This is a genomic window from Streptomyces sp. NPDC001678 (genome assembly GCF_042892945.1).
GTDB lineage: Bacteria > Actinomycetota > Actinomycetes > Streptomycetales > Streptomycetaceae > Streptomyces.
In genome coordinates, this window is the sequence record NZ_JBIAUP010000003.1 from 389,378 (window position 1) to 444,231 (window position 54,854).

A 54,854-nucleotide genomic window follows, 5' to 3' on the forward strand; every position below is an offset into this window, starting at 1 on the left:
GCACACCCCCACCCCCCACCCCCTGTTTAACACCCCCCGCCCCCCCGCCCCCCCGCCGCGGGGGGGCCCCCACCCCCCCCCCCCCCGGCGGCGTTTTCCCGTCTCTACGACCGGGTCAGACCAGGGCGACGGATATCGGCTCTCTGGGACAGCAGCCCGCCGCCTGGTGCACCGCCCGCGACAACCGGCCCGGAGTGAGCCGCTCCCCCCACAGGACGGAGCGCACGCCGTACTCCGACACGGCCAGCAGCTCCGTCTCGCCGAGCTCGTCGGCGATCACCACCAGGGGCGCGTGGCCGGCCCGGGCCAGTCTGCGCAGCTTCTCCGGGGCGTCGGTGTCGTGCCGCCCCATCAGCAGGATGTCGACCGCCGGCGTCTCGCTGACGACGTCGACACCGGGGAGCGACCGGAGCTGCCGGACGATCCGGTGCCGGCCGACCTCGTCGGCGGAATGAACGTTTACGGTGATGGACTTCTCGAACACATGGTGAAGCCTTCCGCAGCGGGCTGAACGAACGATTGCCGAACGATCAACGCGCGTATAGCGCGCTACTTCTTCCCCTCCTTCAGGGCGATGCCCTGGAGGTTGTAGAGGGTGCCGTCGGCGGACTCGGCCTTCGACGGGTAGAGGACCTGCACCCGTACGTCGAGCGGGGTGTTGGGCTCGATGCTGTGCCCGGTCGCGGGCGACTCGATGACGACGTGCCCGTCGTCGCTGCCGTCCTTCACCACGGTGTACCAGTGCTCCTTGTACTGCGGGTTGAACCGGCCGGGTACGGGCAGGTCGAAGGTCAGCTGCCACTGCTGGACGCGGTTCTTGCTGGCCGCCAGCTCGAAGAGGAACGACCACACATAGCCCTTGGCCTCGGGCGGCCAGGACTGCTCGAAGCCCGTCTTCTCCTTGACGGTGATGTCGATCTTCGGGGTCGAGACGCTGGTGGTGACGGAGCCGGACGTGTGGGGCGAGGTGTTGGTGACCTTCTTGGTGTCGATCTTCGAGGTGACGGTGAGGTCGCCGGTCCAGTTCTGCTGGACGGTGCCGTCCAGCCGGATGACCGCCTTCCCGCCCTTGGGGAGCTTCAGGGGCTGGGTGAACGCGCCGCCGCTCACCGTGCCCTGCCCGGCCTCGGCGCCGCCGGAGAGCAGCGGAGGCCCGAACTTCGCCCCCGTGAGCTGTACCGGGAACGTACCGGTGAGCTCCGCCTCGCCGACGTCGCCCGGCCCGTTGTTCTGGACGGTCATCGTGTAGGAGACGGGCTTCCCGGAGTCCGCGACCGCCGGGCCCCGCATGCCCAGCGGGACATCGGCCGTCGCCGGCGCGGTCACCTTGGTGGTGACGGAGTCGGAGTACTTCGTCGCGATGTTCGACCGGGTCGCCGACGAGATGGTGGCGTCACAGGTGATGTCGCCGACGACACCGGTGTTGATCGTGCCGTTCAGCGGGATGACGGCACCCCCGCCCTTGGGGAGGACGAGCGGCTGGGTGAACGTGCCGTTGGAGATGGTGCCGGTACCGGCGGTCGCGCCGCCGGTGAGCTCGATCGTCCCGAAGACCGCCCCGGACACCTCGGTGGGGATCTTGCCGGTCACCTGGGCGTCGGGCACGGCGTTGGGCCCCTTGTTCGACACGGTGATCCGGTAGCCGATCGGCGAACCGGCCGTCGCCGTCTGCGGCCCCGTCATCGCCAGCGGCATCTCGGCGGGGAGGGTGACCGCCAGATCACGGACCTCGTAGTTGTTGGTGTACATGCCGGTGGCCGCCGAGAGGCCCAGTTTGAGGGTGGCGGGCAGTGCCGCCTGCCCGGTCGCGTTCCTCAGGTCGTAGTCGATCAGCCGCTGCCAGGAGTTGTCCTTGCGGACGGAGACCGTCACCACGCGGTCGATGACCGTCAGCAGGACGCGCGTGGGGTTCTGGCGGCTCAGGCTGAGCGTCGGCAGCGCGACGCCGGTGAGGTAGCGGTAGCCGTCGTACTGGTCCCCCGAGCCGCGCAGCACGACGTTGTTCGGCCTCGGCCCCGGCCCGCCGTTGCCGGCCTGGCTCGGATCGGAGAACGAGCCGTACTGGTCCATGCCGATGCCGACGTACCCCTTGGTGACGCCGGGCTTCTGTTCCGCTTGGCCCTTCTGGTAGCAGGCGTAGCCCAGCGCCCCGCCCGGGCCGCCCGCCCCGGTCTCGTACGCGCCGTCGATCAGGAAGAACGACATGCCGTCCGCGACGGTCGGGGACCCGCCGTAGGCCGCGAGGTCGAACTCCACCGAGATGCCGTCGCTGCTGGGGAAGGCGATGTTCAGCAGCGCGGTGCCCGCCTGGAAGGTCCGTGCCTGGGTGAGGCTGAGCCAGCCCTGGCCGGTCATCCTCGCCGAGCCGGACAGCTGCCAGTCCGGCGGAACGGTGGAGCCCGCGAACGACTGCTTGTAGGGGAAGAGCGACATCAGAGGACCTCCGGTTTGCGAACCCGTCGCGTACGCGAAGAACAGACGGACCGTACGCCGGGGCGCACGCCGGTCACAGGGGCGCCTACGAGCCAGCCGGTGCGATCCGGACAGACGGCGGTCACCGGCCGCTCCGCCGGTTCCGGGTCGCCACGGTGCGCCGTGACCTTGGCCGGAACCGGCTCCGTAACCGTTTCTTCTGACGGCCCGGCGGCGATGGCATGGCGCTAAACACCCCACCCGCCCGTACGCGTGAGGGCCCGGGACCGCCGTAGCGGTCCCGGGCCCTCACGACCGGATGTGCATCGGGCTCAGACGGCGGTCTCCTCGCCGCCGCCGAAGCGCTCGCGGTACGCCGCCAGGTCGTCCTCGGTGATCTTCGCGAAGAGCACCGGCGGCACGGTGAACGGCGTGCCCGCCGGGACGAAGGTCAGCGAGCGGGCCTCGTCCTGCGTGACCCAGGTGGCATTGTCGTCGGCCAGCTGGAACGCCGAGCGCATGGCGGCCGCCGAGGCCGGGATGAAGGGCTCGGAGACGATCGCGTACAGGTGGATGAGGTTCATCGCCGTACGCAGCGTCAGCGCGGCGCCCTCGGGGTTGGTCTTGATCTCCAGCCAGGGGGCCTTGGTCTCCAGGTAGGAGTTGCCCGCGCTCCACAGGGCGCGCAGCGCCTGCGCGGCCTTGCGGAACTGGAGCTCCTCCATGTGCCGCTCGTACTCCGCGAGCAGCTCGGCGATCTGGTGGCCCAGCTGCGCCTCGGCCTCGCCCTCCTCCAGACCGGCCGGCACCTCGTCGCCGAACCGCTTGCGGGAGAAGGACAGGACGCGGTTGACGAAGTTGCCCAGGGTGTCGGCGAGGTCCTTGTTGACCGTCGCGGCGAAGTGCTCCCAGGTGAAGGACGAGTCGTCGGACTCCGGGGCGTTCGCGATCAGGAAGTAGCGCCAGTAGTCGGCGGGCAGCACCTCAAGGGCGGCGTCGGTGAAGATGCCGCGCTTCTGGGAGGTGGAGAACTTGCCGCCGTAGTACGTCAGCCAGTTGAAGGCCTTGACGTAGTCGACCTTCTTCCAGGGCTCGCGGGTGCCCAGCTCGGTGGCGGGGAACATCACCGTGTGGAACGGGACGTTGTCCTTCGCCATGAACTGGGTGTAGCGGACGTCCTCGGCCTCGTACCACCAGGACTTCCAGTCACGGTTCTCCGGGTCCTGGTCGGCCCACTCCTTGGTGGCGCCGATGTACTCGACGGGCGCGTCGAACCAGACGTAGAAGACCTTGCCCTCGGCGGCCAGCTCCGGCCAGGTGTCCGCCGGGACCGGGACGCCCCAGTCCAGGTCACGGGTGATGGCGCGGTCGTTGAGGCCCTCGGTCAGCCACTTGCGGGCGATGGAGGACGCCAGCACCGGCCAGTCCTTGCCGTGCTCGTCGATCCAGGCCTCGACCTCGCCCTGGAGCTTCGACTGCAGGAGGAAGAGGTGCTTGGTCTCGCGCACCTCCAGCTCGCTGCTGCCGCTGATGGCCGAGCGGGCGTCGATCAGGTCGGTGGGGTCGAGGACGCGGGTGCAGTTCTCGCACTGGTCGCCGCGCGCCTTGTCGTAGCCGCAGTGCGGGCAGGTGCCGACGATGTAGCGGTCGGGGAGGAAGCGGCCGTCGGTCAGGGAGTAGACCTGGCGGATCGACCGCTCCTCGATGAACCCGTTCTTCTGCAGCTGACGCGCGAAGTGCTGGGTGATCTCCCGGTTCTCCGGCGAGGAGCTGCGGCCGAAGTAGTCGAAGGACAGCCCGAAGCCGTCGTAGATCGCCTTCTGCGCGTCGTGCTGCTGGGCGCAGAAGGTGTCGACGGGCAGCCCCGCCTCCTTGGCCGCCAGCTCGGCGGGCGTGCCGTGCTCGTCGGTGGCGCAGATGTACAGGGCCTCGCGGCCGGTCTGCCGCAGGAAGCGCGCGTACACATCGGCCGGGAGCATGGACCCCACCATGTTGCCCAGGTGCTTGATCCCGTTGATGTACGGAAGGGCGCTGGTGATGAGGTGTCGAGCCATTGCGGCTGCTCCCTGGTCGCTGTGTGTCAAAGGCTTGTGCACCTTTAGCGTATCCGAGCGCCAGAGGGGGGCCGCGCTGCTTTTATGACGGCTGTGTCAATGTCGGGAGCCCGTATTCCCCTTGCTCCCGGCTGTGTCTTGTCCACGGCCCGCCCACGGCTCGCTCACGGCTGCATCCAGGCCCGCCACGGTCTGGTGATCGTCTCCCGGAAGGTGTGGTGGGAAGGGTTCCGCCCCACGTGCTGGAACGTCCACCGCTGGCCCACCGCCGCGTCCTCGCTCGGCTCCGAGTCCGCCCCGCACACGGCGCACTGCATCGCGTACGTGATCGGCTCGGCGTCCGGCTCCTGATCCGGGGCGAGCGTCCACGTGCCGAAGAGGAAGACCGTCCGCGCCGTCACGACCGCCCCTCCTCTCCGTGCCCCGCGTCGGCGTCCCGGGGTGGACCGGCCTCGCTCTCCGTCGCCGGCCGCGCGTGCTCGGGCGGGCAGTTCCACTCCAGCCCGCCGCGCGGCGGCCGTAGCTGTACGTGACCGGCGTGGTGGTCCATCACTTCGCCGAGCCGCCCGGTCCGGGTGTCGACGGCGTAGGTCCCACAGGGAATTTCATCGCTCACGCCTCTATCCATGCCCACCCGCACGTCGCCTGATCGGTTATTGAATGGTCGCGGAGAGTGACGCGGGGATCAAGGGGGCGTCAGGGTGCGAGTGACGATGCGTGGCCGGACGGCTCCTGACAGGTACACTGAAACGGTCATTTCGGGGGGAGGTGACGGCAGAGGCACGTAACCGCCTCCTCCCACGCATACGTGTTGAGGAGTACGGAAGTGAAGCGCACCATCCTCCGGGCCGCCGGCGTCTCGGTACTGGCCGCTGTCGCCTTCGGCGTCGCCGCTCCGGCGGCGACCGCCGCGACCGCCCCGACGAAGGCGGCCGAAGACGCCGACGCGGCGGCGAAGGCCGCCCGCGAGGCCGCGACCGCGAAGGGTGACGAGCCGGCGTCCCTGGCCGCCTATCGCGAGGCCGCCCGGGCCGCGTACCAGGCCGCCCAGGTCGCCGCCGCGAAGGCCGCCGAGAACCCCTCGTCGAAGGCCGCCGCCGAGGCCGCCCGCAAGGCCATGCGTGCCTACGAGGCCGCCGATGCCACGTACCAGGCCGCGCGGGACGCCTGGGAGGCCGCCAAGGCCGCGGACGTCGTGACCTCCGGCCCGTCCGTCGCCGTCAACAAGATCTTCCTCGGCAAGGGCGTCGTGGCCTCCGTCGACGTCTCCTTCGACTACGTCTGCACGTCCGCGACGGACCACGTGGCCGTCGAGGTCGTCTCCGGCGCGACCACCCTGAAGGCCACCAAGGCCAAGCGCGAGCTCCAGTGCGACGGCGCCGAGCACACCGGGTTCGTCGAGTGGACGCAGCGCACCATCGCCACCGACACCCCGGCGAAGGCCACGGTCGGCCTCTACACCAAGGACGGCGAACTCCAGGCGCGCGTCGCCGAGAAGACGATGAAGCCGGGCTACGGCCTCCCGACGATCGGCTGACAAGCCACTTCCGCACCGCATGACGGAACGGAGAGGTTTCCGAAACACCCCGCCTGGTAGACCCGCATCCTGGAAGGAAGGGGGCGTACCGGACGAGAGGAACGAGGGGCAACCGTCATGCGAGTGCTCGTCGCCGAAGACGAAGAGGTGCTGGCCGAGCTCGTGGCCACCGGGCTGCGGAGGGCCGGGTTCGCCGTGGACACCGTCTACAGCGGGGACGCCGCGCTGGCCTACCTCGGGCTGCACGACTACGACGTCGTCGTCCTCGACCGGGACCTGCCCCGGGTACACGGCGACGACGTCACACGCCACCTCGTCGCCTCCGGCTCCCGCACCCGCATCCTGATGCTCACCGCCGCCGGCTCCATGGAGGACCGGGTCGCCGGGCTGGACCTGGGCGCCGACGACTATCTCCCCAAGCCGTTCGAGTTTCCCGAGCTCGTCTCGCGCGTACGGGCGCTGCGCCGCCGCAGCGCCCGTCCCGCGCCGCCGCTGCTGGAGAAGGGCGGGCTGAGCATGGACACCGTGCGGCGCACGGCCAGCCGGGAGGGGCGGGAGCTCGAACTCTCTCCCAAGGAGTTCGCGCTGCTGCAGATCCTGCTGGAGGCCGACGGGGCCGTCGTCAGCGCCGAGGAACTGCTGGAACGGGCCTGGGACGCCCACGCCGACCCCTTCACCGGAGCCGTCCGGGTCGCGATGAGCAAGCTGCGCGGCAAGCTCGGCGACCCACCGCTCATCCGCACCGTGCAGGGCGTCGGGTACGCCCTGTGAGGCGGCCCGTCCTCACGGCCCGCGCCCGTATCGCCGTCGCGTTCGGGGCGGTGTTCGCCGTGCTCGGCACCGGGCTGCTGGTCACGGTGAACGTCCTGTCCCGGGCCGGTACGCGCGAGCGGGCCGGCCGGATCGCCCGGCTGGCGGTGCCCGCGGAGCCGACCGGGCCCTGGCCCGTCCACGGGCAGCCGCAGGAGACCGTGGGCACCGCCACGATCTACCGGCTGTCGGGCGACGTCACCGAGGCCGCCTCCCACGAACTGGTCCTCTGGTCGGTCTTCGCCCTCCTGCTGACCGCGCTGCTCGCGCTCGGCGTCGGCTGGTGGACGGCCGGGCTGTTCCTGCGGCCCGTCCAGGGCGCGCTCGACAGCCAGCGGCGGTTCATCGCCAACGCCTCGCACGAACTGCGCACCCCGCTGGCCACCCAGCGGGCCGCCGTCCAGGTCGGGCTGGACGGCGAGCCGTCCCCGGAGGACCTCGCCCGGGTGAGGGCGACGCTCCTGGAGGCCAACCGCCAGTCCGAACGCCTCATCGACGGGCTGCTCCTCCTCGCCCGCAGCGAGCGCGGCCTGGAGAGCCGCGAGCGGCTCGACCTCGCCGAGGTCGTCCGTGAGGAAGTCGCCGCCGTCGCCGGGGAGTCGGCGCGGGCGGGCGTAAGGGTCGTCCTCCACGCCGACGGGCCCGTCCCCCTCCTCGGCAACCGGGTGCTGCTCGGCCGGCTCGCCGGCAATCTGCTGCGCAACGCCGTCGGCTACAACCACCCCGGCGGCGGTGTGGACGTCACCGTGGCCCCGGGCCGGCTGACCGTCGTCAACACCGGGCCCGCCGTCTCCGCCGCGGAGGTACCGGCGCTCTTCGAGCCGTTCCGCCGGGGCCGTGGCCGGGAGCGGCTGGGCGGGGGGTCCGGGCTCGGGCTGTCCATCGTGCGGTCGGTGGCCCGGGCGCACGGCGGTACGGCGAAGGCCGCCCCCAACGCGGGGGGCGGCCTCAGGGTGGTCGTCGACCTGCCGGCCGGGCGGCCCGGCGCGGAGGGACGGGCTAGCGCACGATTCCGGCGGCGCGTGCTTCCACCAGCCATTCGGGGAACTCGACCATGAGCTCCTTGTAGAGCTCGTCGTCCGTCACCAGCCGCGGCTCCAGGCCGGCGTGGAAGAAGCCGGCGTTGTCGACCACCCGGCGCTCGGGCACGGGCAGGTCGTCGAGGCGGCGCAGGAAGTCGAAGCCCTTGCTCCCGGGGTCGCCGAAGCCCACGAACTGCCAGAAGATCGGCAGCCCGGCCGCCTCGCACAGCGCCTTCTCCGCGGCGGGCTTGCTGTAGGGCGCCCCGTCGGTCTGGAAGATGACGAACGCGGGGTCGGTGGCGCCGGACGCCTTGTAGTGGGTGATGACGGCCTCGATGGCCCAGTGGTAATTGGTGCGGCCCATGTGGCCATAGGACTCGTGGAGTTCCTGGATCCGGCCCCGGTGGTTGCCGAGGTCGATCTCGGCCGTGCCGTCGACGTCCGTGGAGAAGAAGACGACGGGGACGACGCCGTCGTCGTCGAGGTGGGCCGCCAGGCCCAGCGCCTGCTCGGCGAGGTGCTGGACGGAGCCGTCCTTGTAGTAGCGGCGCATGGAGCCCGAGCGGTCCAGGACCAGGTAGACCGCCGCCCGTTGGCCCGCCAGGCCCTGCTTGCGCAGCGAGACGCCCGCCGACTTGTAGAGGCTGACGAGGCCGGGCGCCGTCTCCTCGACCTTCTCCAGGCTGATGGCCGCCCCCGCCGCCTCCGTCGTCGCCCCCGTCGTCGTCGCCCCCGCCGTCATCGCGGGCGCGGGCTCCGGGTCCGGGCCGGGCGCCGGCTCGGGCACGGGGTGGGGGTCCGGCCGGGGCGTCGGCTCCGGCTCCGGGACGGGCTTGGGCGTCGGCATCGGGGTCGGTGCCGGCTCGGGCTCGGGGACCGGGTCGGGCCCGGGGGGTCCGGGGGTGGGGATGGGGCCGAGCGGGCCGGGGTCGGGGATGGTCGAGCCGGCCCGGTCGGCGGTCTCCGCGGTCGGCTGGGCCGGAACGGACACGGCGTTCGCCGTCTGGTCGGGGCCCGCGTTCTGCTGGGGGAGGCTCGGTTCGTCGCGTCCGGCGGCCTTGGCGCGGCCGAACGCGTTCCGCAGCAGACTCCGAATGCCCATGGGGAGATGCCCTTCGTGTGTCTCAGATCGTGTGGGTGGATACGTCCGTACTGCTCGTAAAAGTCCGCATGCTTGACGACTACGTAAGGCTAGCTGTCAAGTCCGGTCCAGTACGTTCACACCCGACACGCCACAGCGTGTGTCATGGGCAGTCCGGGACCCAGCTCCCGTGGAAACCCAGCGGCACCCGTACCGGGAGGTGCACCCGGGCCACGGGGCCGGCCGTGAAGTCCTGGGCCGCCAGCACCACCAGTTCGCCTGCCCCGCGTTCCGGGTCGTACGCGTACGCCAGCACCCAGCCCTCGTCCTCGGCCGCCCCGGGCGAGGCCGGGACGAACACGCCCTCGCCCACGTCACCGCCCGCCGGCACCTCGAACTCCTCGCTCGTACCGCGCTCCAGGTCATATTTGATGAGTGCGGTGTCCCGTCCTTCCGCCCGTTCCCGCATGACGTAGCCGAAGCGGTGGTGGACGGTCAGCCGCCGGGGGTCGACGCGGGGGTACTCCACCGGCCGGTCGTCCAGCGGGAGTCGGCGCACGGTGCCCGCGGCGGGGTCGACGGTCCAGCGCTCCAGGTGGGCCAGGTGCTCGCCGGGCAGCGGTCGCCGGTGGTCGAAGTACCGTGCGTAGACGACGAGATGGACGGTGATCAGGCCGTCGGGGCGCTGGTACGCGTTCATGGGGTGGAAGACGAAGCACGGCTCGGTCTCCAGCCAGCGCGTCTCCGCCGCCCCGCCGTCGCGCGGCAGGATCCCGAGCCGGGCGGGCCTGCCGGTGTCCCAGCGCGGATGGGGGCCGCCGTCGCTCGGGTCCCGCCCGAAGACCACCGGCAGGTCGTACAGCAGCACGTACCGTTCGGTGAGCGAGAAGGCGTGCATCATCGGCGAGCCGTCGACGGGTATCTCGACGTGCCGGCGCACACAGCCGTTCCGCCCGGCGACGACGTACTGCACATACGGCCAGTCCGGGCAGTACGCCACCGCGTGGAGCTCGCCGGAGCGCGGGTCCGTCACCGGGTGGGCGGAGAAGCCGCCCGGCAGGGTGTCGTGGAAGTCGAACGGGCCGATCGTGTGGAGCTCGGGGTCCAGCTCGTAGGGGAGCGCGCCGCCCTCGACGAGGGCGAGACAGTGCCCGGCGAAGGACTGGACGTGGGTGTTGGGCGCGAAGTCCAGGCCCCGGTGACGCGGCCCGTGCAGCAGCTTCTCGCCGAGTTGCCCGGCGACGGCGTCGGAGCGCACCCAGCGGTTGCGGTACCACTCGGCGCGGCCGTCGCGCAGCCGGACGCCGTGGATCATGCCCTCGCCGCCGAACCAGTGGTAGCGGGCCGGGTCGGCGACGTGCACGGGATTGGGGCCGTTGCGCAGGTAGCGGCCGCGCAGCGACTCGGGCAGCCGGCCGGTCACGGGCAGGTCGAAGGCGGTCGTCTCGTCCGTCACGGGGGCGTAGAACCCCCCGAGGTACGGGTTGCGCCCCTCGGTGTCCGGATTCCGGTCCATACCGCGCCACCTCCACCGGCCCCGTCCCCGCCGCCCCCGGGCGGTGCCCCCGACGCTCGGCCGTGATTCCACCAAACAGCGGAAGGCGGCGTTCGGCCAGTCTCCATCCGGCGGTCGACCGTTCTTCACCGGACCGGGGTAACCGCCCGAAGGGGGCTTTCGTTGTCGGGAACGCCTGGGGAAGCCCAGGACACGGGCAGGACAAGAGCAGGGCAATAAATGAGGTCAGGGCAACCCTGTCCGCATGTTCCGGCCTCTTTATCGGTGAGTATTACCGGACCGAACATGAGTACCCACCACGGGGGCAGGGAGTTGAGAGGCGCATGGGCCTGACCAGCAGGTCACTCTTGTACACGGTGGTATTCGCCGCCGTGTTGTGCGTGGGGCTCACCGTCTGGATCTGGCCCCGGCTGGCGGGCCGCGGCATCCGGCCGGTGCTGGGGCGGCTGGGGGCCATCGTGACCACCCAGCTGTCCATCATGGCGGCGCTGGCGCTGGCCGTGAATTCCTGGGGCGGCTTCTACGGCACCTGGAATCAGCTCCTCGGCCGCGTCGACAAGGCCCCCGTCAATGTGAACGAGATGGGCCGGGGCGGGCCGTACGCCACGGTCGGCGCGTCCAAGGACGGGCTCGTGCAGCCGGCCGGGCCGCAGGGGCTCGACAAGGTGGGCGGAATTCCGCGCGGCCCCGCCGACAAGGAGGGGAAGGTCCAGTCGGTCCGTATCGTCGGAGAGCGCTCCCGGGCCATCAACCCCGCATTCGTCTATCTCCCGCCGCAGTACTTCCAGAAGCAGTACGAGCGTCACCGCTTTCCCGTCATGGTCGTGATCAGCGGTTATCCCGGCGGGATCATGAATTTGGCCCAGCACCTCCAGGTGCCGCAGACGGCGGGCCGGCTGCTCCAGGAGAACAGGATGCAGCCGACCGTCATCGTGATGGTCCGGCCGACGATCGCGCCGCCGCGCGACACCGAGTGCGTGGACGTGCCCGACGGCCCGCAGGCGGAGACCTTCTTCACCAAGGACCTGCCCGACGCGCTCAAGAGCACCTACCGGGTCGGCCACGACCCGAGCGCCTGGGGCGTCCTCGGCTACTCCTCGGGCGGCACCTGCGCGCTGGAGCTCGCCATGCGCCAGCCGAACGTCTACCCCGCGGCGGCCGCGCTCTCCGGTGACTACAAGGTCGGCAACGACCTGACCACCGGCAACCTCTTCGGCAGCGGCCCGGACGCCAAGCGCAAGCAGCAGGAGCACGACCTGCTCTGGCGGCTGGAGAACATGCCCGCGCCCCGGGTGAACGTGCTGGTGACCAGCAGCAAGAAGGGCGAGAAGAACTACGCCGAGACGGAGCGGTTCCTCAAGGCCGTCAAACAGCCCATGACCGCCTCCTCGATCATCCTCCCCGAGGGCAGCCACCACTTCACCACGTGGCGGCGGGAGATCGGCCCGGTGCTGGAGTGGATGAGCCAGCAGCTGACGTTCCCGCAGGACACGGCGGACAAGGCCAAGCCCTCCGGGAAGCCGTCGGGGACGTCGGAGCCTTCCGGGGCCCCGAAGCCCTCGGAGGAACCGAAGCCGTCCGAGGAGCCGAAGGCGGCGGAGGAGTCCGAGGCGGCGGAATAGCGCACCGCTAGCCGGTCGGACCGCCCCGCAGCTGTTGTCCCAGCCAGGCGAAGGCCGCCGGGTAGAGGTTGATCCAGGTGCCGTAGTTGTGGCCCCCGGACGGCAGCAGCATCGTCCTCAGCCGGACCTTGGTCCCCGCCGCCTCCCGCTGGAACTCCTCGACGTAGCGCGGCGGGCTGTCCCGGTCCTGCCGGGACGTCGCCACGAACAGCCCGACGTCGGCGTCGGTGTGCCGCACCAGCCACGTCGGGCTGTTGCGTTTGCGCAGCCCGGGATCGGGGATCGCGCCGCCGTCGCCGTTGAGCGGGTCCGGGTCCAGGGCCGCGCCCGCGGTGAACGCCCCGGGGTACTGGAGCGGCAGCTTCGCCGCGCAGTAGCCGCCGGTGGAGATGCCCAGCACGCCCCAGGACTCCGGGCCCCGGCCCGTGCGGAAGTGCTTGCGCAGCAGCTCGGGCACGTCCTCCGAGAGCCAGGTCGCCACCTTGCGGCCGGGCACGTCGGAGCAGTCGGTGTCGACGCCGCCGGGGTTGATGATCGGCACGGCCAGGATGAACGGCCGGGTCGCGCCCTCCTTCAGCAGCCGCTCGTAGGCCCCCGGCATCCGGCCCAGCTCCATCCAGGACTGCGGGGAGCCGGGCACCCCGTGCAGCAGGACGACCACCGGGAAGGCCGTCCGGCGGTAGCGCTCCTGCTCGTACTGCGGCGGGGTCCACACCAGCACCTGACCGGAGAGCTGGGAGCGCGAGCCGCGGAAGTACGTCTCCTGCATGCCGTAGTCGGCCCGGCTGAAGCGGGCGCGGTGGGCGGGCGGGCCCGGCATGGAGACGGGCCCGGTGCTCTTGCGGCCGAGGAGGTCGTCCCAGGAGGCGTAGAGGCCGTAGCTGGAGTTGATCGAGACGGCGACCACGCAGATCGCGGTCGCCTGGCAGAGGCCGATCAGCAGCACCCGGCCCAGCCAGCGCAGCGGCGCCGGCCCGGGGATCCGCGCCCACAGCAGCAGCGTGGCGAGAACGGCCAGCACGGACGCGACGACGAGCACAACGAGGAACGCGGTGCTGGTGAGACTCAGGCCCATCCCGCGGACGCCCCCTCGGCTCGTCGGTCCCGATGGCGGGACGACCTTAATGGAGCGGGGGAGGGAGCGCCGGAAAAAACGGGGCAGGGCTACTCGGAAGGGTTGACGGCCGTATCGCCGGGCGGAGCGGGGGCGTTCCGCGGGCGTATGGAGGTCAGCGCGCAGGTGAAGAGCACCTCGTCGTCCTGATGGCCCCGGACGACGGTGGCGGCCGGAGCGCCCGGCCCCCCGGCGGAGGTCTCGCGGGTGGCCTCTATCCAGATGGGGCTGTCCAGCTCCGCGTAGCGGTGGAAGCTGCTGGAGAGCTCGGTGGGAAGGATGACCGGGTCCGGTGAGAGGACGGCCGCGGCCTGACGGGCGGCCTCCAGTAGGACCATCCCCGGGACGTGGTCGACGGGGTGGTCGAAGAGGATCGGGTGCCGTCCGTCCGCGCGCAGCCGCCACCGGGCCGCGCCGGGCGCGTCCTCCTCGGCGAGCACCACGTCGAACGGGGAGTGCCGGCCGACGCGCCGGGGGCGCAGCGGGGCGCCGAGCACGGTCGGCGTGCCGGGCAGCCGGTCGCCGCGCAGCCGGCGGTAGACCTCGGGAGAGGTGCAGGTGTACGAGGCGCTGCCGGTGGCCGCGATCGCCCCGTCCCGGCGGATGACCACGTCATAGCGCATGCCGCCGAAACTCCGGCCCTTGCGGCGGATTTCCGAGCATTCGACGTCCAGCACCAGTTCGGCGGGGGTGGTCTCGAGCGTCGTGTGCTGGGGACGCAGTGAGTAGTCCAGGTGCCACATCAGGAACTGGAATCCAAGTGGTACGTCGAATTCCGCGTGGGCGAGCAGCGAACCGATCTGCCGTACGGTCTCGGCGACCAGCATGGGATCGTGCTGCACTCCCCGGAGCGGGGCGAAGAAACTGTGGCCGCGCGGCCACTGGGCCCAGACCCGGAACCGGTTCGCCTCGACCTTGCGCCAGCCCGTGAGCAACACCTCGGCGACCGCGGCGCGGTGGACGTACTCCCGCGGGACGGTGGTGGTCAGCCGGGGCAGGGCCGGGGCGAGGGTCGCCGGCGCGGAGGTGGTCTGGGACATGGTTCCCCCTCGGATCAGCATGCAGCGCCCAGGATCGACTGCGGATATGTCAAGGTGCGTGCTGTCAGGGCTTCTCGAGCTGCTGACGGCCCCCCGGTCATCGCCCTTCGGGGGGTCAAGATACAAGGCGGGTGACGGCCTTTCAGCGCCGATGTGATTTACCTCTCTCGCCTGGGGCAATCGCGGTGCGTCGCTTTGTAATTCGAGGGAACGTTCCCCCCGTCTGTTCTTTCGTTCGGCAATGGAGGTCGATAGTGGTCGGGTCCCTGCGACGGATACGGCTGGCCGCCGTCAATATCGACGGTGTCCTTCTCAACGACACGTTCAGCCCGGTGATCCACCGGTTCGTCACCGACCGGGGCGGCCGCTGGACCGCCGAAGTGGAGTACGCCGTCTTCTCCCAGCCCCGGCCGGTGGCGGCCCGCGCGCTGGGCGCGGCGGCCGGGCTGGACTGGCCGCCGGAGAAGGTGCTGGAGGTCTACTTCCGGGAACGCGCCGCGTATCTGGAGCGCGACCCGGTCCGGCTGCTCGACGGCGCGGTGGAACTGCTGCGCCGGCTGCGCGCCCTGGGCCTCGCCACCGTCTGCTACGGCGGTCTCGACGCCGCTCACTTCGACCGCCACCTCGGCGCGTACGCGGACCTCTTCGACGGCCCCGGGTACGTCTGCACCAACGATTTCCGGCCGGGCGTCAAGGAGATCACCACGGAGGTCTTCGGGCTCCGCCCGGACGAGGCGGTGTTCATCGACGACGTCGCCCGGGTCGCGGAGGCGGCGCGCGAACTCGGCGTGGCGTTCATCGGGCACCCCTCCGGCTTCGCCCACGGCTTCCAGGGCGAGTTGATGAGGGCGGCGGGCGTACGGCACCTGGCCGGTTCGCTCTCCGCCATCGACGAGTCGATGCTGCGCACCGTCGACGCGGAGGCCGCCGCCGGGACGTCGTGGGACCCCACCGGGCCGGGCGACGCCTGACGGACCACCATCATGGAGCCGGTTGACGGTACCGCCCCCGACGGTACCGCTGCCGGAGCGTAAGTGAAGGGGTTCCCTTGATGAAGAGTGACCAGGGATTGCTGCGGGACAGGATCGCCTTGATCACCGGCGCCAGCAGTGGCATCGGTGCGGCGGCCGCACGTGTGTTCGCCCGCGAGGGGGCGACGGTCGTGCTGGCCGCCCGGCGCGAGGACCGGCTGCGCGAGCTGGTGACGGAGCTGCGCGACAAGGGGGCCGAGGCGGCGTACGTCGTCACCGATGTGACCCGGCGTGAGGACACCGCCCGCGCCGTCGCCTTTGCCGTGGAACGATACGGAAGACTTGACTCCGCTTTCAACAACGCCGGTTGGGGCGAGGGGCGCACTCCGCTGCACCTGATGGACGACGCACTCTACGACGCCATCATGGACGTCAACGCCCGGGGCACCTGGAATTGCCTGCGGGACGAGATCGCCGCCATGCTGGAGACCGGAACCGGAGGGTCCATCGTCAACAACAGCAGTGTCGGCGGGCTGTTGGCCACTCCCGTGGCCGCCCCGTACGTGGCCGCCAAGCACGCGGTCATCGGATTCACCCGGGCGGCGGCCGCCGAATACGCGGCCGACGGCATCCGGGTGAACGCCGTGGCCCCGGGCACCACGCGCACCGAGGTGGTGGCGGAGTGGTTCGAGCGGAACCCGGGAATCGAGGCGGCGTTGCACGCGGCGTCGCCCCAGCCCCGCACCGCCGAACCGGAGGAGATAGCGGAGGCCGCGGCCTGGCTCCTGAGCGACCGTTCGTCCTTCGTCACCGGCGCCACCGTTCCCGTGGACGGCGGCTTCCACATGGTGTGACACGGGAGTTGGGCGACCGGCCGCGCCGCCCCGGACGAATTGGTATCGAGTGTATTGCGCCATGTTGCCAGACGGCTCTTGATAGGATACGTACTCGCCGGTTTGATTTCCGGGGCGACCGCGGCACGTAGGCCGGCGACATGTCGCCCTCGCCGCCGGGACGCGGCGGAGCTATCTCATCGATCCGGAGGCAGACCGTGGCAAAGCAGGACCGCGCGATCAGGACTCGCCAGTCCATTCTGGAAGCGGCCGCGGTGGTGTTCGACGAGCGGGGTTACGACGCCGCCACCATTACGGAGATCCTGACCCGGGCCGAAGTGACCAAGGGGGCGCTGTATTTCCACTTCGCCTCCAAGGAGGAACTGGCGCTCGCCGTGATCGATGCCCAGATGATGACGGACCTCCCGGCCGCCGAGCCCGGCCGGGCGTCCAAGATGCAGGAATTGGTCGACATGGGCATGATCTTCGCCCATCGGCTGCTGGTGGACCCGCTGTTGCGCGGCAGCGTCCGGCTCACCCTCGAACACGGTTCGACGAACCTCAACCGCAGCGGCCCCTTCCACGGCTGGACGGAAGTCCACACGCGCGTCCTGGCCGAGGGCAAGGAGCGCGGCGAGGTGCTGCCGCATGTGGTCCCGGCCGACACCGCGGAGCTGATCGTCGGCGCGTACGCCGGTATCAACACCATGTCCCAGGCCATCAACAACCGCGCCGACCTGGAGCGTCGGGCCACGATCCTCTACGAGCACGTGATGCCCAGCGTGGCCGTGCCCTCGGTGCTGGCCCGGCTCGACCTGGCCCCCGGGCGCGGTGCCCGGGCCCTGGCCGAGGCGGAGCGGCAGCGCCTGCGGGCGGCCGGGGCGGAGGGCGCCCTGGAGGCCGCGCCGGCCGGGGTGGGCTGAACCGCGGGCCGTATCCCGCGCGTTTCCCGGCTTCCCGCCGGGGTGGAGTGTCTTATTCCGTAATTAGGGTGCCGCAGGGCACCCGTTTCTCTTAGGCTGGCCGGAAAGCGACGGCCGAAAACATTCATCGGCAGTAGAGCAAACCGACGTGACGGTATTGAACCGTTGTATTGGCCAGCCACTTTTTGTGAAGCGGCCGGCCCGGGCTTTTCCATGAGTGCGGGCGTCAGCCCGCGGTGACGGCCCGCGCGGAGGTGTCGCGGGCGGTGGAATCCAGGATCTCCAGGGCGACCCGGAGCACGGCCGCGCGCTTGTCCTCACGGTCCCCCGGCAGCGCGTCCATGGTGAGCGCCCCGAAGTGGACGGCCAGCAGGGCGCTGGAGAGCCGCACCCGGGTGTCCAGCGGCGCCTCGCCCTCGTGGAGCAGCCCGGAGACCGCCGTCACCCGTTCCCGGAGCGTCGCGCCGATGGCGAGCTCCCGCAGCGTCGCCTGGTTCTCCTGGAGGATGTGGTAGATCGGCGCGGCCTCGCGCAGGGCCGCGCTGTAGCGGCGCAGCAGCTCACGCTTGGTCTCCAGGGTGACGGGCTGGTCCCGGCCCCAGGCGATCAGCTCGTCGACCGGACGGCCGAGCTGATCGGAGAGGGCGCCGAGGATGTCCTCCTTGGTCTTGAAGTGGTAGTACAGCGCGGCCTTGGTGACGCCGAGCACCTCGGCGATCTCCCGTAGCGAGGTCTTCTCGTAGCCGCGCGAGACGAAGAGATCGAGGGCCGTCTGCTGGATGCGCTCGCGGGTGTCGCTCTTGCGTGCCTGGGATGTGCTGCCCATGGGCTCACTCTCCTGCTGGTCCGTGGTGCGCTTTCTTTAAGTTCCTAACTAGCCCGTCGGCAAGTAAGTAACGGGCGGCCCCCCTCATCGGTGCCCTTGTGGCGGCCGGGACGGGTGCGACGAGGGGAATCTAGCCGGACGGCAGGCAAGGCGAAACCATACTTGACGCCCGGCTAGGAGGCTCCTACGCTTCCGGCCTAGCTGACTAGCCTGGCGGCAGGTACGTAAATGTGACTGGACCGAGGGGATGGTGCGCGTCGACATGGCACGACATGTTGCTGCCGCGATCGACTACTACGCACACGACTACTACGCGACGGGTCTCGCCGCGGCCGGTGGTGCGCGCCATGAGGCGCCCGCCGACGCCGCGCCGGACGACCGGGCTCCGGCCGGTCGTTCCCCGGCCGAGCCCCTGCCCGCGGTATTCGAGGGGCTGAGCGTCCCGGTGCGTACGGCGGCCTCACTGCTGGGGCTCTCCCCATGGACCGTGGCCCATCTCATCGAGCGCGGCGAACTGCGCAGCGAGCGTGGCGGGCAATACCGGTACGTGACGCTGACCAGCATTTTTTCCTATCGACGACTGACCCGTTGAGGGCCTTTTGGATTTCGCTATGAACGCCGGTATGAACGCCGATCGGGCCTAGCGCGTCCACTGGATCGAACGAGTGAAAGCCCGCAACCCAGTCAATGGGCCGGAGTTATTCAGAACGCTTTCTCTGTGGGGGCGCTACTCGATCGAAAGGCATAGACGTGCTCAAGAAGGTTCTCGCCACGGCCGCCCTGTCGGCCTCCGCGGTCGGCGCCGTCGCCTCGCCGGCGATGGCCATCGGAAACGACCAGGATGTGCTCAACGCCAACGGTGCGAAGACCGGTTACGGCAACACGTTCACCGGCGGCAAGGAAAGCCCGCAGATGAGCCTGATCCAGGGCACGCTGAACAAGCCGTGCATCGGCATCGGCAAGCTGGGCATCCAGTCCCTCATCGGGGCCATCAACGTCGGTCTCCAGGATGTGCCGATCCTCTCGTCGCAGCAGCAGCAGCAGTGCACCGACAACTCCACGATCAACGACGGGGACGACCCGCTGTCGCACATCCTCGACGAGATCCCGATCCTGTCGGGCAACGGCTCGGGCAACGGTCACTGACCGAAACCGTCCGGCAAAACGGAAAGAGTCCCTCTGCGGCGGGTGTGCGGGACCCGCTGCGGGGGGACTCCCCTTTTTCCCGCGCTGGGCCGAAGGAATGAAGGCCGATAACCTTCGCGGCCGCTCCGAGTTAGGCAGTGAGTCCAGGAAATCCGTCGACCGGAGCTGAGGAAAAAACGTGTTCAAGAAGGTTGTGGCCACGGCCGCGCTCGCGGTTTCCGCGGTCGGTGTGTCGTCGGCCCCCGCGTTCGCGTACGGCGGGGGTGACGCCAGGGACGTCTACAACGCCAACGGCGCCATGCAGATGTACGGCAACACCTATACCAGCGGCTATATGAGCCCGCAGATGGGTCTGATCAACGGCTCGTTCAACAAGCCGTGCATCGCCATCGGCAAGCTGGGCGTCCAGTCGCTCATCGGCGTGCTCGGCCTCGGGCTCCAGGACATCCCGATCCTGTCGTCGCAGCAACAGCAGATGTGCACCGAGAACTCGACGATCAACGACGGGGACGACCCGCTGTCGCACATCCTCGACGACATCCCGATCCTGTCGGGCAATGGCTCCGGCAACGAGGGCGGTCTCTTCGGGGAGCTCGGCGGCCGTGGGCACGGTCACGGTCACGGCCACTGACGGCCGCGCCTGACCCGCTCGCCGCGGGAGCCGCCCTCCGGTCTCGGGGCCGGGGGGCGGCTCCCGCCGTTTCGGCGCCCGTGCTTTTCGGCGCCCGTGCGTCTCAGCTCCCGTGCGTCTCAGCTCTCGTGGTAGATGGTCAGCACCGCGCCACCGACCTCCACCCGGCGGTGGCCCAGCCGTTCCCCCCGGCGCAGCGCGCGCAGGCAGTCGCGGAACATGGCCATCTCCTCGCCCGTCAGCACGGCGGCCGCCAGGTCGAGCAGTTCGGCGACGCTCCGTTCGGTGAGCACTTCGGGCAGCTCACCGGAGAGCAGGACCACGGATTCCCCACAGCGCCCCCGTACGACGGCGTTGGACGTCGAGGCACCACTGACAACGAGCACGCATTCCCCCTGGCTTCGGGCAGACCGAGACGATAGCCGGGTGGGGACGCGCTCCTCGGGCGGACGCGAATATTCGCCGGAATCCGGTGATCCGGGAACCGTGGGCGCCGCCGCCGACGTCCGGTACGGAACTCGCGGGCCCGAACGGGTGGTTCAGCCCCCGTCCGGGTGGTCCTTGGGCGTGCGTTCGAGCAACGACTCGACCAGGGCCGCCACATGCCGGCGGTCGTCGGCGGACAGCCGCTGGACACTCGCGATCAGCAGATCGACCTCCGGGTCCGCCGGCGCGGCCGGCTCCCTGGTCTCCGCGGCCGGCTCCGCGGTCGGGTAGAGGTGGATCCCGCAGGCCTCGGCGGCCGCGCGGCGCAGGCTGTCCAGGGGGAGGTCGAGGCCGCGTGACAGTCCTTCGAGCGTGGCCGGCTGCGGCATCCGCACCAGGCGCTCGGCCGTGGCCAGATGGTGCACGGTCGAGCGCGGAACGCCGCCCCGGCGGGCGACCTCCCCGTAGGACCACCCCTGCCGGTCCAGGCGCTCTTTGATGATCTGGCTCAGTGCGTTGGTCACTGAAGGTCGCTTCCTGCTCTCGGCTGGCTCGGGCGCGCTCGGGTGAACCGATTCTACGGAGGCCGTCCAGAGGGGATCTTCGGGAACCCCTTGCGCGCCGTCGGCGGACCCCACTACTGTCCAATCTCGTTGGACAGCTTGTCCGACCGCATCGGACGCGAGCCGGGGGGTCCTGCCGTGTCCGTCCGCGTCACCGCGGTTCACAGACGAACCGCCGTCCCGAGGGGGAACACCATGCTCGATGTGCACGAGCTCGACGCCGAGTCCGCCGAGCTGCTGCCGGGTCGTGAGGCCCTGGGGAAGCTGAAGTTCAGCTTCTCCCGCACCACGACCGTCACCAAGCACATCGCCAACGTCTCGGCGCACAACACGTCGACGGCGCTGAACGTCTGCTCGCCCGACGCCGTCGCCCAGTCGGCGGCCACGCAGAACATCGCCATCCAGCAGTAGCGGTAACAGCCCGTCGCCGGAACAGAGTCGTCAGAACAGAAAGGCACTGCCATGAGCATGAACGCGCACGAGCTCGACGCCGAGTCCGCCGAGCTGCTGCCGGGTCGTGAGGCCCTGGGGAAGCTGAAGTTCAGCTTCTCCCGCACCACCAGCGTCACCAAGCACATCGCCAACGTCCATGCGCACAACGAGTCGCTCGCGGTGAACGACAACTCGCCGTTCGCGGTGGCGCAGTCCGAGGCGGCCCAGTCCATCTCCATCAAGCAGTAGGCCGGCCCGGCCCACACGCTCGGCGGACCGCGTCCAGGGGAAGCGCGGTCCGCCGATCCCCGGGGGGGCTCGGGGGATGGGGGACAGGGGTGGATCCGTCGAATTTCGTCCAGGGGGAGACAGGATGACGGTGGTCGGAGACCACGAGGCCGGCCGTAGCCGCCATCGCCGCACGACGGGCACGACGGGCACGACCACGACGATCCACTTCGGCACCGGGGGGACCGAGGTCCGGACAGGGGACAGCGGAGCCCCGGTGCCGGGTCCCGGAGGATTCCCGTACGTCCTGCCACCGGCGTACGAGGAGGGGGAGGCCACCGGGACCCCGCCGCCGCCCGACGCGGAAGCCGTCGTCCCACGGCTCAGCGCCGGGCTGCGGCTGCACGGCGAGTACCAGGGCTCGGGGTTTACCGAGCCCAAGTACATCGCCCGCCGCGGCGACGGCCAGGTGGTGCAGCTCTCCCGGCTGCTCCACCTGGTCGCCTCCGCCGTCGACGGGCGGCGCGACACCCGGGCCATCGCCCGGGAGGTCAGCGTCTCGTTCGGCCGCGAGGTCAGCGCCGACAACGTCGCCTACCTCGTGGAGACCAAGCTCCAGCCGCTCGGCATCACCGTGCCGCCCGGCCAGGAGAGCGACGAGGTCCACGGCCCGCGCTCCGACCTGCTGCTGGCCCTCAAGGGCCACCGCGTGATCTTCAACGAGCGACGGGTCGCCGTCATCGCCCGCTCGCTGGCCTGGCTCCACCGCCCGCCCGTGGTGGCGGTCGTCCTGCTGCTGGCCCTGGCCATGGACACCTGGCTGTTCGGCGTCCACGGCGCGATGACGCCCGTGCTCAACGTCCTCGACCAGCCGCTGCTGCTGCTCGTGGTCTTCGGGCTGACCGTCGCCTCGCTCGTCTTCCACGAGTTCGGCCACGCCTCGGCGTGCAGATACGACGGCGCGACACCCGGCTGCATCGGCTGCGGCCTCTTCCTGATCTGGCCCTCGATGTACACGGACGTCACCGACGTCTACCGCATCGGCCGGGCCGGGCGGATCCGCACCGACCTGGGCGGGGTCTACTTCAACGTCGTCTTCATGCTGCTGCTGACCGGGGCGTACTTCGCCACCGGCCAGCCCTTCCTGCTCTGCGCCGTCTACCTCGGCCACTTCGAGGTGCTGGAACAACTGATGCCCGCCGTCCGGCTCGACGGCTACTTCATCCTCGGCGACCTCGCCGGAGTGCCCGACCTCTACGGCAAGATCAAGCCGATCCTGCTGAGCGCGCTGCCCTGGCGCGGCACCGACCCCGCCGTCGCCGACCTCAAGCCCAGGACCCGGGCCGTCGTCACCACCTGGGTGCTGACCATGGTCCCGCTGCTGGCCGCCGAGGTCGCCTACGCCCTGTGGAACCTCCCGCGCCTGATCGGCACGGGCATCCGCTCCCTCACCCAGCAACTCACCGGCACCTACGAGGCGTTCGCCGACGGCCAGCTCGCAGCGGGCCTCGCCGGAGTGCTGGGCAGCCTGATGCTCATCGTGCCGCTGGCCGGCATGACGTACCTGTCCATCCGGCTCTCCGGACGGCTCGGCCGCAACGCCCTGCGCGCCACCTCCGGGCGCCCCCGGCTGCGCGCCGCGCTCGTCCTGGGCGTCGCCGCCGTGGCCACGGTCCTCGCCTACGCCTGGACCAGCGGGGTCACCCCCAAGCCGCTGCCGCCCAAGCCGCCGATCGCGCCGATCCTCCAGCCCAACGTCCCCACCGTGCCGCCCGCGCCCGACCCGGCCGAGGCGAACGCGCACGCCCCGATCGCCGGGCACGCCCCGAGCGGCGCCGGCCCGGACGCGGCCACCCCGGTGCTCTCCCCGCTGCCCTGGCGCACCCCGTCGGCGGCCCCGGGACTCCCCTCGCCGCCCCCGTCGGCCGCCCCGGCCCCGGCCGCCCCGGCGGCGGGTCCCGCGCCGGCCCCCAAGCCCTCCGCGGTCCCGGCCCCGATCGTCCTGGCGCCCACCACCGCGCCCCCGAAGCCCCCCGTGCTGCCGCCCTCCCCGGCACCCAAGCCGGTGCCCAGCCCGGCCGCGACCGCGTCCCCGTCGGCCGCGCCCGTCCCGCCCGCCCCGGCCCCCGCGCCGGCGAGCCCCCCGGCCCCGGCGCCCACCACCGCGACCCCGGCGACCCCGGCGCCCTCGCCGACGGCGTCGCCGGCCGCGACCCACTGATCCACTCAGTCACACCGACGCAAACCGTCGCAAGGAGCACTCCATGAACGCTCACCTCTCACGCCATTTTCTGCGGGTCGGCCTGCTGGCCGCCGGGCTCGCCGTGGCCGCCACCGGCCCGGCCCAGGCCGCCGAGGCCGTCGCCATCACCCACGACGGCGTCCGGACGACGGCGGACCACCGGCACCACATCGACCACCGCGACAGCTTCACCATCCACCAGTTCGGCTCGGTCGCGGCGGCCCGCGCCGACAACCGCGCGGACGCCAGGTCGGTGGGGTGCACCGCCGACGACGCCTGCCGCTCGGTGGCACTGTCCTTCCAGGTCATCACCCTTTCGGGGCACGACGTCCGGCTCTCCGCGGTCAACAACGGCCACGCCGTCAACGAGCACTGCGACGGCTGCCAGACCCTCGCGGGCGCCTACCAGTTCGTCGTCTCGACCGCCGCGCCCGCCCGGCTCACCGCCGACGCCCAGCACCGGCTCGCCGACATCCACCGCAGGCTGGACACGCTGAGCGCCTCCCGGCTGCCCGCCGCCGACCTCAGGCGCCAGGCGGACGCCCTGGCCGACGAGGTCAAGGCCCTGCTGTCCCAGCCGACCTCGCTGACCGCGGCCCACCCGGCCCGTCCGTCCGTGAAGGTCCACCGCCAGCTGGACGGCTGGCAGCACTGACGAGGACGCTCGCACCGACGACGTCACTCGCGGGGCGCGGCACGGCCGCGCCCCGCGACAGCACGCGATGATCATTCCCTGCGCGATAATCACGGCCATGGAAGCGGATGGCCCTGAGCCGATCGCCGGACCCCTCCGGCGGCTGATCGCCCACCTCGTCACGGCGGGGGCGGCGTATCCGCTCGTCCTGACCGGCGGCCTCGCCCTACGGGCGCTCGGCCTGACCGACCGGCCCGTGGGCAACGCGGCGCTCGCCACCGACAGCCAGGAGCCGATGCCCGCCCTCGTCGCGGCACTGCGGACGGCCCTGGAGGCGCACGGCTGGCGGGTGGGACACACCGAGACCGATCCGCTGTCGGCCCGTTTCGCGGTGACCGACCCGGAGACCGGGGAGGAGCGCGCCGTGCAGATCCTCAAGGAGACGGTCTGGCGACCGCTCGTCCCCACCGGCCTCGGCCCCTGCCTGGCGGCCGAGGACGTCGTCGGCACCAAGGTCCGCGCCCTGGCCGCCCGGGGCTTCGCCCGCGACTTCATCGACGTCCACGCCGCCTCCGCCCACTGGCCGCCCGCCGAGCTGGAGGAGTTCGGCAGACGGCACGCCTGGGACGAGGCCTTCGACCTGGCCGACCTGCGGGCCCGGCTGGACGGCGCCGACTGGATCGACGACCGCGAGTTCACCGCGTACGGGCTGGCGGAGGACCGGGTCGCCGCGCTGCGCGACTGGGCCCGGGCCTGGTCCGACGACATCGGCGAACGGCTGCTGGAGGAGGCGCCGTACGAGGACGAGGACCGGGACGGGGCCTAGGCAGCGCCCCGAAGGGGCGCGAGGCGGTTGTCGGCATGCGGCTACCGCCGCGCGGGCGCGACCAGCCACGACGCACCAGCGGATGACGTACCGCTCACGGAGACGAGTTCTTCGTCTCGTAGCTGTCGGCGTCGATGGCCGTCCACAGCTGACGGGTGCCGCCGTCGCACGGGCTGACGTTGGTCAGGACGTGCAGGCCGTTGGCGGTCAGGCACTCCTGGTTCTTCATGTTGATCAGCCGGTAGCCGGAGCCCTCGGGCACGACGCGCCACCGCTGGTTCGCCGCGGGGCCCTGGGGCGTGCCCCAGATCTGGGCCATGCGGTCCTCGAGGCTCATGTCCAGCACCTTCCCCGGGGCGGCGAGGTTGGTGAAGGTGTAGCTGCCGTCCCCGTACTTGGTCGGCTGCCACTGCTGGGCTTCGCTCGCGTTGATGTCCCAGGTGCCGACGCGATTGCCGTCGACTTGCCGGCTGTTGTCGTTGTCGAGGGCCGTGAAGCCGTTGCGCCACTGCACCTTCGCCGGCAGGGCGGGCTGCACGGGCGGGGCCGGCTTCGAGGGATCGGGCTTCGACGGGGTCGGCTTGGCCGGGTCCGGGTTCTTGTCGGGGTCCGGCTCCTTGGAGTGGTCCGGCGCCGGCCGGCCGGTCTCGGGCCGGGAGTCCCCGCCCGTGCCGTCGCCCGTGCCCTTCTGGTGGGACGGCGTGGGGGCCACCGGGCCGGGAAGGGTGTAGCCGCCCGGCGAGGAGGGCCGCGACATGTCGGGTGTCGCGCTGCCGGACGCGCCGGGCAGAGCGGAGGGCGTGCTTCCGGTGGGGGCCGGGACGGTCCCGGAGTGGCCGGAACTCGCGCTCGGGGAGGCGGCGGGCGGGGCGGGCGCGGCGGAGGCGCCGGGCGCGGTGCCCGCCCGCGGCGCGGCGGGGGAGGCGCCCGGACGGATGCTCCCGGCGTCCTCGGCGGTCGCCCGCGCCTGCCGCTCGCCGCCGTCCCGCAGGGTCAGGGGGACGGCCACGGCGGTGGCGCCCGCCGCCACGATGCACGCCGCGACGAGCGCCCCCACCTGGGCTCGCCGCATGCCGGTGACGCTCGTCGAGACGGTGGCGTGCGTCGAGGCGGCGGGGGACGCGACCGGGACGGAGGTCGTGGCCGGGCTGGAGGTAGCGACTGAGGCGGCGTACGAGGAGTACACCCTCACCGCGTCACGCACGGAGGCCAGTTCGGCGGCCATGGCGGCGGCGTTCTCCCACCGCTCATCGGGGGCTTTGGACAGCGCCCGTCGCACTACTTCCCGCACCGGGACGGGGATGTCGTCCGGCAGTTCCGGCGGGGGCTCCGTGAGGTGCTTGAGGGTGATCTCGAAGGCGGTCGCGCCGTCGAACGGCACCTGCCCGGCCAGCATCTCGTGGAGGACGACGCCGACCGAGTACAGGTCGGCCACGGGTGTGACCCGGCCCCGGGCGGCCTGCTCGGGCGCCTGGTACGGGGCGGTGCCCAGCCGCGTACCGGAGGCGGTGAGGCGGGGCGAGAAGTCCGGCAGCGCGATGCCGAAGTCCGCGACCAGGATCCGGCCGTCCCGCAGCAGCAGGTTCGACGGTTTGACGTCGCGGTGGACGATCCCGGCCTCGTGCGCGGCGCGCAGGGCCTCCACGATCTGTACGGCGAGGTCCAGCGCGCGCTCCGGGGGCAGCGCGCCCTCGCGGCGGAGCAGCGCGTCCAGCGACTCGCCGGTCACCAGCTCCATCACCAGGAACGCGGTGGGCTCGCCGGTGTCCCCGGCGGCCGGGGGCTCGTGCCCGTAGTCGTACACCGAGACGATGCCGGGGTGGTTGAGCTTGGCCATGGCCGTCGCCTCGGAGCGGAACCGCTCCGCGAACGTGGCGTCGTCCTCCACCGGCGGACGGAGCAGCTTCACGGCGACCTGCCGCTCGAGGACGGAGTCCAGGCCCGTCCACACCGTCCCCATGGAGCCGCTCGCGAGCCGTTCGGACAGCGTGTACCGCCCGGCCAGGGTCTTCCCCCGCACTGATTCCCACCCCGCACGGCCGTGTTCTAAAGAAGCCGAAAGAAGTCGAAGGAAACTGAAAGGAAATGATCGATACGGCCGGGGTGCAGAATACCCTTCACTTACTGGAAATCACGACAGGTATGGCTGAATTCATGGCAATCGGAACGAGCGTGCCGGAAGCGCCGGAGGGGCTGTGGTTCTCCGTCCTGGGCCCGCTGCGGGCCTGGCGGAGCGGGGCCGAACTGCCGCTCGGACCGCCGCAGCAGCGCGCCATGCTCGCCATGCTGCTGCTGAGCGAGGGCCGGACGGTCTCCGCGGACCGGCTCATCGACGCCCTGTGGGGCGAGGAGCCGCCGCACGCCGCCCTCGGCACGGTGCGCACCTACGCCTACCGGTTGCGCCGCCTGCTCGGCGCGGACGTCCTGACCTCCGAGTCCGGCGGCTACCGGCTGCGCGTCCCCGCCGACCGCGTGGACGCCGCCCGGTGCGAGGCGCTCGCCGCCGAGGCCGCCGCCCGTCGCGCCGAGGGCGACGCGGAGGGCGCGCTGCGCGCCCTGGGGCAGGCCCTGGGCCTGTGGCGCGGTGACGTGCTGCTCGTCCTGCCCGGCCCGTACGCCGAGCGCCAGCGCACCCGGTGGCAGGAGCGCAAGGTCGAACTGCTGGAGACCCGGCTGGAGATCGACCTCGAACAGGGCCGGCACCGCGAGGTCGTCGAGGAACTCGCCGGGCTCACCGCCGCCTACCCGCTGCGCGAGCGCTTCGCCGAGCTGCGGATGACCGCCCTGTGCCGGTCCGGCCGGCAGGCCGACGCGCTCAAGGCGTACGACGAGGCGCGCCGGGTGCTGGCGGAGGAGGTCGGGGTCGATCCCGGGCCGGCCCTGCGCGAGCTCCACCGGCGGGTGCTCGCCGCCGACCCCGCGCTGGTGCCCGCCGCGCCGGCGCCGGGCGCGCCCACCTCCTCGTCCCTCGCCGTCCCGTCCCCCGGCGCCTCGTCCCTCGCCGGCCGGCTCCTCGCCGAGCGGCGGCCGGGACGCGTGGAGACGGCGCCCGCCCTCTGGTCCCCGGCTCCCCGGCAACTCCCCTTCACCGCATCCGACTTCACCGGCCGCGAGGCCGAGACGGCCACCGTGGCCGAGGCGTTGCTGCGGCCCGACGGCATGCCCGTGGTGGCGATATCCGGCCTCGGCGGCGTCGGCAAGACGGAACTCGCCGTGCGGACCGCGCACCGGCTGGCCGACCGGTTCCCCGACGGCCAGCTCCACGCCGTCCTGCACGACGACGACGGACGGCCCACCCCGCCCGAGGAGACCCTGGAGGGCTTCCTGCGCGCCCTGGGCGTCCCCGCCCAGGCGGTGCCCGCCGGGCTCGCCGAGCGCACGGCCCTCTTCCGTTCCGCGGTGGCGGGCCGCCGGGTGCTGATCGTGCTCGACAACGCCCGCGACACCGAGCAGATACGCCCGCTGCTGCCCGTCGACGGCTGCGCCGTCCTCGTCACCAGCCGCACCCGGCTCGACCCGCTCCCCGGCATGCGCTTCGTCGCCCTCGGCGTGCTCACGCCCGAGGAGTCCCTGGAACTCTTCACCCGCGTCGTCGGCGCGGACCGGGTCGCCGCCGAGCCGGAGGACGCCCGCCGCGGCGTGGCGGCCTGCGGCCACCTCCCGCTCGCGATCCGCCTCCTCGCCTCCCGGCTGGCCTGCCGGCCCGGCTGGGGGATCGGCTGGGTCGTCGACCAGCTGGAGGACGAGCACGACCGGCGCCGCCTGGACGTCCTGCGCTCCGGCACCCTCGACGTGGAGACCACCTTCCGCTTCAGCTACGAGCGGCTGGACGCCGCCCAGGCCCGCGCCTTCCGCCTGCTGGCAGCGCTCCGGCTCCCGCACCTCCCGCTGGACGCCGTTGCCGCCGCCCTCGAACTGTCCCGCCACGAGGCCGAGGACGTCGCCGAATCACTGGTGGACTGCTCCCTGCTGGAGACCCCCGCCCCCGAGCGCTACGGCTACCACGGTCTGCTGTCCGCCTTCGCCCAGGGCCTGTGCGGCCCGGAAGGCGAACCGGAGCACATCAGGGCGGCCCTGGGCCGGGTGGTCCGCCGCTACCACGGCGACCCCGGCGTCGACCCCTGCGACGTCGCCGCCGCGCTCCAGCGGTACGCCGAGGGCGCGGCCACCACCGGCCCGGAGCGCGCGCTGACCGCCGGCCGGGAGCACGCGCTCACCGCCGGCCGGGCGGCCGGCGCCCCGGATCTCGCCCTCGCGGCCGAGCTGCTGCTCGACAGCACCCTCCGGCACGACTGCGGCCACGCCACCCGCCGGCTCGGCCGGGCCGCGCTCGCCCTGCTCGGCACCGCCCTCGCCGAGGGCGACCCGGCCGCCGAGGCGCGCGTCCGGCTCGCCCTCGGCCGGCTGCTCCTGGAGATGGGCACCGCCACCACCCCCGCCCTCGCCGAGCTGATCGCCGCCCGCGACCTGTGCGCCCGCCACGCGCTGCCGCCCGTCGTCCGCGCCCACACCCACAGCGCCCTGGGCGCCTGCTTCGCCCGGGCCGGCCGGCACGAGGACGCCGCCCACGCCTTCCGGGCCGCCGCCACCCTCCACGACACCCTGGGCTCCACCGCCGCCGTCGTTCCCGAACTCCTGGGCCTCGCCCGGTCCCTGGCCGGCGCGGGCCGCGCCACCGACGCCGGGAACGCCGCCGCCACGGCCCGCGCCCTGTGCCGCACCCTGAACGACAGCGGCCTGGAGGCCCTCGCCCTGAGCACCCTCGGCACCCTCGCCGAGGAACGCGGCGACCTGGACGGGGCCGTCGGCCACTTCCGCGCCGCCCTCGCCCTGCTGCGCCCCGAGGAGCGCCGCCGCACCGGCCGCACCCTGATGAGCCTCACCCACGTCCTGCGCGCCGCCGGCCGCGCCGCCGAGGCCGCCGACGCCGCCGCGCGCGCCGTGGAGGCCTTCACGGCCGACGGCGACCAGTACGGCGCGGGCCTCGCCCTCGCCGAACTCGGCCACGCCACCGCCCGCCTCCCCGACCCCGACACCGCCCGGCTGCACTGGTCGGAGGCGCACGTGCTGCTCGCCCGCATCGGCGCCCCGGAGGCCCGCTCCCTGCGCGAGCTCAGCGGCGATCACGACCGCTCGGTACGCACGGAGCCCTGGCCGTCGTGGACGCCGGCGCGGATGTGAGCGCCTGTGCGGGTGTGAGCGCCGGTGTGACGTGAGCGCCGGTGTGACGTGAGCAAACGAAACGGACCCCAGGCCATCCGGCCTGGGGTCCGTTCCAGAAGAGCGGGCGACGAGAATCGAACTCGCGCTCTGAGCTTGGGAATCACAGGGGTCTGGAGGACAGATATACGACCTGACCTGCGGTGATGGAGGGACTCAGTGCTTTTTCAGGGGCTGTCTGGTGCCCCTTCTAACCGCTGTCTACCGGGCCCAAGGGCACGGATAGGGCACGGGGGCTCGAGTAGCCGGATGGTGTCCCGCAGCCTTCGACGTGACTACCGAGCCGTTCTTGGCGCGGCGTCTGGGCCGTCCCGTGATGTGGCGCGGCCAAGCTATGCATGAGGATCGGCTCGAAGTCGCATTCGGTACTTCTTACCGATTTCGGCGGTAGCGACGGGGCGGGGTGCGCACGGCGGGTCTGTACATCGGAGGTGTCTTTCGGGGTTCTCTCTCGGGGTGCCAGGACGGACCGCTGTGTGGGGCCTTCCCCCATTGCCAGGGTCGGACCCAGGTGCTGATGGGGTCTGGCAGGGGGTCCACCTGGTGCTGTCGGGGCTTGGTGTAGTGGGTGTGGGGCGGGAGGTGGAAGTGCAGGGGGCTGGTCGGGCTGGGGTCGAGCTTGATTGGCTCCGTTGAAGGGGGTGGCTCTATGCCCAGCCTGATGTTCCGCCCCAGGCGCTGGGTCAGATAGGGCGAGAACAGCACCGCCTGTGCACGATGCTGACCGTCTACCAATTCATGGAGGAGACGGGCCAGAAGCTGGGATTTGCCAGTGCCTGGTACACCAGAGATCTGCGTCCCGTACTCCTCGAAGAGGAAGTGCCAGCTGCCGGGGTTGGGCCGGAACGTTGATGGCGTCCGTACGTATGGGGTGACGGGTGCCGCCCACTCGGCGAGGCGTCGTTCGAGATACGCCATGTACTCGTCGAAGCCGGGCGGTGAGTGACGCGGCGCGGGGAATTCGGGTGGAGTATCCGAGTAGCTCAGCAGTCGATAGGTACGGCGCTGCACGGTGCGCCGGGCCGTACGCCTCTCTGAGCGTATGGTCGAGCCGGACCCGACGCGCCGGGCATCACGGTAGGCGGCCTGCTTGCAGGCTGTACTGCAGTAACGGCGGGGCCGACCAGTGGGCTTCTGGGTGAAGGGTGGGGCGGTGCAGCTAGGACGCGCGCAACGGTGTACGGGGACGTCCTTGGCTGCCTGCCACACCACGGGTGAGTGTCGGGGCCCGAAGCGGCTGCGGAGTTCCTCACGGAGTTGGTCGCCGTACTCCGAGTCACGCAGCTTGGCCAGGAGCCGGGAAATGAGCTGCTGCAGACTGCCTTGTGTGATGCCTAGCTGGGCTGCCATCTGCTCAGGCGGGGCGCCGTGCAGGTAGTCGAGGAGCAGCCGTCGGTGTGCTGGGGTGAGTACCTTACGTAGTGCACGGCCAAGAATGTCTTCGCCAATGTGCCGGCCTACGCGGTCTCGATCCGGCCCGTATCCCCTGTGTCTCACTGCTCTTCCCCCTCTGCCCCCTCCTTTGCCGCCGATCGCTCACTGCTCTCCGCCACTTCGGTGCTGGTACCGGGGAGCACCTGGCGGACCCTGAACCGCAGCGAGCTGCACATGCTGATCAGGGTGCGGCTGCTGGTTTCCAACATCTGGGGCAAGTCTTCGAGACGGGCCCGGCGGATCGCCTGTTCGGCGATGCGCCCGTGAACCAGCACGGTGACTAGCCAGACAAGGGTTAGCGCGACCAGCGCGAGCAGCGCGATCAGTACGGCCTTGGACACTGTGTGCTCTTCTCCTTCCGGGCCCAGACATGACGATGGCCCCCGCCGCAGTGTTCTGCGGCGGGGGCCATCGATCGGTGTGCGGGCAATAAAAAGCCCCGCTGTGAGGCGGGGCTGGCGTGGCCGAGGCACAGATGTGCCGTGACCTGAGGGAGAACGTACCTGGCTCTGTCTGGTCAGTGGGCCGGTGTGCAGCAGGCAGAGGTGTTTCCGCAGGTCAAGGCCAGTAGATGGCCTGGGGGCAAGGCACGGGAACGAAAGAAGTTTCGTAACGCGCGCTGGTATGAGGGCCTGCTGTGCCCAGAGACAGGGCCCTGTAACACGTGGCACTGTGGACGCTCGTTGGTCTATTGCGGGCCCTTTGGGGACACGACGAGACGCTCGTCGCATGTGTCACTCCACCGTTGCAGCTTGGTGCGCAACTCGTCGACCAAGTGATGAGGCCCGAACTGCATCAGAGCCCTGACTGCGCTGATCTGGTGCGCGGCCTCGCACAACCCTGCGACCGATGCGTTGAACGGAGTGACCGTGATGCCGCTGGCGACGAAGGGGCGCACATCGAGGTAGCGCATGCCGCCTGATCCGCACAGGTACGTCCGGGCGCTGACGCCGGTGGCCAGGTCGGCGAGCCGCTGTGAGCGGCCTGGGCGAGCCGGAAGGTCACTGCTGCGGAGGGTCTGTCCCTTCCAGGTGAGGAGGTCCAGCAGGGCTCGGGTGGAGGCCTCGGCGACGGCTGCGGTCCGGTCGCTGACAACAAAGGCGTCGAGGACCGAGGCCAGGGCTTGCTGGAAGGCGGGCCAGTGCGGGCTGGCCCCATAGAGCTGCTGGAGCACTCGGGCGGTCCGTTCCCGGGTCCGGGCCGGTTCGGCCATCACCGCATCTCGGATGAGTGTCCGCTGGCCGTTGGGCAGGTGGGTGGGAAGGGACGCCATCTGTGGTCTGCCGGGTTGTCCAGTGCTGCGAGGCGGGCTCGGTGCTGATAGTCGCGGCGGGCGAACTGGACGTCGTCGAGGACGATCCAGCAGTCCGCCGCGAACAGCTTGGCCAGCGTGGTCAGCCGGGGGAAGAAGTTGGGCTGGTGGATGGCACACACCCCACCCCGCGTGGGTTCAGGTGGTGAGGAGACGGCTGTCGAAGCCGTCGCTGATGAGGGATTCGTACGCGGCATGCACGTCCTCCGGGACGTCCTGCTCGATGGCGAAGCCGAGCTTCGGGTACTCGATCACGCGCTGCAGATCGCCGACGAGCTGGTCGACGACGAGCTTTTCGTCGCCGATCGTCTTCAGGTAGTCGTCGAACTCCAGCGGCGCCGAGGCACAGATCACCTCCACCTCGGGCCATACCTGGCGGGCAGTGGCGAACGCGCGTCGCTCCATGTAAGGCATGGCGACCAGCAGCACTGTCTTGACATCGAGGCCAGCGGCGGCCAGAACGTCGCGGGAGAAGGTGATGTTCTGGCCGGTGTTCCTGGCGTTGGGCTCCAGTAGAACCGCTTCGTCAGGGACGCCGAGGGCGAGCGCGTGCTCGCGGAAGTGCACGGCCTCGCCGCGAGGGAAGCGGCCGGGGTGGGTGGGGTTGGGTCCGCCGGAGAAGACGAGGGTGGGGAAGAGTCCGGCCCGATAGAGCTCGGCGCAGAAGACGGGGACGCCCAGGTCGTGGCTGCCCAGGCCGATGGCGGCGTCCGTCGGCCGGAGCTCGTGGCCCGTCTGGTGGTAGTCCCAGATCAGCTTGGCTCGTCGACGCTGGTCGTCGGTGATGGCCCGCTGGATGTCCGTCGTCACTGGCGTCTCTCCCTGGTCACCGCCGCCTGGGACTGATCGCCCCGGCGGTCGTCCGGATGCTCTCGATGCTGGCCAGCTGATGGCTCATGCCGTACTGAGCGGCCAGCCTCGCGGCCTGATCGAGGGCCGTCAGGCCATCATCCCGGGTGGCAAGGTCGGACAGCAGGATGTGTCCGTGAGCGGTGTCCAGACGCACGCGCTGCATCGGCGAGTCGGTCACTCCCGTTCTGCGGGCGATGCCAATGAAGTGCAGGGCTTTACCCAGGTCGCCGACGCCCCGGTGGGCGAGGGCGAGTTTCTGGTGGGCGACGGACCAGTCGTCCGGCTCGCCGAGGTCTTCGAAGTCGTGGGTCGCGGCGAGCATGACGCGGGCCGCGTAGTCGTGCTCGCCTTCCTTGCTCAGCGCGGTCCCGACCCACAGGCGGGCCCTGGCGCGGTCGCGGCGGGCGAGCCGGTCGTCGACGGCCAGGTGTTCGTAGGTGCGGGCGGCGGTGTCCAGGCGGCCGGACATCTCGGCGACTACGGCCAGGGAGAGGTCGAGCTGGGCGACGCGGCGGGGGATATCGAGTTGGGCGAAGAGCGATCGCGCTCCGGCATACGCGTGCTGGGCCGACAGCGGCCCCACCACTGCCCCCTGGTCGCGCTTGAGGTCACCCATGAGGGCTGTGGAGCGGGCGAGGAGATACAGGCCCTTGTCGTCCAGCTCTGGCGGTCGGAAGCGGTTCAACCAGCGGCCTAGCAGGTTGTCGGCGAAGGTGAAGTTCTGGCGGCTCAAGGCGACCACGACCCGGTCCAGGTCGTCGGTCCACGATTCGTACTCCCAGGCCCTGGGGCCTGCCGAGGTGACGCGGCGGGTCGTCGCGGGCGGCCCGCCGGCCTCGGAGAGGAACGTCTCGAACCGTAAGTGCACTGATGCGTCCGCGCGGACGAGAGCTGTGTCCAGGATCGCTTGGGTATCGGGGCGGGGCTCGGTCGCGGACAGGTGCTTGTCCCAGTTGGAGACGGTCCGGACGGCGACGCCGAGGTGCTGGGCGAACGCACGGACGCTCATCCGCAGGGCGAGCCGCAGGGCACGGGCTTCCAGGCCGGTCCAGTGATGCACGGTCGCCACGCGTCGCTCCCTTCCGAGAGCTCATGCAAGCACGGAACACGCATGCGGGGAGACGGAAGTGCAACGCAAGTGCAACACCGCGTCATTTCGTCGCCGCACGAGCAGGAGGACGCTTCAACACGCAGGTCACAGCCCCTTCTTCGCCCTGGGGTGGCCTTCCTGTTTCATCCCCCTTGATCCTTTGGACGGTCCCCTTCATGGAACCCCTCACCGAGCACCGTCGCGTCAGCGGCCCGGTCGTCTATGGCTTCCTGCGGCTGGTCAACGTCTCCACGGCCCGCGAGGCGGCCTTGAAGCGGTCGCTGGCCGAGTACTGCCGCCAGCACGAGCTCTCGCTGTCCGGCGTGTTCACCGAACGCGTCATCAAGGTCAACTCGGCTGCCTTCACCGGCCTGATGGACACGCTGGACGTGCCCGGCACTTACGGCGTCGTGCTGCCCTCCGCCTCCCACCTGGGCCCCAGGGCCATAGCCGCAGCGCGAGGCAAGCGCATCACGGCGACCGGGGCCCGGCTGCTGCTGGTCCGCAAGGAGCTTCCGGGCCCGGCCCGCCGTCGGCGCCCCGGCCACGGCGGCCCTCAGGCCCGCCGACGCGGCCACGGATCCGCGCCGGTACTGGAGGCAGAGTCATGAACCTCTCCATGACCCCGTCCGACCAGCGATTCTTCGCCTCGTCGCCAGCTTCGGTCGGACTGGCCCGCGATTTCGCCGACAAGACCCTCCTGGTCTGGGGCCTGGACGCCCTCGCCGACGACGTCCGGCTCTGTGCCTCGGAGCTGGCGACCAACGCGGTCGTCCACGCCAACCACGGCAGCTTCCTGGTCCGGCTGGCCATCGACGGCCACTACCTCCACTTGGAGGTCCACGACGAGCACCCCCGCTGGCCCGAAGTCCGCCTTCCCGCCCACGACGTCACCTCCGGCCGTGGGCTGCACCTGGTCGCCGCCCTGTCGGTCGGCTGGGGCGTCGCCCCTCTCCACCCCTCCGGAAAGATCGTCTGGTCGCGGTTCCGCATCGCGCCCGCCGTGCAGGAGACGCCATGCTGACCCGCCCCCTCGCGCCCGCGCCGTCCACCGGACCTGGCCCGAGCTTGCTGTTCTCGCTGAGCACCTGGACGTGGTCCGGCCCTGGTCCGGACGGGCAGGACACCGCGCACATCCTGCTGGCCCACCCGCCCGGCCGCGCCAGCCACGACACCCCCGCCGCGATCGAGGCCCGCATGCGACACATCGCCGCCAGCCTCGGCCCCCTCGTCGGCGTCCACGAGGCCGTCGCCGAGCTCGATGGCTGCCTGCGCGTTATCGGCAGCCGGGTGCTGCTGAAGTTCGGCGGCTCCCGCTACGGACTTCGCCTGCCGACCCATCCCGGGTGGACCGACCTGATCACCCGCCGAGGCCAGGCCGTCCTCATCATCGGCCTGGACCCGCTGCCGCAGTCCGCGACCGCCGGCCGCCTCGACACCTACCTCGATGCCGGCCGCGCGGCCGACCGGCTCCTCTTCGGCCTCGCCTACACCCCCTGACCCAGCCGCCCATGCACGACCCCACACTCAACCGAGAGGGAACTGCCATGGAACCCTTCGAGCGCGCCAGGCTGGACGCCTACTTCACCAAGATCGCCACCCAGTTCGCCCCCACCGAGCAGGCCACCGCCTTCCTCGTCACGCACCTGCTGGCCGAGCGGCCCGCCTTCGTCCGCGCGGTCGCCGCGATGACCCGGCTACGGGCGGTGCTGCCCAAGCCGAAGTCCATCCGCCCCGCCGCCCAGCACGAGATCGAACAGACCACCCCCTGCGACACCCTCTCCCGCGAGCTGTTCACCAACCCCGAGACCGCCCTGGACTACCTCGAATCCCGGGCTGCCGGCGAGCCGGTGGTGCTGCTGGACGTCGGCGGCTACTTCGCCCCCGTCCTGGCCGAACTGCACAGCTGCTTCACCGGCCAGATCCTCGGCGTCATCGAGGACACCGAGAACGGCCACCGCCGGTACGCGGAGCTCGACAAACTGCCCTGCCCGGTCATCTCGGTCGCCCGCTCGCCGCTGAAGGACCCCGAGGACTTCCTGGTCGGCCAGTCCGTCGTCTTCTCCACCGAGGCCGTCCTGCGCGACCGAGGCGACATCCTCCACGGCCGCCCCGCCCTCGTGATCGGCTTCGGCAAGCTCGGCTCCTCCATCGCCCGGCTCCTGCATGCCAAAGGCGTCCAGGTCACCGTCTGCGACATCGACCCCGTCCGCCGCACCCAGGCCCTCTCCCAAGGCTTTGCCGTCGCCCGCGACCGCGAAGCCACCCTCGCCTCGGCCGGCCTGGTGCTCTGCGCGACCGGCGCCCGCTCACTCAAGGGCGAGGACTTCCCCCACCTGCGCAACGGCGCCTACGTCGCCACTGTCACCTCGAAGGAGGACGAGCTGGAGCTGGACGCGCTGCCCAACGTCTACACCCGCACGATGGTCGGCGAGCACATCACCCGCTACCAGACCACCGGCCACTACTTCTATCTCGCCAACGGCGGCAACGCCGTCAACTTCCTGCACGGCGCGAGCGTCGGACCTTTCATCTTCCTGGTCCAGGCCGAGATCCTGGCCGCGATCAGGATGCTCACCCGCGCCGACCTGGCCCCCGGCCTTCACGAGGTCAGCGCGGACGACCGAGCCGCGATCGCGGCGACCTGGCTCTCCTACTTCAACAGGTGATCGACTTGGCCATCACGGCAGAAAACATCCGCACAATCATCCACGGCTACCTCGACGAGCACCCCGACGAGAAGCAGGCCCTCGCCCCTCTCCTCGGTCTCCTGGACGAAGGAGCCGACCTGGCCAGCCGCAAGGAATTCCGCGGCCACGCCACCGCCGGCGCCATCCTCGCCCGCCCGGACGGCCGCATCCTGCACATCCACCACCTCGCCCTGGACAAGTGGCTGCTGCCCGGCGGGCACCTGGAAGCCCAGGACGACACCCTCCTCGACGCGGCCCTGCGCGAGCTCACCGAGGAGACCGGCATCCCCGCCGATGCCGTCACCGCCGTGGCGGACCGGCCCGTCCACATCGACGTTCACGCGATCCCGGCAAACGACGCCAAGGGCGAGCCTGACCACCAGCACATCGACTTCAGGTTCCTCTTCCGCACAACCGCCGACGTTCACCAGCTCCAGACCGAAGAGGTCACGGACGCTGCGTGGAGGGAGCCGGAGACCATCACCGACGAGCGTCTGCGCCGACAGGTCTCTGCAGTCCTCCGCTGATCACCAGCCTCCGCCACCCCTGGGGCGGAGGCAGCTCGGCCTCGGCCGGACCGCAAGAGCAATGCTCTTGCGATAACTTGCTCCCCGGTCGGGGCGAGGCGGGGCGTGGTGCGGTCGCACTCGTCCCACCGGTTGCATGCCTGGTCAGAGCAGGTACGGGTGAGAGCGCAGGTACGGGTCGACTCGTTGCGCGCAAGAGACCCGTCCCCGCGCTGACCTGCGCGGGGACGGCTGGGACCAGTGGTACGGGTCAGGCGCCCGAGGAGTCCGCCGGAGTCGGAGCGGTGCAGTAGCGCTCCCACGCGTCCAGGAACTTGTTGCGGGCGAAGCCCTTGGCCTGGCTGCCTTCGGGGAAGCGGATGTTGGCCGAGCGGATGCCATAGTCCTGGAGCAGGATGCCGAGCAGGCGCGGGGTGAGGCCGTTGGTGCCGTACTCGGCCCAGGGGGCTTCGGGGTCTTCGCGCAGGATGCTGATCAGGCGGGCGGTGGGCAGCGCGTCGGGGTTGCCGCAGGAGATGAAGGCGGCACGGATGTCCGCCAGGATGCGGACCTTCAGCCCGGTGTCCTCCTCTTCCCCGGCCTCGTGGCCGACCATGGCGGTGCATGCGTTGCGGGCCAGGGCGGGCCAGCGTCCTCCAGCGAGGTCGGCGACGATGACGAGGGGCTCCCACGTATCGGCTGCCCGGTCCTCGACGGGCATCTCGGGCTCCAAGTGGGCAGCGGCTCGGCGCTGGGTCTTCAGCCAGGAGGCGATGCGGTCGCGCAGGGCGTGCAGTGCAGGCACGTCGCGGCTGGTGCGGAAGGCGGCAACCTTCTCGCCTGGAGCGCGGCGGCGCATACGGATGACGATGGAGCGGTCCATCACGGTGTCGGGCAGGTCGCCGATGCCGGCGATGGCGGCCATGGCGAAGGTGGGGAACTCGGTCGGTGTGTGGTCGGGGCCGGCGACGCGGAGGCTGGGGCGGTTGCGCTGGTGACCGGCGTTGAGCAGGCCGCGCAGTTCCTCGTTCTTCTCGGCGGCCTTGACGGTGCCGAAGATGGTGTCGGCCTCGTCGACCAGCAGGGTCGGCGGGTCGTCCTTGGAGATGGAGCGGAAGATCGCGGCCGGAGTCGAGTTCACAGTGATGACCGGCCTGTGCACGGTCTCCGTGACGACGTCCAGCAGGCGGGACTTGCCGCACCGTTTGACCGGGGCCACGACCGCGAGGCGCGGGGCGTGCTGGATGACGGCCTGGAGGTGGGTCGCGGCGATCCACAGCGTGACCGCGTCGAGGGCCTCGGGGCTGGGCAGCACGACGTACCGGGCAAGGGTCTCGCGCAGTTCGTTGAGCAGGCGCTCGCCTTCGCTGGGGACGGTCCCCGTCCGCTCCGTCGGTCCGGCCGGGGACCGGGGACCGGTCCCCTCGCGGTCCCCGGCCTCATCCCCAGCCCGGTTGGCATCGGTACCGGCCGTCGCGGCCGTGCCTGCGGGGACGGGTACGAGGGGACCGTCCGGTGCCGTGCGGTCCCCGGCTTCGGGACCGGTCCCCACACCGCTGACCAGCGGATTTCCGTCCTCCGTGCCGCCCTCACGCTCAGCCGGACCCCATGTCGTCCGCACCGGGGACCGGTCCCCTTTCGGCTCGGCCACCGGTATTCGGGGACCGGTCCCCCAGGCCTCCTCCAGCTGTTCCGGCGCGGATACGGACCGATCCGCGGTCACATCGCCCGCAAGGTCCGCCTCCGGACTGCGGCCCCGGCCAGGGATCGCGACCGGAGGCCAGGTGTATCCACCGGCTCCGTTGTCCGGGGCCGGGGACGTAAAGTTGGGCATAGACGTTCCTCACCCGGCGGCGCGGGCTGGCAGGCCCGCCGCCACCGTTTGTTCGTTCAGGCATGGGCGACTGGTAGGGACACACTGGCCCTCGGCGTTGGCGCGTCGGGGGCCGTTTCATTTCCCTGGTGTGGCCAACACAGCCACACCCAAACCGCGAAAGTCCAGCGTTTGCACGCAGCTTCGGTCTGCTGACCGAGAACGCTGCTCGGGCGGTTGTTCAAAACGGTAAAGGCGAATCGCCGGTTGACCAAAAAGCAGCTGGGCTGCACGTCAAGGCATGCGGCGCCTCCGCTGGTTCGCGCACCGGCCACCGTCTTCCGGCACCTACTGACACTTGTGCGGGGCGCTTTATAAACCACGATTCCCGGTTACCGAAAACGGCGAACGCGAGTTAAAACAGAACGCATGTCCCGACGCCCTTTGGAAATCGGTCCTGCCGGAGAGCGGACCGCGCTCGCCATCGAACGTGCCCGAGCGGCACGCGGCCTTGCCCAGCGGCAGCTGGCCGACCGTGTCACCGAGTTGGTCCGTCCGATGTCCAACACCATGCTGTCGCGCATCGAGCGCCGGAAACGCCGGTGCGACGTCGACGACCTCGTCGTCATCTCGGCCGCCCTCGGCGTCTCGCCGCTCGCGCTTCTTCACGGGACGCCGTAGCGCCCAGCGCCGTCTTCGCTGGCCTTCAGGTGCGCCAACACCGAAGGCCACGCCATCCCAACTCGCCCATGCCTGAACGATCAACACCGGTGCGACGGGCCTGCCAGCCCGCGTGCCAGATGAGGAACACCCCTTGCACCGACCTGCACTGCCCCCTGCCCCGTCCGACTGCCTACTGTCCGTGGCGGAAGCCGCCGAGCGCCTCGGCACGGGGGAACGTTTCATCAGGCGCCTGATCGCCGAGCGCCGCATCGCCTTCGTCAAGGTCGGACGCCACGTCCGCATCGCCGACAGCGTGCTCGCCGCGTACATCGAGGCCAACACGGTCGAGCCCGCGCGCCGCATACGCTCCCGCTACGGGAAGGCGGCCTGATGGCGGCGCGTCGGACACAGCGGCGCCGCGAGTTCGGCACCGTACGACAGCTGCCCTCCGGCCGCTGGCAGGCTCGCTACTGGGCGCCTGACGGCGCCCGCCGCAATGCCCCGGAGACGTTCGACACCAAGACTGACGCGCAGACCTGGCTCACCTTGACCCAGGCCGACATCGAGCGCAAAGACTGGACCGACCCTGACGCGGGCGCCGTGAACTTCGAGGTCTACGCCCTCAAGTGGGTCGAGGAGCGCGGCCTGGCCCCCACAACGGACGAGCTGTACCGCAGGCTCCTGCGGCTGTACATCCTGCCCGCCTTCGAGCGGCTCGACCTCGACGAGATCACGCCGCCCGGCGTCCGCACCTGGCGGGCCGAACGCCTGAAGGCCACTGGCGCCACGACGACCGCCAAGTCCTACCGCCTGCTGAAGGCCATCCTCCAGACGGCCGCCGACGACGAGCTGATCCGCCGCAACCCCTGCCGTATCAAGGGCGCCGGCATCGAGAAGCCGAAGGAACGGCCGACCGCGACGGTCGAGCAGGTCGATGCCCTCGCCGACGCCATGGGCCCGCGGTGGCGCCTGATGGTCTACTTCGGGGCCTACGGCCCGATGCGACCGGAGGAACAGGCGGCCCTACGGCGGCCCGACATCACGCTCGAACCCCTCGCCGCCCAGGTCACCGAAGCGGCGCCCGAGCTGTGTTCTGGCCGTCGCGTCGAGGGCGACACCAAGTCCGCGGCCGGCAAGCGCATGATCTACTTGCCCGCCTTCCTCTATATAGAGGTCAAGCGACACCTCGACTGGTTCGCGGAGAAGGGCCCGAACGGTCTGCTGTTCGTCGGCGAGAAGGGGGCACCCTTCCGCCGGTCCACCTTCGGCCGCAAGTGGAGGCGAGCGCGGGCACAGGTCGGCCTGCCGGACGGCTTCCGCTTCTACGACCTCCGTCACACCGGCCACACGCTGTCCACCCAGTCCGGAGCCACCCTCAAGGACACGATGGTCCGCGCCGGCCAGTCCTCGGAGAAGGCCGCGATGATCTACCAGCACTCCGACGACGAGCGACAGCAGGAGGTCGCGGAGGGCATCGACGCCAGGGTCCGCGTCGCGCGCCAGAAGGCGGCGGTCGAGCGCCCCGTCGTGCTGGAAGCCTGATGGCGGCAGGGGCGGGAACGCGACGACTGCGTTCCCGCCCCCTCGTGTGTCCGAGGCTGGTGGCCGTTCAGAGCGCGGTGGGGCTGCGGCGTTCGATGAGGATGACGTCGCGCCATTGGCCGTGGACCCGGACGGTGGTGGGTGCGGTCATGCGCCGGCCTTGACGCCGAGGTCGGTGAGGAGCTCGCGGACACGCCGCTCGATCTCGTCGCGGATCGGGCGTACCGCGTCGACGCCCTGCCCGGCGGGGTCATCCAGTTTCCAGTCCAGGTACCGCTTGCCGGGGAAGACTGGGCAGGCGTCGCCGCAGCCCATGGTGATGACGACGTCGGACGCCTGGACGGCGTCGGTGGTCAGCAGCTTCGGTGTCTGGGTGGCGATGTCGATGCCGACCTCCCGCATCGCCTCGACGACGGCCGGGTTGACCGTCTCGGCAGGGGCGGAGCCGGCGGAGCGGACCTCGACGCGGCCTGCGCCGAGGTGGGCGAGGAAGGCGGCGCCCATCTGGGAGCGGCCGGCGTTGTGGACGCACACGAAGAGGACCGAGGGCTTGAGGGACTCAGACACGGGCAGAACCTTCCGGGGCGGTGGCCGGCTGGCCGGTGGGGGACGGCGGGAAGTAGCGACGGGCGGCCAGGGCGACGTACACCAGGCCGATCAGGACGGGTACCTCGATCAGCGGGCCGACGACCCCGGCGAGGGCCTGGCCGGAGGAGGCGCCGAAGGTGGCGATGGCCACCGCGATGGCCAGCTCGAAGTTGTTGCCCGCAGCGGTGAACGCCAGGGTTGTGGCGCGCGGGTAGTCCAGGCCGGCCGCGCGGCCCAGTGCCATCGATCCGGTCCACATGGCGGCGAAGTAGACCAGCAGGGGCAGTGCGATCCGGGCGACGTGGAGCGGCTGGGAGGTGATGGCGTCGCCCTGGAGGGCGAAGAGCACGACGATGGTGAACAGCAGCCCGTACAGGGCGAACGGCCCGATGCGGGGGATCAGCTTCGTCTCGTACCAGGTGCGGCCCTTGGCCTTCTCGCCGAGGCGGCGGGTGAGGTAGCCGGCGGCGAGCGGGATGCCGAGGAAGATCAGCACCGAGCGGGCGATCTCCCACACGGACACGTCGAGCGCGGTGGTCTCCAGGCCGAGCCAGCCGGGCAGGACGGACAGGTAGAACCAGCCCAGTCCCGCGAAGGCGATCACCTGGAAGACGCTGTTGAGCGCGACCAGGACGGCGGCGGCCTCGCGGTCGCCGCAGGCGAGGTCGTTCCAGATGATGACCATGGCGATGCAGCGGGCCAGCCCGACGATGATCAGGCCGGTGCGGTACTCAGGCAGGTCCGGCAGGAACAGCCAGGCCAGGGCGAACATCACCGCAGGCCCCAGCACCCAGTTCAGCAGCAGCGACGGCACGAGGAGGCGTCGGTCGCGGGTGACCGTGTCGAGGCGGTCGTAGCGGACCTTGGCCAGCACCGGGTACATCATCACCAGCAGCCCCAGCGCGATCGGCAGCGAGACCCCGGTGACGGTCACCTTCGCCAGCGCATCCCCCAGACCGGGCACGAGACGGCCCAGGCCGAGGCCGACGCCCATCGCCAGGAGGATCCAGACGGCGAGGTAGCGGTCGAGGAAGGACAGCCGTCCCGCCACCGGGGCGGTGGTCGTGCGGGTCACGATGGGGCCTCGGCGGGCTCGGGCAGAGGCTGGCCGGCAGGGCGGGTGAGGATGCCGGCGAGGCGGTCGGTCATCTCCGGCAGCAGCCGGTAGTACACCCACGTACCCCGCCGCTCCGAGGCGATCAGCCCGGCCTCGCGCAGGAGCTTGAGGTGGTGGGAGATCGTCGGCTGCGACAGCTCGAACGCGGGCGTCAGGTCGCAGACGCACACCTCGCCACCCGCCCGGGAAGCAATCATCGACAGCAGCCGCAGCCGCACCGGGTCACCCAGTGCCTTGAAGACCCTCGCCAGCTCCACCGCCTGGTCCTCGGCGAGCGGTGCGGTCAGCAGGCCGGGGCAGCAGCCGTCGGGACCCTCTTGCCCGAGCACCACGAACTCTTGATTCGACATGCTTCTATGTTGACGTCTGTCGATTCAAGGCGCAAGCTTGCATCGAAGTCGATCGATACAGGCGGATCGAGGAGATCGTCATGTCCCGCGTCCAGCTCGCCCTCAACGTCGCCGACCTCGAAGCGTCGGTGGCCTTCTACTCCAAGCTGTTCGGTGTCGAGCCCGCCAAGCGTCGGCCCGGCTACGCGAACTTCGCCATCACGGAGCCCCCGCTCAAGCTCGTCCTCATCGAAGGAGAGTCCGGCCAGGACACCCGCCTCGACCATCTCGGCGTCGAGGTGGAGGCCGTCGACCAGGTCTCGGCCGCGACCGAGCGCTTGAAGGCGGCCGGGCTGGCCACCTTCGAAGGGAACGACACCTCCTGCTGTTACGCGCTCCAGGACAAGGTGTGGGTGACCGGCCCCGGCAAGGAGCCGTGGGAGGTGTACGTCGTCAAGGCCGACGCCGATGTCCTCGGCAAGCGTCCTGTCGGAGAGGTGGAGGATGCCTGCTGCATCGGTGATCAGCCCTCCGGCGACGAGCAGGCGTCGGCGTCGGCTGTCGTCGGCTGCCGGTGTGGTGCCTGACCTGGAAAGGGTGGTGTGGGCGCGGCGAAGGGGCCCTGTCGTGTCGTCAACTGGGCTTCGGGAAGGCAAATTTGCATGTCAGGCCCTCGCGAGTGACGCGGGTCACGTAAAGAGTGTCTCGGTATTCGAGGCGCCACTTGGGGGGAGCGTTCTTGGTCGGGTCCTGAGCGGCCCTCCCGGGAGGGCATTCCTCGGAGTTGGGGCACGCGGAGGGCGCGGCAGCCCTCAAGAGGTCTAGACAACAACAAACCCCCAGGTCGCTGACCTGGGGGTTTGCAGAAGAGCGGGCGACGAGAATCGAACTCGCGCTCTGAGCTTGGGAAGCTCATGTTCTACCATTAAACTACGCCCGCGCGAAGGCCCCTCAGGGCCTCGCATCGTCGCACACTCTACCCCATCGAAGGCCCCCGGCGCACTCGCCGTGGTGGCCTTCTCGTCGTGTGAGGGCGCTGTGGCGGCGATGGGGACGTGGGCGTGGCGAGCGGGAGTTGGGGCGTACCGTGGGGGGTCGGCAAACCGTGAGGGGCTGTCGGGGTGCCGCGCTCCGGCCGGTCCGGATCATCCCCTAATGTGGCTTTTGTCGGTCATGTACTTGGGGAAAGGGAGCTCTATGGAGCGCACCGTCGTTCGTTGTGCCGAGGGGCACGTGTTCAGCACCGCTTCGTTCCCGATGCAGAATCTCGGCCCCTCCCGGATCGGCCCCGGACGGCTGCTGCGCTGCCCCCGCTGTGCGCGGCTGCGGCACTCCGTCCCCGTTGCGTCCGAGAAGAACCGATGACGAAGAGCTGACGACCGGCGCGACCCCGGCCCCGTCCGGGGCCGGGGTCGCGTTGTCAGGTTGTCCGGCTTCTTTGCGTATCCTCGAGACGTGCTTCTCTCAGACAAGGACATCCGGGCCGAGATCGACGCCGGCCGTGTGCGGATCGACCCGTTCGACGAATCGATGGTGCAGCCGTCGAGCATCGATGTGCGGCTTGACCGCTACTTCCGGGTGTTCGAGAACCACCGGTACCCGCACATCGACCCCGCGGTCGAGCAGGCGGACCTCACGCGTGAGGTGGTGCCGGAGGGCGACGAGGCGTTCATCCTGCATCCGGGCGAGTTCGTGCTGGCCTCGACGTACGAGGTGATCACGCTTCCCGGTGACATCGCCTCGCGGCTGGAGGGCAAGTCCAGCCTCGGCCGTCTCGGTCTGCTGACGCACTCGACGGCCGGCTTCATCGACCCGGGCTTCTCCGGTCACGTGACGCTGGAGCTGTCGAACATGGCCACGCTCCCGATCAAGCTGTGGCCTGGGATGAAGATCGGCCAGCTGTGCATGTTCCGGCTGACGTCACCCGTCGAGCATCCTTACGGGTCCGCGAAGCACGGTTCCCGCTACCAGGGACAGCGTGGGCCCACGCCCTCGCGGTCCTTCCAGAATTTCCACCGCACGCAGGTCTGACCGTCCGGCGACGACGGTCCAGGGAACAGGGCGAAGAGCAACAGTGAGTGAGATCCGCGAGAACCTGACCTACCCGATCTTCGGGCAGGCCATCCGTGAGCTGGCACAGACCATCGCGGACGACGGCTACGAGCCGGACATCATCCTGTCCATCGCCCGTGGTGGCGTCTTTGTCGCGGGCGGTCTGGCCTACGCGCTGGACTGCAAGAACATCCACCTGGTGAACGTCGAGTTCTACACCGGTGTGGGCACCACCCTCGAGATGCCGGTGATGCTGTCCCCCGTCCCGAACGCGATCGACTTCTCCAACAAGAAGGTCCTCATCGCCGACGACGTCGCGGACACCGGCAAGACGCTCAAGCTCGTCCACGACTTCTGCCTGGAGCACGTCGCCGAGGTCCGCAGCGCCGTGATCTACGAGAAGAGCCACTCGCTCGTGAAGTGCGAGTACGTCTGGAAGAAGACGGACGAGTGGATCAACTTCCCGTGGTCGGTCGAGCCGCCGGTGGTGCGACGCGAGGGCCAGGTCCTCGACGCGTAAGCCTGTGAGCATGTGAAAGGGCCCGTCCGGGAGGACGGGCCCTTTCACATGCGGTACCGCGCCCCGAAGGGGCGCGGGGCAGTGTCGATATGCGGCTGCCGCCGCGTGGGCGCGACCAGCCACTGCCGGCCCGCAGCCAAAACGACCGGCGGAACGCTAAAGCGTACCGAGCTTGATCAGCGACAGCAGCGCCACGAGCTGGATCGCGGACGCGCCGAGCGCCCGGGGCCACGGCAGATCGTGCGACTTGCTCACCATCGACGTCAGCAGCGCGCCGCCCGCCAGCCAGGTGGCCCAGCCCAGCACCTGGACGAGGGTGCTGTCGCCGCCCAGGAACATCGCGAAGAGCAGCCGGGGCGCGTCCGTGATCGACATGATCAGCATCGACAGGCCGACGGTCGGCTGCCATATGCCGTCGCCGCCGAGCTGCCGGGCGAGCGTGTGGGTGACCGCGCCGAGGATCAGCCCGGCGACCACCATGATCACGCCGGTGATCAGCACGGCGGGCAGCACATCGGCGAACGAGGCGCGCAGCACGTCCGCACGGGCCTTCTCGAAGCCGAAGACGGCGAGCAGGCCGTAGATGAAGGTGACGATCAGGGCCGGGGCCCACACCTGGTGGTCCCGTATCTGCCAGAAGGTGGCCGACGGGCGCAGCACGATGCCGGTCAGCAGGTCCTTCCAGTGCAGCCGGGGGCCGGGCGGCGGCGGGGGCGGGCCGGCGGGCCCGTTGCCGTAGTCGCCGTACGCGTCCGGTGCCTCGCCGACGCTGAACTGCTGGGTGCGGCCGGCGTCCTGCCCGTAATACGGGTCCTGGGGGTAGCCCTGCGGGGCCTGCGGCTGCTGGTACTGCTGGTACGGCTGCTGCTGTGGCTGGCCGCCCTCGCCGAAGTACTCCGGCTCGTCGTAGCCGCCCTGCCCCTGGCCCTGGCCTTGGGCCTGGCTGTGCCACTGCCCCTGCCGCTGGTCCCCGTAGCCGCCGCCGGGTGCGCCGGAGTGTCCGGGCGCGCCCTGGCCGCCGCCGTACGGAGCCTGCTGTCCTTGCCACGCGGGCCCGGGGCCCTGGGCGTCCCGTCCTCGTCCCATCCTGAATCCAGCCACGCCTTCGAACGTACCCGCTCCGGAGAGCTCCCGTAGCCGCCCAAGGGTGAACGGACCGGGCTTTGCGGCCGAGCTGTGACATCCCCTAGGGGAAACCTCCGGGTTACGGGCCCGTCCGGTCAGCGGAGTTCCGTTCAGCGGAGTTCCGTGGCCCGCTTGGGCACCCAGCGCTCGGGGGAGAGCAGTTCGTCGGCGCCGACGTTCTTGATCATGCGGCGCATGACGGTCAGCGCGGCGGCGTACTCCTCGTCCGTGATCCCGGCGTGGATCTCCGCGCGCACCTTCTTCACGACCTCGAAGATACGGTCCTTGGCCTCGCGGCCGGTCTCGGTGACGACGTACAGGCCGTCCTCGCCGGCGGCCACCCAGCCGCGGGTGACCAGCGAGTCCAGGGCCTGGTCGATCTCCTCCGGCCGGTGGTCGAGGTTGGCGGTGAGCGCCTCGCGGAGCTCCTCCCGGCTCAGCCCGCCCTCGACGGCGATGGTGCGGTTGAGCACCCACCACTGCGGCTGCGTGACGTCCTGCGTGGCCAGGGCGCCGCGGATGTGCCGGATGACGGCCTTGTGGGTGGCGTAGCTCCAGTAGCCGATGGGCTGCCCGGCGAGGTTGCCGTCGTCGGAGCGGGGGGTGGTGAGCTGCGTGTTCTGCGTCGTCGTCATGTCTACGACGGTAGGACCTCAAGCATGGTTGAGATCAAGAGTGTTGGTGGTCACGAGGGGTACGTGCGGAACTCGGAGGAGTCGATGGTCCAGGGTCCGACAGTGACCTTGTCGCCGAAGACGTAGTCGTGGCGGGCGCGGTAGCAGGGCTGACCGTCAGATCCGGGGCCGGGATCGGACATCACCGCCACCGTCCCCTTACGGGGGTCGATCAGTAGGTACAGCGGGATGCCCATAGCCGGGTACTCGTCCATCTTGTCCGTGTAGTCGGTGCTGTGATTGGACGGTGAGACGATCTCCGACACCATGGCCAGGTCGTGCGGATCGAATGGCGCCATGGTCTCCTCGGCGAAGACCTCTTCTGGTACGACGATCAGGTCCGGGCGGCGGAGCTTACCGAGCGACACGTCCTCGATTTCGCCCCCGGAATGGGCCACCAGCCCATTGTCGAGCTGCGGGTCCAGCTGACGGCGCAGGCGCATCGCGATGAGTTCGTGCGGCCTGGACGGCGACATCATCATGATGATTCCGTCGTGGGTGATCTCGACGCCCCTGATCGGGTCCGGAGCGTGCTTCATCAGCTCCTCGGCGATGGCGCGCATACGGGCGTAGTCCATGGCGTGACTCCTGGGTGCGAGCTACGAGCGCGTACGACTTCATCGTCCCACGCCCCTACGACAACGGCCGGGCCCCGCGAACAGTCGCGGGGCCCGGCCGTGCGTACGCTTCGGCAGCGGTTACTTCACCGGCTCCGGGTCCGGCTCCGGCGCGTCCGCCTTCTCGCCGTCGCCCTCCGGCGCGGCCGGGGTCTTGACGGACTCCAGCAGCAGCTGGGCCACGTCGACGACCTGGATGGACTCCTTGGCCTTGCCGTCGTTCTTCTTGCCGTTGACCGAGTCGGTCAGCATGACGAGGCAGAACGGGCAGGCCGTGGAGACGATGTCCGGGTTGAGGGACAGCGCCTCGTCCACGCGCTCGTTGTTGATGCGCTTGCCGATGCGCTCCTCCATCCACATGCGCGCGCCGCCGGCGCCGCAGCAGAAGCCGCGCTCCTTGTGACGGTGCATCTCCTCGTTGCGCAGGCCCGGCACCTTGGCGATGATCTCGCGCGGCGGGGTGTAGACCTTGTTGTGGCGGCCCAGGTAGCAGGGGTCGTGATAGGTGATCAGACCCTCGACCGGGGTGACGGGGATCAGCCTGCCCTCGTCGATGAGGTGCTGGAGCAGCTGCGTGTGGTGGATGACCTCGTACTCGCCGCCCAGCTGCGGGTACTCGTTCGCGATGGTGTTGAAGCAGTGGGGGCAGGTCGCGACGATCTTCTTCTTGGACTTCGGCTTCTTCGTGGCCTCGTCCTCGGAATCCTCGCCGAACGCCATGTTGAGCATCTCGACGTTCTGCTGGCCGAGCTGCTGGAAGAGGAACTCGTTGCCCAGGCGGCGGGCCGAGTCACCCGTGCAGTTCTCGTCGCCGCCCATGATGGCGAACTTCACGTCCGCCATGTGCAGCAGCTCCGCGAAGGCCTTGGTGGTCTTCTTGGCACGGTCCTCCAGGGCGCCGGCGCAGCCGACCCAGTAGAGGTAGTCGACCTCGGTGAGGTCCTCGATGTCCTTGCCGACGACCGGGACCTCGAAGTCGACCTCCTTGGTCCACTGGAGCCGCTGCTTCTTGGCCAGGCCCCAGGGGTTGCCCTTCTTCTCCAGGTTCTTGAGCATCGTGCCCGCCTCGGACGGGAAGGAGCTCTCGATCATCACCTGGTAGCGGCGCATGTCGACGATGTGGTCGACGTGCTCGATGTCCACCGGGCACTGCTCGACGCACGCGCCGCACGTGGTGCAGGACCACAGCACGTCCGGGTCGATGACGCCGTTCTCCGCCAGCGTGCCGATCAGCGGGCGCTCGGCCTCGGCCAGGGCGGCCGCCGGGACGTCCTTCAGCTGCTCCTCGGTGCCCTTCTCCTCGCCCTCGGCGTCCTTGCCGCCGCCCGCGAGCAGGTACGGCGCCTTGGCGTGCGCGTGGTCGCGCAGCGCCATGATCAGGAGCTTGGGGGAGAGCGGCTTGCCGGTGTTCCAGGCGGGGCACTGCGACTGGCAGCGGCCGCACTCGGTGCAGGTGGAGAAGTCGAGGATGCCCTTCCAGGAGAACTCCTCGACCTTCGAGACGCCGAAGACGGCGTCCTCCGCCGGGTCCTCGAAGTCGATGGGCTCGCCGCGGCTGGTCATCGGCTGGAGCGCGCCCAGCGCCACGTCGCCGGACGCCTCGCGCTTGAACCAGATGTTGGGGAAGGCCAGGAAGCGGTGCCAGGCCACACCCATGTCCGTCTTCAGCGCGACCGTGATCATCCAGATGAAGGACGTCGCGATCTTCAGCCCGGCGAAGAAGTAGGTGAGGTTCTGGAGGGTGGAGACGTCCATTCCCTCCAGCCACGAGACGACCGGGTACGAGATGAAGAACGACGCCTCGTAGCCGTCCACATGGTGCTGGGCGCCCTCAAGGGCGTGCAGCATGAAGATGCAGACGCCGACGATGAGGATGACGGACTCGACGAAGTACGCCTGGCCGGTGTTGGAGCCGGCGAAACGGGACTTGCGGCCCGCGCCGCCCGGCCGGTTCAGCTGCCGGATGACGATGAGCGTCAGGATGCCGAGCGCGGTCATCGTGCCGAGGAACTCGACGAAGACGTTGTACGGCGCCCAGTCCCCGATGACCGGCAGGATCCAGTCGGCCTTGAAGAGCTGGCCGATGGCGTTGACGATCGTCAGCAGCAGCGAGAAGAAGCCCACCGCCACGAACCAGTGCGCGACGCCGACGACGCCCCACTTGTTCATCCGGGTGTGGCCGAGGAACTCCTTGGCCACCGTGACCGTGCGCTGTGCCGGTTCGTCGGTACGGGCGCCCGCCGGTACGGGCTGGCCGAGCCGTACGAAGCGGTAGATCTGGAGGAGGGCACGGCCGAACAGCGCGACGCCGACCGCGATGAGGACCAGCGACACGATGATCGCGGCGAGTTGCATGGGAGGGCTCCTCCGGGTGGGAGAGCGGGATTACTAATCGGTAACTTATCCAGTCCGTTCGAGACTACTCACTCTCCCGCGCGCGATATACCCGCATCGCCGGTGATCTGCGTCGCGCAGGCGACCCTTCGCAGCCCCCCGCGGCCCTTCCGTTGCCCCGGGTGACTATAAGTGCGGCATAAAAGTTGAGTGGAGCCGACTCAGGTCTGTTGACAGGTTTCGCTCCCTGCTGCACTCTTGAGTCTGTTCCACTCAAGTCAGCTGGAGGAATCGACATGGCACGTGCGGTCGGCATCGACCTGGGTACGACGAACTCCGTCGTCAGTGTTCTCGAGGGCGGTGAGCCCACCGTCATCACCAACGCCGAGGGCGCCAGGACCACGCCGTCCGTCGTCGCCTTCGCGAAGAACGGTGAGGTGCTGGTCGGCGAGGTCGCCAAGCGCCAGGCCGTCACCAACGTCGATCGGACGATCCGCTCCGTCAAGCGCCACATGGGCACTGACTGGAAGATCGAGATCGACGGCAAGACCTTCAACCCGCAGCAGATGAGCGCCTTCATCCTGCAGAAGCTGAAGCGCGACGCCGAGGCCTACCTGGGCGAGAAGGTCACCGACGCGGTCATCACCGTCCCGGCGTACTTCAACGACTCCGAGCGTCAGGCCACCAAGGAGGCCGGCGAGATCGCGGGCCTGAACGTCCTGCGCATCGTCAACGAGCCCACCGCGGCCGCCCTGGCCTACGGCCTGGACAAGGACGACCAGACCATCCTGGTCTTCGACCTCGGTGGCGGCACCTTCGACGTCTCGCTGCTGGAGATCGGCGACGGCGTCGTCGAGGTCAAGGCCACCAACGGTGACAACCACCTCGGTGGTGACGACTGGGACCAGCGCGTCGTCGACTACCTGGTCAAGCAGTTCGCCAACGGCCACGGCGTCGACCTGTCCAAGGACAAGATGGCGCTCCAGCGCCTCCGCGAGGCCGCCGAGAAGGCGAAGATCGAGCTGTCCTCCTCCACGGAGACCTCGATCAACCTGCCCTACATCACGGCGTCCGCCGAGGGCCCGCTCCACCTGGACGAGAAGCTCACCCGCGCCCAGTTCCAGCAGCTGACCGCGGACCTGCTGGAGCGCTGCAAGACCCCGTTCCACAACGTCATCAAGGACGCGGGCATCGCCCTGTCCGAGATCGACCACGTGGTCCTGGTCGGCGGTTCCACCCGTATGCCCGCCGTCGCCGAGCTCGTCAAGGAGCTGACCGGCGGCCAGGAGGCCAACAAGGGTGTGAACCCGGACGAGGTCGTCGCCATCGGCGCCGCTCTCCAGGCCGGTGTCCTCAAGGGTGAGGTCAAGGACGTCCTGCTCCTCGACGTGACCCCGCTGTCCCTCGGTATCGAGACCAAGGGCGGCATCATGACCAAGCTGATCGAGCGCAACACCACGATCCCGACCAAGCGCTCCGAGATCTTCACGACGGCCGAGGACAACCAGCCGTCCGTGCAGATCCAGGTCTACCAGGGCGAGCGCGAGATCGCGGCGTACAACAAGAAGCTCGGCATGTTCGAGCTGACGGGCCTGCCGCCGGCCCCGCGCGGCGTCCCGCAGATCGAGGTCGCCTTCGACATCGACGCCAACGGCATCATGCACGTGACCGCCAAGGACCTGGGCACGGGCAAGGAGCAGAAGATGACCGTCACCGGCGGCTCCTCGCTGCCGAAGGACGAGGTCAACCGCATGCGCGAAGAGGCCGAGAAGTACGCGGAGGAGGACCACAAGCGCCGCGAGGCCGCCGAGTCCCGCAACCAGGGCGAGCAGCTCGTCTACCAGACGGAGAAGTTCCTCAAGGACAACGAGGACAAGGTCCCGGCCGACGTCAAGACCGAGGTCGAGACGGCCGTCGCCGAGCTGAAGGAGAAGCTCAAGGGCGAGGACTCCGCCGAGATCCGCACGGCCGCCGAGAAGGTCGCCGCGGTCAGCCAGAAGCTGGGCCAGGCCATGTACGCCGACGCCCAGGGCGCGGCCGGTGCCGCGGGCGCCGCGGGTGCCGCCGGCGGCCAGCAGGCCAAGGCCGAGGACGACGTCGTCGACGCCGAGATCGTCGACGACGAGAAGCCGAAGGGCGGTGCGTCGGCGTGACGGAGGAGACCCCGGGCTTCGAGGAGAACGAGAAGCCTGAAGGCACCTCCGACGCCACGACCCCCGACGACGCGGCGAAGGCCGCCGGGGCCGCCGACAAGGCGGCCCCGGCGGGCCCGGCCGCGGGCGAGGACCTCGTCGAGGTTGGCCTCCAGGCACAGCTGGACCAGGCCCAGGCCGCGCTCGGTGAGCGCACCGCGGACCTCCAGCGGCTCCAGGCCGAGTACCAGAACTACCGTCGTCGGGTGGAGCGGGACCGGGTCGCGGTCAAGGAGGTCGCCGTGGCGAACCTCCTGTCCGAGCTCCTCCCCACCCTCGACGACATCGGTCGCGCCCGCGACCACGGCGAGCTGGTCGGCGGCTTCAAGTCCGTCGCCGAGTCGCTGGAGACCGTCGCCGCCAAGATGGGCCTCCAGCAGTTCGGCAAGGAGGGCGAGCCCTTCGACCCGCTGGTCCACGAGGCACTGATGCACAGCTACGCGCCCGACGTCACCGAGACGACGTGCGTGCAGATCCTCCAGCCGGGGTATCGCATCGGCGAGCGGACCATCCGCCCCGCGCGTGTCGCGGTGGCCGAGCCGCAGCCGGGCGCGAGCCCCAAGGGCGAGGAGTCCGACGAGGAGAGCGGTGGCCCGGAAGAGGGCTGACGCGATGAGTGACGGGAAGGAGGGACGCCGAGGATGAGCCTCAGCAGGGACTTGCTGGAAAAGGACCTCTACAAGGTCCTCGGCGTCCCCAAGGACGCCACCGAGGCGGAGATCAAGAAGGCGTACCGGAAGCTCGCCCGCGAGTTCCACCCGGACGCCAACAAGGGCGACGCCTCGGCCGAGGAGCGCTTCAAGGAGATCTCCGAGGCGAACGACGTTCTTGCCGACCCCAAGCGTCGCAAGGAGTACGACGAGGCCCGCGCCCTGTTCGGCAACGGAGGCTTCCGTGCCGGGCCGGGCGGCGCCGGCGGTTCGTTCAACTTCGACCTGGGCGACCTCTTCGGAGGCGCCCAGGGCGGCGCCGGCACCGGAGCCGGCGGCGGCTTCGGCGGCGGGCTGGGCGATGTCTTCGGCGGCCTCTTCAACCGGGGCGGCGGCGGTCCCCGCACCCAGCCCCGGCGCGGCCAGGACATCGAGTCCGAGGTCTCGCTCAACTTCACCGAGGCCGTCGAAGGCGCCACCGTCCCGCTGCGGATGTCCTCCTCGGCGGCGTGCAAGGCGTGCTCCGGCACGGGCGACAAAAACGGTACGCCCAGGGTCTGCCCGACCTGTGTCGGCACCGGCCAGGTGTCGCGCGGCACGGGCGGCGGCTTCTCGCTGACCGACCCCTGCCCGGACTGCAAGGGC

Annotated in this window: 56 protein-coding genes and 1 tRNA gene (1 of these 57 cut by a window edge); 30 read left to right on the forward strand and 27 right to left on the reverse strand. The window is 70.5% G+C overall.

From position 1 onward, the window contains the following. Positions 1 to 115: 115 nt before the first annotated feature. From ACFYZR_RS08515 to ACFYZR_RS08535, 5 genes are all read right to left on the reverse strand, one after another. Positions 116 to 484 carry a DNA-binding response regulator gene (locus ACFYZR_RS08515; RefSeq protein ID WP_391906900.1) on the reverse strand — a complete coding sequence of 123 codons (369 nt, stop codon included), beginning with the start codon at positions 482 to 484 and terminating at the stop codon, positions 116 to 118. Between the two features lie 65 nt (positions 485 to 549). Then, a complete protein-coding gene (locus ACFYZR_RS08520; RefSeq protein WP_391906902.1) occupies positions 550 to 2,433 on the reverse strand; it encodes a hypothetical protein in 1,884 nt (627 codons plus the stop codon). 311 nt (positions 2,434 to 2,744) lie between these two features. Then, entirely contained in the window at positions 2,745 to 4,466 is a 1,722-nt protein-coding gene (gene metG / locus ACFYZR_RS08525) for a methionine--tRNA ligase (RefSeq protein WP_391906905.1), read from the reverse strand. Between the two features lie 164 nt (positions 4,467 to 4,630). Beyond that, on the reverse strand, positions 4,631 to 4,867 hold the full coding sequence (locus ACFYZR_RS08530) for a hypothetical protein (RefSeq protein WP_391906907.1): 237 nt from the start codon (positions 4,865 to 4,867) through the stop codon (positions 4,631 to 4,633). Continuing rightward, the gene (locus ACFYZR_RS08535; RefSeq protein WP_391906910.1) at positions 4,864 to 5,082 is read right to left on the reverse strand and encodes a hypothetical protein; all 219 of its coding nucleotides are present in this window, start codon (positions 5,080 to 5,082) and stop codon (positions 4,864 to 4,866) included. Before ACFYZR_RS08535 ends, ACFYZR_RS08530 begins: the two co-directional genes overlap by 4 nt. A 210-nt stretch (positions 5,083 to 5,292) precedes the next feature. On the opposite strand from ACFYZR_RS08535, the gene ACFYZR_RS08540 reads away from it, so the two are divergent. The 3 genes from ACFYZR_RS08540 to ACFYZR_RS08550 all read left to right on the forward strand — a co-directional run bounded on the left by ACFYZR_RS08540 (position 5,293) and on the right by ACFYZR_RS08550 (position 7,871). Next, positions 5,293 to 6,003, forward strand: a complete 711-nt coding sequence (locus ACFYZR_RS08540) for a hypothetical protein (RefSeq protein WP_391906913.1) — start codon at positions 5,293 to 5,295, stop codon at positions 6,001 to 6,003. Between the two features lie 117 nt (positions 6,004 to 6,120). After that, the gene (locus ACFYZR_RS08545) at positions 6,121 to 6,774 is read left to right on the forward strand and encodes a response regulator transcription factor (protein WP_391906915.1); all 654 of its coding nucleotides are present in this window, start codon (positions 6,121 to 6,123) and stop codon (positions 6,772 to 6,774) included. Continuing rightward, entirely contained in the window at positions 6,771 to 7,871 is a 1,101-nt protein-coding gene (locus tag ACFYZR_RS08550; protein WP_391906917.1) for a sensor histidine kinase, read from the forward strand. Before ACFYZR_RS08545 ends, ACFYZR_RS08550 begins: the two co-directional genes overlap by 4 nt. Here ACFYZR_RS08550 and ACFYZR_RS08555 read toward each other — a convergent pair. Both ACFYZR_RS08555 and ACFYZR_RS08560 read right to left on the reverse strand, forming a co-directional pair. After that, positions 7,813 to 8,937: a VWA domain-containing protein gene (locus ACFYZR_RS08555; protein WP_391906919.1), complete on the reverse strand. Its 1,125-nt coding sequence runs from the start codon at positions 8,935 to 8,937 to the stop codon at positions 7,813 to 7,815. The genes ACFYZR_RS08550 and ACFYZR_RS08555 overlap by 59 nt on opposite strands. A gap of 142 nt (positions 8,938 to 9,079) precedes the next feature. Beyond that, on the reverse strand, positions 9,080 to 10,432 hold the full coding sequence (locus tag ACFYZR_RS08560; RefSeq protein WP_391906921.1) for a carotenoid oxygenase family protein: 1,353 nt from the start codon (positions 10,430 to 10,432) through the stop codon (positions 9,080 to 9,082). A 323-nt stretch (positions 10,433 to 10,755) separates the two neighbouring features. Between ACFYZR_RS08560 and ACFYZR_RS08565 the strand changes: the two genes are divergently transcribed. Further along, positions 10,756 to 12,054 carry an alpha/beta hydrolase gene (locus tag ACFYZR_RS08565; RefSeq protein ID WP_391906924.1) on the forward strand — a complete coding sequence of 433 codons (1,299 nt, stop codon included), beginning with the start codon at positions 10,756 to 10,758 and terminating at the stop codon, positions 12,052 to 12,054. A gap of 7 nt (positions 12,055 to 12,061) precedes the next feature. Here the strand turns inward: ACFYZR_RS08565 and ACFYZR_RS08570 are convergent, their stop codons facing one another. Both ACFYZR_RS08570 and ACFYZR_RS08575 read right to left on the reverse strand, forming a co-directional pair. After that, positions 12,062 to 13,129: an alpha/beta hydrolase gene (locus ACFYZR_RS08570; RefSeq protein WP_391906926.1), complete on the reverse strand. Its 1,068-nt coding sequence runs from the start codon at positions 13,127 to 13,129 to the stop codon at positions 12,062 to 12,064. Between the two features lie 89 nt (positions 13,130 to 13,218). Continuing rightward, on the reverse strand, positions 13,219 to 14,208 hold the full coding sequence (locus ACFYZR_RS08575; protein ID WP_391906929.1) for a ScbA/BarX family gamma-butyrolactone biosynthesis protein: 990 nt from the start codon (positions 14,206 to 14,208) through the stop codon (positions 13,219 to 13,221). Between the two features lie 254 nt (positions 14,209 to 14,462). Between ACFYZR_RS08575 and ACFYZR_RS08580 the strand changes: the two genes are divergently transcribed. The 3 genes from ACFYZR_RS08580 to ACFYZR_RS08590 all read left to right on the forward strand — a co-directional run bounded on the left by ACFYZR_RS08580 (position 14,463) and on the right by ACFYZR_RS08590 (position 16,935). After that, on the forward strand, positions 14,463 to 15,179 hold the full coding sequence (locus tag ACFYZR_RS08580) for an HAD family hydrolase (RefSeq protein ID WP_391906932.1): 717 nt from the start codon (positions 14,463 to 14,465) through the stop codon (positions 15,177 to 15,179). Between the two features lie 80 nt (positions 15,180 to 15,259). After that, positions 15,260 to 16,033 (forward strand): SDR family NAD(P)-dependent oxidoreductase, encoded by a 774-nt coding sequence (locus ACFYZR_RS08585; RefSeq protein WP_391906935.1) that lies wholly within the window; start codon positions 15,260 to 15,262, stop codon positions 16,031 to 16,033. Positions 16,034 to 16,230: 197 nt separating this feature from the next. Continuing rightward, positions 16,231 to 16,935, forward strand: a complete 705-nt coding sequence (locus ACFYZR_RS08590) for a ScbR family autoregulator-binding transcription factor (RefSeq protein WP_391906938.1) — start codon at positions 16,231 to 16,233, stop codon at positions 16,933 to 16,935. A gap of 226 nt (positions 16,936 to 17,161) precedes the next feature. Here the strand turns inward: ACFYZR_RS08590 and ACFYZR_RS08595 are convergent, their stop codons facing one another. Continuing rightward, positions 17,162 to 17,761: a TetR/AcrR family transcriptional regulator gene (locus ACFYZR_RS08595; protein ID WP_391906941.1), complete on the reverse strand. Its 600-nt coding sequence runs from the start codon at positions 17,759 to 17,761 to the stop codon at positions 17,162 to 17,164. A 262-nt stretch (positions 17,762 to 18,023) separates the two neighbouring features. Here ACFYZR_RS08595 and ACFYZR_RS08600 point away from each other — a divergent pair, with 262 nt between their 5' ends. The 3 genes from ACFYZR_RS08600 (at position 18,024) to ACFYZR_RS08610 (ending at position 19,538) form a co-directional block, all read left to right on the forward strand. Further along, positions 18,024 to 18,353: a hypothetical protein gene (locus ACFYZR_RS08600; protein WP_361700865.1), complete on the forward strand. Its 330-nt coding sequence runs from the start codon at positions 18,024 to 18,026 to the stop codon at positions 18,351 to 18,353. A gap of 158 nt (positions 18,354 to 18,511) precedes the next feature. Continuing rightward, a complete protein-coding gene (locus ACFYZR_RS08605) occupies positions 18,512 to 18,907 on the forward strand; it encodes a rodlin (RefSeq protein ID WP_391906944.1) in 396 nt (131 codons plus the stop codon). A gap of 178 nt (positions 18,908 to 19,085) precedes the next feature. Next, a complete protein-coding gene (locus tag ACFYZR_RS08610) occupies positions 19,086 to 19,538 on the forward strand; it encodes a rodlin (protein ID WP_391906947.1) in 453 nt (150 codons plus the stop codon). Between the two features lie 119 nt (positions 19,539 to 19,657). On the opposite strand, the gene ACFYZR_RS08615 is transcribed toward ACFYZR_RS08610, so the two are convergent. Beyond that, the gene (locus ACFYZR_RS08615; protein ID WP_358623777.1) at positions 19,658 to 19,924 is read right to left on the reverse strand and encodes a hypothetical protein; all 267 of its coding nucleotides are present in this window, start codon (positions 19,922 to 19,924) and stop codon (positions 19,658 to 19,660) included. A 153-nt stretch (positions 19,925 to 20,077) separates the two neighbouring features. Continuing rightward, entirely contained in the window at positions 20,078 to 20,488 is a 411-nt protein-coding gene (locus ACFYZR_RS08620) for a helix-turn-helix domain-containing protein (RefSeq protein ID WP_391906951.1), read from the reverse strand. Between the two features lie 234 nt (positions 20,489 to 20,722). Between ACFYZR_RS08620 and ACFYZR_RS08625 the strand changes: the two genes are divergently transcribed. The 5 genes from ACFYZR_RS08625 to ACFYZR_RS08645 all read left to right on the forward strand — a co-directional run bounded on the left by ACFYZR_RS08625 (position 20,723) and on the right by ACFYZR_RS08645 (position 24,889). Further along, the gene (locus ACFYZR_RS08625; RefSeq protein WP_391906953.1) at positions 20,723 to 20,938 is read left to right on the forward strand and encodes a hypothetical protein; all 216 of its coding nucleotides are present in this window, start codon (positions 20,723 to 20,725) and stop codon (positions 20,936 to 20,938) included. A gap of 51 nt (positions 20,939 to 20,989) precedes the next feature. After that, complete coding sequence (locus ACFYZR_RS08630; protein ID WP_189455678.1) at positions 20,990 to 21,208, forward strand: hypothetical protein; 219 nt, start codon at positions 20,990 to 20,992, stop codon at positions 21,206 to 21,208. Positions 21,209 to 21,332: 124 nt separating this feature from the next. Next, positions 21,333 to 23,408 carry a hypothetical protein gene (locus ACFYZR_RS08635; RefSeq protein ID WP_391906956.1) on the forward strand — a complete coding sequence of 692 codons (2,076 nt, stop codon included), beginning with the start codon at positions 21,333 to 21,335 and terminating at the stop codon, positions 23,406 to 23,408. A 43-nt stretch (positions 23,409 to 23,451) separates the two neighbouring features. Next, entirely contained in the window at positions 23,452 to 24,084 is a 633-nt protein-coding gene (locus ACFYZR_RS08640) for a hypothetical protein (protein ID WP_391906959.1), read from the forward strand. Positions 24,085 to 24,181: 97 nt separating this feature from the next. After that, on the forward strand, positions 24,182 to 24,889 hold the full coding sequence (locus ACFYZR_RS08645) for a nucleotidyl transferase AbiEii/AbiGii toxin family protein (RefSeq protein WP_391906962.1): 708 nt from the start codon (positions 24,182 to 24,184) through the stop codon (positions 24,887 to 24,889). A 94-nt stretch (positions 24,890 to 24,983) separates the two neighbouring features. Here the strand turns inward: ACFYZR_RS08645 and ACFYZR_RS08650 are convergent, their stop codons facing one another. Then, entirely contained in the window at positions 24,984 to 26,909 is a 1,926-nt protein-coding gene (locus ACFYZR_RS08650; protein ID WP_391906965.1) for a protein kinase, read from the reverse strand. A 134-nt stretch (positions 26,910 to 27,043) separates the two neighbouring features. Here ACFYZR_RS08650 and ACFYZR_RS08655 point away from each other — a divergent pair, with 134 nt between their 5' ends. Then, positions 27,044 to 30,070: a BTAD domain-containing putative transcriptional regulator gene (locus ACFYZR_RS08655; RefSeq protein WP_391906968.1), complete on the forward strand. Its 3,027-nt coding sequence runs from the start codon at positions 27,044 to 27,046 to the stop codon at positions 30,068 to 30,070. A 1,532-nt stretch (positions 30,071 to 31,602) separates the two neighbouring features. Here the strand turns inward: ACFYZR_RS08655 and ACFYZR_RS08660 are convergent. The 5 genes from ACFYZR_RS08660 to ACFYZR_RS08680 form a co-directional block, all read right to left on the reverse strand. Beyond that, entirely contained in the window at positions 31,603 to 31,884 is a 282-nt protein-coding gene (locus ACFYZR_RS08660) for a hypothetical protein (RefSeq protein ID WP_391906970.1), read from the reverse strand. Between the two features lie 347 nt (positions 31,885 to 32,231). Next, complete coding sequence (locus ACFYZR_RS08665; RefSeq protein WP_391906973.1) at positions 32,232 to 32,816, reverse strand: WbqC family protein; 585 nt, start codon at positions 32,814 to 32,816, stop codon at positions 32,232 to 32,234. Then, entirely contained in the window at positions 32,756 to 32,977 is a 222-nt protein-coding gene (locus ACFYZR_RS08670) for a WbqC family protein (RefSeq protein WP_391906975.1), read from the reverse strand. Before ACFYZR_RS08670 ends, ACFYZR_RS08665 begins: the two co-directional genes overlap by 61 nt. A gap of 16 nt (positions 32,978 to 32,993) precedes the next feature. Beyond that, positions 32,994 to 33,665: a YdcF family protein gene (locus ACFYZR_RS08675; RefSeq protein ID WP_391906978.1), complete on the reverse strand. Its 672-nt coding sequence runs from the start codon at positions 33,663 to 33,665 to the stop codon at positions 32,994 to 32,996. A gap of 16 nt (positions 33,666 to 33,681) precedes the next feature. Continuing rightward, entirely contained in the window at positions 33,682 to 34,776 is a 1,095-nt protein-coding gene (locus ACFYZR_RS08680; protein WP_391906981.1) for a helix-turn-helix domain-containing protein, read from the reverse strand. A gap of 197 nt (positions 34,777 to 34,973) precedes the next feature. Here ACFYZR_RS08680 and ACFYZR_RS08685 point away from each other — a divergent pair, with 197 nt between their 5' ends. Genes ACFYZR_RS08685 through ACFYZR_RS08705 form a run of 5 tightly spaced genes read left to right on the forward strand, consistent with a single transcriptional unit; the run spans position 34,974 to position 38,014 of the window. Continuing rightward, on the forward strand, positions 34,974 to 35,408 hold the full coding sequence (locus tag ACFYZR_RS08685) for a hypothetical protein (RefSeq protein ID WP_391906984.1): 435 nt from the start codon (positions 34,974 to 34,976) through the stop codon (positions 35,406 to 35,408). Beyond that, entirely contained in the window at positions 35,405 to 35,821 is a 417-nt protein-coding gene (locus ACFYZR_RS08690; protein ID WP_391906987.1) for an ATP-binding protein, read from the forward strand. Before ACFYZR_RS08685 ends, ACFYZR_RS08690 begins: the two co-directional genes overlap by 4 nt. Next, on the forward strand, positions 35,815 to 36,297 hold the full coding sequence (locus tag ACFYZR_RS08695; protein WP_391906989.1) for a hypothetical protein: 483 nt from the start codon (positions 35,815 to 35,817) through the stop codon (positions 36,295 to 36,297). The genes ACFYZR_RS08690 and ACFYZR_RS08695 overlap by 7 nt, the downstream gene beginning before the upstream one ends. A gap of 47 nt (positions 36,298 to 36,344) precedes the next feature. Further along, positions 36,345 to 37,466 carry an adenosylhomocysteinase gene (locus ACFYZR_RS08700; protein WP_391906992.1) on the forward strand — a complete coding sequence of 374 codons (1,122 nt, stop codon included), beginning with the start codon at positions 36,345 to 36,347 and terminating at the stop codon, positions 37,464 to 37,466. Then, a complete protein-coding gene (locus tag ACFYZR_RS08705; RefSeq protein ID WP_391906995.1) occupies positions 37,463 to 38,014 on the forward strand; it encodes an NUDIX hydrolase in 552 nt (183 codons plus the stop codon). The genes ACFYZR_RS08700 and ACFYZR_RS08705 overlap by 4 nt, the downstream gene beginning before the upstream one ends. A gap of 250 nt (positions 38,015 to 38,264) precedes the next feature. On the opposite strand, the gene ACFYZR_RS08710 is transcribed toward ACFYZR_RS08705, so the two are convergent. Then, positions 38,265 to 39,545 (reverse strand): DUF3631 domain-containing protein, encoded by a 1,281-nt coding sequence (locus ACFYZR_RS08710; RefSeq protein WP_391907329.1) that lies wholly within the window; start codon positions 39,543 to 39,545, stop codon positions 38,265 to 38,267. A 690-nt stretch (positions 39,546 to 40,235) separates the two neighbouring features. On the opposite strand from ACFYZR_RS08710, the gene ACFYZR_RS08715 reads away from it, so the two are divergent. The 3 genes from ACFYZR_RS08715 to ACFYZR_RS08725 all read left to right on the forward strand — a co-directional run bounded on the left by ACFYZR_RS08715 (position 40,236) and on the right by ACFYZR_RS08725 (position 42,011). After that, entirely contained in the window at positions 40,236 to 40,487 is a 252-nt protein-coding gene (locus ACFYZR_RS08715) for a helix-turn-helix domain-containing protein (protein WP_391906998.1), read from the forward strand. Positions 40,488 to 40,620: 133 nt separating this feature from the next. Then, a complete protein-coding gene (locus ACFYZR_RS08720) occupies positions 40,621 to 40,860 on the forward strand; it encodes an excisionase family DNA-binding protein (RefSeq protein WP_360913194.1) in 240 nt (79 codons plus the stop codon). After that, entirely contained in the window at positions 40,860 to 42,011 is a 1,152-nt protein-coding gene (locus ACFYZR_RS08725) for a tyrosine-type recombinase/integrase (RefSeq protein ID WP_391907002.1), read from the forward strand. Before ACFYZR_RS08720 ends, ACFYZR_RS08725 begins: the two co-directional genes overlap by 1 nt. A 147-nt stretch (positions 42,012 to 42,158) precedes the next feature. Here the strand turns inward: ACFYZR_RS08725 and ACFYZR_RS08730 are convergent, their stop codons facing one another. The 3 genes from ACFYZR_RS08730 to ACFYZR_RS08740 are packed head-to-tail and all read right to left on the reverse strand — an operon-like array spanning position 42,159 to position 44,066. Continuing rightward, positions 42,159 to 42,578: an arsenate reductase ArsC gene (locus tag ACFYZR_RS08730; RefSeq protein ID WP_391907005.1), complete on the reverse strand. Its 420-nt coding sequence runs from the start codon at positions 42,576 to 42,578 to the stop codon at positions 42,159 to 42,161. Then, a complete protein-coding gene (gene arsB, locus ACFYZR_RS08735) occupies positions 42,571 to 43,677 on the reverse strand; it encodes an ACR3 family arsenite efflux transporter (protein ID WP_391907332.1) in 1,107 nt (368 codons plus the stop codon). The genes ACFYZR_RS08730 and arsB overlap by 8 nt, the downstream gene beginning before the upstream one ends. Further along, positions 43,671 to 44,066: a metalloregulator ArsR/SmtB family transcription factor gene (locus ACFYZR_RS08740; protein WP_358216124.1), complete on the reverse strand. Its 396-nt coding sequence runs from the start codon at positions 44,064 to 44,066 to the stop codon at positions 43,671 to 43,673. The genes arsB and ACFYZR_RS08740 overlap by 7 nt, the downstream gene beginning before the upstream one ends. A gap of 80 nt (positions 44,067 to 44,146) precedes the next feature. Here ACFYZR_RS08740 and ACFYZR_RS08745 point away from each other — a divergent pair, with 80 nt between their 5' ends. Continuing rightward, positions 44,147 to 44,632 (forward strand): ArsI/CadI family heavy metal resistance metalloenzyme, encoded by a 486-nt coding sequence (locus tag ACFYZR_RS08745; protein WP_391907008.1) that lies wholly within the window; start codon positions 44,147 to 44,149, stop codon positions 44,630 to 44,632. Positions 44,633 to 44,914: 282 nt separating this feature from the next. On the opposite strand, the gene ACFYZR_RS08750 is transcribed toward ACFYZR_RS08745, so the two are convergent. Next, a tRNA-Gly gene (locus ACFYZR_RS08750) sits at positions 44,915 to 44,985 on the reverse strand. 515 nt (positions 44,986 to 45,500) lie between these two features. On the opposite strand from ACFYZR_RS08750, the gene dcd reads away from it, so the two are divergent. Together dcd and ACFYZR_RS08760 are read left to right on the forward strand one after the other, a co-directional pair. After that, complete coding sequence (gene dcd, locus ACFYZR_RS08755) at positions 45,501 to 46,076, forward strand: dCTP deaminase (protein ID WP_229358732.1); 576 nt, start codon at positions 45,501 to 45,503, stop codon at positions 46,074 to 46,076. 43 nt (positions 46,077 to 46,119) lie between these two features. Continuing rightward, positions 46,120 to 46,617, forward strand: a complete 498-nt coding sequence (locus ACFYZR_RS08760) for a phosphoribosyltransferase (RefSeq protein WP_087927366.1) — start codon at positions 46,120 to 46,122, stop codon at positions 46,615 to 46,617. A 156-nt stretch (positions 46,618 to 46,773) separates the two neighbouring features. Here ACFYZR_RS08760 and ACFYZR_RS08765 read toward each other — a convergent pair whose 3' ends face one another. The 4 genes from ACFYZR_RS08765 to ACFYZR_RS08780 all read right to left on the reverse strand — a co-directional run bounded on the left by ACFYZR_RS08765 (position 46,774) and on the right by ACFYZR_RS08780 (position 51,388). Further along, positions 46,774 to 47,703, reverse strand: a complete 930-nt coding sequence (locus ACFYZR_RS08765; RefSeq protein ID WP_391907013.1) for a Yip1 family protein — start codon at positions 47,701 to 47,703, stop codon at positions 46,774 to 46,776. A gap of 149 nt (positions 47,704 to 47,852) precedes the next feature. Next, positions 47,853 to 48,377, reverse strand: coding sequence for a MarR family winged helix-turn-helix transcriptional regulator (locus tag ACFYZR_RS08770; RefSeq protein WP_391907016.1), 525 nt, complete (start codon positions 48,375 to 48,377; stop codon positions 47,853 to 47,855). A 50-nt stretch (positions 48,378 to 48,427) separates the two neighbouring features. After that, positions 48,428 to 48,994: a Uma2 family endonuclease gene (locus ACFYZR_RS08775; RefSeq protein ID WP_391907019.1), complete on the reverse strand. Its 567-nt coding sequence runs from the start codon at positions 48,992 to 48,994 to the stop codon at positions 48,428 to 48,430. Positions 48,995 to 49,114: 120 nt separating this feature from the next. Beyond that, positions 49,115 to 51,388: a (Fe-S)-binding protein gene (locus ACFYZR_RS08780; RefSeq protein WP_391907022.1), complete on the reverse strand. Its 2,274-nt coding sequence runs from the start codon at positions 51,386 to 51,388 to the stop codon at positions 49,115 to 49,117. 275 nt (positions 51,389 to 51,663) lie between these two features. Here ACFYZR_RS08780 and dnaK point away from each other — a divergent pair, with 275 nt between their 5' ends. The 3 genes in view from dnaK to dnaJ are tightly spaced (at most 33 nt apart) and all read left to right on the forward strand, a layout consistent with a single transcriptional unit that may run on beyond the window. Further along, positions 51,664 to 53,520, forward strand: coding sequence for a molecular chaperone DnaK (gene dnaK / locus ACFYZR_RS08785; protein ID WP_391907025.1), 1,857 nt, complete (start codon positions 51,664 to 51,666; stop codon positions 53,518 to 53,520). Continuing rightward, on the forward strand, positions 53,517 to 54,167 hold the full coding sequence (gene grpE, locus ACFYZR_RS08790; protein WP_391907028.1) for a nucleotide exchange factor GrpE: 651 nt from the start codon (positions 53,517 to 53,519) through the stop codon (positions 54,165 to 54,167). The genes dnaK and grpE overlap by 4 nt, the downstream gene beginning before the upstream one ends. A gap of 33 nt (positions 54,168 to 54,200) precedes the next feature. Then, positions 54,201 to 54,854, forward strand: the 5' portion of a protein-coding gene (dnaJ, locus tag ACFYZR_RS08795; RefSeq protein WP_391907031.1) for a molecular chaperone DnaJ. It continues 531 nt past the right edge of the window; 654 of the gene's 1,185 nt are visible here — the first part of the coding sequence; its start codon is at positions 54,201 to 54,203; its stop codon lies off the right edge, out of view.

What these genes read in the sequence shown, in the direction of transcription:
- ACFYZR_RS08520 (WP_391906902.1), bottom strand. Translation starts at nt 2,433, where the DNA reads ATGTCGCTCTTCCCCTACAAGCAGTCGTTCGCGGGCTCCACCGTTCCG.
- ACFYZR_RS08600 (WP_361700865.1), top strand. Translation starts at nt 18,024, where the DNA reads ATGGCACGACATGTTGCTGCCGCGATCGACTACTACGCACACGACTAC.
- ACFYZR_RS08765 (WP_391907013.1), bottom strand. Translation starts at nt 47,703, where the DNA reads ATGGGACGAGGACGGGACGCCCAGGGCCCCGGGCCCGCGTGGCAAGGA.
- ACFYZR_RS08715 (WP_391906998.1), top strand. Translation starts at nt 40,236, where the DNA reads ATGTCCCGACGCCCTTTGGAAATCGGTCCTGCCGGAGAGCGGACCGCG.
- ACFYZR_RS08630 (WP_189455678.1), top strand. Translation starts at nt 20,990, where the DNA reads ATGAGCATGAACGCGCACGAGCTCGACGCCGAGTCCGCCGAGCTGCTG.
- ACFYZR_RS08595 (WP_391906941.1), bottom strand. Translation starts at nt 17,761, where the DNA reads ATGGGCAGCACATCCCAGGCACGCAAGAGCGACACCCGCGAGCGCATC.
- ACFYZR_RS08775 (WP_391907019.1), bottom strand. Translation starts at nt 48,994, where the DNA reads ATGGACTACGCCCGTATGCGCGCCATCGCCGAGGAGCTGATGAAGCAC.
- ACFYZR_RS08570 (WP_391906926.1), bottom strand. Translation starts at nt 13,129, where the DNA reads ATGGGCCTGAGTCTCACCAGCACCGCGTTCCTCGTTGTGCTCGTCGTC.
- ACFYZR_RS08695 (WP_391906989.1), top strand. Translation starts at nt 35,815, where the DNA reads ATGCTGACCCGCCCCCTCGCGCCCGCGCCGTCCACCGGACCTGGCCCG.
- ACFYZR_RS08575 (WP_391906929.1), bottom strand. Translation starts at nt 14,208, where the DNA reads ATGTCCCAGACCACCTCCGCGCCGGCGACCCTCGCCCCGGCCCTGCCC.
- ACFYZR_RS08780 (WP_391907022.1), bottom strand. Translation starts at nt 51,388, where the DNA reads ATGCAACTCGCCGCGATCATCGTGTCGCTGGTCCTCATCGCGGTCGGC.
- ACFYZR_RS08585 (WP_391906935.1), top strand. Translation starts at nt 15,260, where the DNA reads ATGAAGAGTGACCAGGGATTGCTGCGGGACAGGATCGCCTTGATCACC.
- ACFYZR_RS08555 (WP_391906919.1), bottom strand. Translation starts at nt 8,937, where the DNA reads ATGGGCATTCGGAGTCTGCTGCGGAACGCGTTCGGCCGCGCCAAGGCC.
- ACFYZR_RS08625 (WP_391906953.1), top strand. Translation starts at nt 20,723, where the DNA reads ATGCTCGATGTGCACGAGCTCGACGCCGAGTCCGCCGAGCTGCTGCCG.
- ACFYZR_RS08690 (WP_391906987.1), top strand. Translation starts at nt 35,405, where the DNA reads ATGAACCTCTCCATGACCCCGTCCGACCAGCGATTCTTCGCCTCGTCG.
- dnaK (WP_391907025.1), top strand. Translation starts at nt 51,664, where the DNA reads ATGGCACGTGCGGTCGGCATCGACCTGGGTACGACGAACTCCGTCGTC.
- ACFYZR_RS08700 (WP_391906992.1), top strand. Translation starts at nt 36,345, where the DNA reads ATGGAACCCTTCGAGCGCGCCAGGCTGGACGCCTACTTCACCAAGATC.
- ACFYZR_RS08655 (WP_391906968.1), top strand. Translation starts at nt 27,044, where the DNA reads ATGGCAATCGGAACGAGCGTGCCGGAAGCGCCGGAGGGGCTGTGGTTC.
- ACFYZR_RS08635 (WP_391906956.1), top strand. Translation starts at nt 21,333, where the DNA reads ATGACGGTGGTCGGAGACCACGAGGCCGGCCGTAGCCGCCATCGCCGC.
- ACFYZR_RS08545 (WP_391906915.1), top strand. Translation starts at nt 6,121, where the DNA reads ATGCGAGTGCTCGTCGCCGAAGACGAAGAGGTGCTGGCCGAGCTCGTG.
- ACFYZR_RS08745 (WP_391907008.1), top strand. Translation starts at nt 44,147, where the DNA reads ATGTCCCGCGTCCAGCTCGCCCTCAACGTCGCCGACCTCGAAGCGTCG.
- ACFYZR_RS08685 (WP_391906984.1), top strand. Translation starts at nt 34,974, where the DNA reads ATGGAACCCCTCACCGAGCACCGTCGCGTCAGCGGCCCGGTCGTCTAT.
- metG (WP_391906905.1), bottom strand. Translation starts at nt 4,466, where the DNA reads ATGGCTCGACACCTCATCACCAGCGCCCTTCCGTACATCAACGGGATC.
- ACFYZR_RS08665 (WP_391906973.1), bottom strand. Translation starts at nt 32,816, where the DNA reads ATGGCGTCCCTTCCCACCCACCTGCCCAACGGCCAGCGGACACTCATC.
- ACFYZR_RS08565 (WP_391906924.1), top strand. Translation starts at nt 10,756, where the DNA reads ATGGGCCTGACCAGCAGGTCACTCTTGTACACGGTGGTATTCGCCGCC.
- ACFYZR_RS08740 (WP_358216124.1), bottom strand. Translation starts at nt 44,066, where the DNA reads ATGTCGAATCAAGAGTTCGTGGTGCTCGGGCAAGAGGGTCCCGACGGC.
- ACFYZR_RS08770 (WP_391907016.1), bottom strand. Translation starts at nt 48,377, where the DNA reads ATGACGACGACGCAGAACACGCAGCTCACCACCCCCCGCTCCGACGAC.
- ACFYZR_RS08645 (WP_391906962.1), top strand. Translation starts at nt 24,182, where the DNA reads ATGGAAGCGGATGGCCCTGAGCCGATCGCCGGACCCCTCCGGCGGCTG.
- ACFYZR_RS08640 (WP_391906959.1), top strand. Translation starts at nt 23,452, where the DNA reads ATGAACGCTCACCTCTCACGCCATTTTCTGCGGGTCGGCCTGCTGGCC.
- ACFYZR_RS08560 (WP_391906921.1), bottom strand. Translation starts at nt 10,432, where the DNA reads ATGGACCGGAATCCGGACACCGAGGGGCGCAACCCGTACCTCGGGGGG.
- ACFYZR_RS08725 (WP_391907002.1), top strand. Translation starts at nt 40,860, where the DNA reads ATGGCGGCGCGTCGGACACAGCGGCGCCGCGAGTTCGGCACCGTACGA.